The organism is Companilactobacillus halodurans (assembly GCF_009600985.1).
GTDB lineage: Bacteria > Bacillota > Bacilli > Lactobacillales > Lactobacillaceae > Companilactobacillus > Companilactobacillus halodurans.
This window is the reverse complement of sequence record NZ_VDFP01000005.1, coordinates 57,672-114,706: the sequence shown is the minus strand read 5'-3', so window position 1 is coordinate 114,706 and position 57,035 is coordinate 57,672. Positions and strand designations below refer to the sequence as shown.

The following is a 57,035-nucleotide window of genomic DNA, read 5'->3' as shown; positions in this document are numbered from 1 at the left end:
GTTAAACTACAAAACTCCACGGGAACTATTCACTAGTTTCTGTGGAGTTTAGAAATGTACTTTTCTGGTACTGATATATTTCGTATTTATTTTTGGACAAGTGGCTAACTTGTTCTTGTAATTTTCGGTAAAAAACATTTATCAAACGATTGGAAAAACACCTTTATTAAAATTGAATCTAGAAACTCCAAATAACGTTAACATTTATGCCAAGTTGGAAATGTTTAACCCCGGCGGCTCAATCAAGGACCGTTTAGGCGTCAATTTGATTGAAGATGGCATCAAAAAAGGCTTAATCAAAGAACACACGACTATCATTGAACCAACCGCTGGCAATACTGGCATTGGCGTTGCTTTAGTTGCTCAAAAATACCATTTGCCCGTTCAATTAGTAGTTCCAGAACGTTTCAGTCAGGAAAAACAAATCTTAATGACTGCTTTAGGAGCAAAAATCATCCACACTCCTTCTGAAGACGGTATCGTTGGTGCCATTAAAAAAGCGAAAGAACTCGCTAGTAAAATCGACAATTCTTACGTTCCTTTGCAGTTTGAAAATCCAGCTAATCCTGAAGCCTATTACAAAACTTTGGGACCAGAAATCATTTCTGATTTAGCTAATCAAAAAATCGACGCCTTTGTAGCAGGATCTGGTAGTGGTGGGACTTTTGTTGGCGTCACGCAAGCTTTGCAAGAAGCTTTCCCAAATATGAAAGCTATCACTGTAGAACCTGAAGGTTCAATTTTAAACGGCGGCAAAGAACATGCCCATCGGACTGAAGGTATCGGGGTCGAATTCATCCCACCATTTTTCAAATCAATTACTGTTGACGATGTCAAAACAATTAGCGACGATGATGCTTTTTACTATGTTAAATGGTTGGCCAAAAACGAAGGCGTCTTTGCCGGCAGTTCTAGTGGTGCCGCTCTAGCAGCAGCTTTACAAGTGGCAAAAGACTTACCAGAAAATTCAAATATCGTGACTGTTTTCCCTGACTCTAGCGAACGTTACTTAAGTAAACACATTTATGACTAAAAAAACTCCACAACCTTTTTCGATTGTGGAGCACTTTTATAAGACTGATTTGATTAACTCAACGCCTTTGAATAGGTTAGCTTCATTCATGATGAGTGGTGGCAACAAACGCAAGGTGTTGTGTTTAGCTGATAAAGTCAATAAACCTTTATCATGCAATTGATTGATTACATCATTAACATTGATTGATTCATCTAGGTGAATTCCAATCATAAATCCTAAACCGGTAATATCTTTAACAGCTTGTAGTGGTTTGATTTCTTCATTTAATTTATCCCACAGACTAGCTGATTTAGTTTGAACTTGTTCTAAAAATTTTGGCGTTAATTGTTCCAGGACGCCACTAGCTGCAGCCATTGATAATTTATTGCCGCCAAAAGTTGTTCCGTGACTGCCGGGACCAAAAGCTTTAGCAAATTTCTTTTTGCCAATCATCGCACCAATTGGGGTCCCATTTCCTAAGGCCTTAGCAGAAGTGATGATGTCAGGCTCTAAATCAAATTGTTCAAAGGCAAATTTAGTGCCCGTACGACCGATACCAGTTTGGACTTCATCGATAATCAATAAAACATCATTTTCTTGGCAAGCTTGTTGAATTTTTTGGAGCCAAGCTTTATCAGCAACATAAACGCCGCCTTCACCTTGAATGACCTCTAAAATCACAGCTGCTAATTGGTCATCAATTAAATCGAGTGCTTTGTCATCATTGTAATCGGCAAATTCGACATCTGGAACCAAAGGTTCAAAACCCTTTTGAATATCAGGATTGCCAGTTAATGACATTGATCCATAAGTACGACCGTGAAAACCATTATTAAATGCTAAGACTTTAGTTTTGCCAGTATATTTACGAGCCAATTTAAAGGCAGCCTCATTAGCTTCAGTCCCTGAGTTACAAAAGAAAGCTAGCTGGTCGTCGTTACAAAGCATTCCTGCTACTTCATCTTGAATTTTGCTCTCATAAAGATTAGAAATGTGCCAAACTTTTTGCAATTGGTCAGCAACTTTTTTTTGAATGATTTCATTACTATACCCGAAGCTGCAAACTCCGATGCCACTGGTGAAATCTAAATAAGTCTTTTGATTATTATCTGTTAAATAAACATCGTGACCGTCTACTAAATCAAACGGAAAACGACTGTAAGTTGGAAATACATGTTCCATGATTATGCCTCCAGAATTTTTTAATTATTTTGAAATTTCGTTCCTGGTCGACCTAAATCGTCAGTAATGAAAGTATTCCCGACTCCATTTCTTATCGCGGTAAATGAAGCCTTGATTTTAGGCATCATCCCCGATTTAATTACGTTATTTTCCACTAATTCATTCGCACTGTTTTCTGTTAACTGCGATACGACCTTACCTGAATGCAAAACACCTGGTACATCGGTCAAAAGAACTAAGGCTTCAGCTTGCAACTGAATGGCAATTTTAGCTGCCGCCATATCGGCATTGACATTTAGCCACTTTCCATCTTCTGTTTGTGCTAAAGGAGCCAAAATCCCGATTTGGTCACGCAATAATCCTTCAAGATAATTAGCATTGATGTCACTGATTTTTCCCACTTGACCATACTTTGCTTGATTCAAATATTCGCCTGTCAACAAATTGTCGTCGCTAGCATTTAGGCCAATGACTGGTAGTCCTGAATCAGCAATCGTTTGACACAATTTAGGTTGAACGACGCCAATTAATACAGCTTTAGTAACGTCTAGAGTTTCTTGACTAGTGACCCGAATGCCATCGATTTTTTCAACGCTCAATTTTAATCTCTTGCTCCAAGCAGAAATCTGGGGGCCGCCTCCATGGACGATTAAGATTCGCTTTCCTTCAAGCCACCAAGTTTTTAATTGTTGGAAAAAAGTTTCTGGTAAATGATTCAAGGCATTGCCGCCTATTTTTACAACGATTGTTTCTTTCATTTCATTTCACTCCACACTTTTTGGTTTGTTTTTAGCTTCTATATGTGGCGTTGATTCTTACATAGTTATATGTGAGATCACAGCCCCAAGCTTGTCCCGTGGCTGTTCCCGAATTCAAATCCACAAGAATAGTGATTTTATTATCTTTTAGTGATTCTTTCATAGTAATTTCATCGAAATTAGCACTGCTGCTATTGTCGACTAATTCCAAATCATTGAGCCAAACACTCGTATGCTCAATGTCGACTTTAGCATTCGTTTGTCCGATGGCTGCAATGATTCGACCCCAGTTGGCATCCTCTCCAAAAATTGCTGCTTTGACAAGATTAGAACCAACAATAGCTTTACTTACCTTTTGAGCATCATCATGAGTTGCTGCGTTTTCCACGTTTACTTCAACTAATTTGGTCGATCCTTCGCCATCTGCAGCAATGTCTTGAGCTAACTCACTTAAAACGGCGTTATAAGCTGAAATAAAATCTTCATACTCAGGACTTTGTGTCGTTAATTCAGGATTTCCTGCCAATCCGTTGGCTAAAGTCACCACCATGTCATTTGTCGAAGTATCGCCATCAACCGTGATTTGATTAAAGGTCGAATCAACTTGTTGACTCAAAATATCTTGCAACAATCCATCTTGAATATTGGCATCTGTTACGACGAATCCCAACATCGTAGCCATTTTAGGATGAATCATCCCTGACCCTTTACAAAAGCCACTGATAGTAACAGTTTTTCCACCAATTTCAACTTGTGCAGCAATCGTTTTTTGATGCTTGTCAGTTGTCAAAATAGCTGAGGTAACATAATCGTTATCTAATAATTCCAACTGAGAAATACCTTTTGCAATTGTCTTCATTGGCAATGGTTCTCCAATCAATCCTGTTGAAGCGACCCCGACTAAGTCAGGCGTGATATCCAATTTATCAGCTGTCAGTTGTTGCATTTTCTTAGCATCTAACATGCCTTGTTCTCCAGTAACTGAGTTGGCAATAGCTGTATTCATCACCATCGCCTGCAACTGGTGACTTTTATTGATAGTTTGTTTAGTCAATTTGGTTGGTGCTGCTTGGAATTGATTAGTGGTATAGGTACCTGCAGCTTGAGCGGGGACTTTTGAATAAAGCCATCCCATGTCTTTTTTCTGAGGATTCTTACGCAATCCGGCATGAACTCCGTCTGATTTGTAACCCTTAGGCCAAGTGAATGGTATAATCTGATACTTTTGCTCTTTTTTTAAAATCGATTGCATAAAAAAATCCTCCTATTTAAGGTAGAACCGGAATCAAGTCCAGCCCTGCATCTGGTTTAAATTCAAACATTTGATTAAAGTTTTGAATTGCTTGCCCAGCTGCACCTTTTAGGAGGTTATCAATTACACTGACTATTACGATTTGGTGGGTAACAGGGTTCAATTGATAACCTATGTCACAGAAGTTAGTTCCAATCACTTGTTTCAAAGTTGGGAAAACTCCTTCAGTAGCATTTATAAAGGTGTGATCTGAGTATGTTTGGACGAATGCGTTTTTGACGTCTTCTTCAGTTATCCCAGATTTTGCCTTTGTATAGCAACTGGCCATTATTCCACGTGTCAGTGGTAATAAAGTTGTAGTGAACTGAATGTAAGGTACGTCTTCGTCCCAATCCTTTAATTGATCAACAATTTCTGGAATATGTTGATGATGATTTACCTTATACAGTTGCAGATTTTCATTTGTTTGGCTGAAATGAGTTGATTCACTCAAACTCTTTCCAGCACCGGATGTACCAGATTTGGCATCCACGACGATTGAGGTCGTATCGATTAGGTGATTTATGACCAATGGTGCTAATGCTAAAATCGTTGCTGTTGCATAACAGCCTGGATTTGAAACATAGGTTGCACCCTTAGAACTCGTAAAATCAACTAATCCATAATGTGATTGCTTGAGGTATTTTTCATCTGGAGCTTCTTTTTTATACCATTTTTTATAAGCATCACGTGATTTCAAGCGATAGTCGCCAGCTAAATCAATTACCGGAAAATTGGCATCAAGAAATGGTTTAGCCAATTCTGTAGTAACTCCAGCTGAGACATCGAAGAAGACCATCTGGTTATTTTTCATGATATCAGCAGAATCATAAGGTAAAATATTAGCTCGTCGTCGCAGTTGCGGTAAAACCGATTCTAAAGATTGTGCTACTTTCTGGGAGTGCCCATACAAGTTGACTGAATCAACGTTTGGGTGCCGTAATAGTAATTCGTACAAGACGCTACCGCTGTAACCAGTAACACCGACAAGACCAACATTCATACTTATCATCCTTTCTTGATGTCTAATCCTTATTTCTATGTCTTTAATAGAAATTAATAGCTAGAATACTCTTGATTATTAAAAAAAACAAGGCTATTTCTAATTTAATTTTTACATTTTTAATTTTAAACTATCGGTATTTTCTTTCAAGAATAAAGGTTTAGTTATAAAAAATTTAATAGGCACCGCAATCAGGAAATGATTGCGGTGCCTATTTTTAGTTAATTATTTTAATTTGAATGAATTTGATTTCTACTCAAACTCAAATTTTCTAAATGCTCTTTAAATTTAACGGTAAATTTATTATTAATCATCGATACCGTTGGTCCGGTTAACAAGAAGATGGCTAAAGTACCGATTCCAATCGTACTCTTGCAAAAGAATGCTATCACGACACAAGTCCCGTCAGTCAATACTCTCCAGACTCTAAAGGGAATCTTCGTTACCTTTGGTAAAAACATTCCCAAAGAATCGTATGGAGCAACGCCTAATCCACTAGTCATATAGAGTGACATCCCAAAAGAAATGATTAATACGGCTAAGATTAACCCAATGCCTCTTTGAATAAGATTTAACGAAGACCAGCCAAAATTCTGGAATAAACTCAAAAAGAAATCAGAAATGAAGGCCAACAATGTCAGATTCAATAAGGTGCCTAAGCCAATCGTATCGCGGCTATATTTTAATTGAACGATAAAAATAATGATATTAACAATCAACTGGGCCACGCCAAAACTCAAGCCACTGATTTGACTGAAGCCAATATTCATAGCTGAAAATGGATCAGTTCCAACATTTGTTATCCGTAACACCGAAACGCCCAATCCAACCAGACTGATGCCGATTATCATCATGAAAAAAGTTACTAAATTTATCTTTTTTATCACATTTACCCCCTAATTTATTCAAAGGTAGCGAAGATAGGCGTTTCTATTCTTAATTTATAATCAGAATTTTTTGTGTTTGTAGCAACAGGTAGTGTTTTTGCAGTTTCTCCTTGTTTTACATGAGCATTGAAATACTTATCATTGATTTATCGTTACCCATTTTATTTGGGACTTACTCCCACTAGTAGTTCATGTTAGTGCAAATGGTGGCATAAATGCAATTATTGATTTAACCACTTAACGAACAATTATTAATACAGGGCAAAAAAATAATGGTAATTTATAATCACCATTATCATTTTAAATATTTTCAAATAATATCTTTTTGGAGTTGATTGACGTTATCAGCCTTTAACAACCAATAATAAAGTGCACCATATAAATTAGCATCATTTTTAAACTTGCTTTCAACAATTTCAGGTCTTTTTAAAGTTGTCTTTATAATTGGAAGACTGTTTCTTATATTATCAAACTCACTGTTAATCGTCTCGGTGACAATCTTTTGAGCAGAAATTCCTCCACCAATTGTATATCTATCTAAATCTAAAACACTTTGAATATTATGAATCAATAAGGCAATGTTATGACAATATCTTTTAAAAACCCTTAGAGCTAATTTATTATCATTATTGATTTCATTAAATACTTTAATGCCATCATTCTTATCTGGTAAATTCAATTTCTCTGCAATTTCGTTGACCATTTTTACTGCAGATCCTAAGCTACCTTCAAGGCTATTATAGGTTATATTGGCATTATCATTTAACATGAAACTAATCTCTCCAGCTTGATAATTTGCACCATAAACTAAATGATGATTCATAATAATGCCACTGCCTACACCAGTACCTAAAACAATTGACGCACCATTATTAATATTCTTCAAGTTACCTAACCATAATTCTGAAAGAGCTGCAGATTTACCATCATTTTCTACACTAATTGGCACACTAACTTCAAACATATTATTAAAACTCTTTTTGTCTAGAAATGGTAAACTGCCACCTCCAAAAATCATGTCCTTATCGTGGTCAATACGTCCTGGGACACTAAAAGCTATACCTCTTATTTTATTATTATATCTATCAAGTATTGATTGAACTAAATTTACAAAATCATAATAATTTTGTGGCGTTTTTACAGAATTTTTTTCTATTAACTTACCGCTGTGATCAATTAATCCAAATTTTATAGCTGTTCCACCAATATCAAAAACCAAATATTTTTTTATCATTACCCTAAAACCTACTTATTAACTAAGTACTTTCTGATTAAGTATGTAGGAGTGCAACTCCATGCGTGACAATAACTATTAATTACTGGGCTTCCATATGGTGAGAAGTTTGGATCCTCTGGTTCAAATGCTTCCCAGAAAGTATCTGCTCCTAGATCTACCATTTTGCCCCAATAATTTTTAATTAACTTTATCCCGTCATCTTTATGTCCAGATTCAAATAAAGCTAAAGCTATATGGTGATACATATATGGCGTAGCAATTCCAGTAACAGGGAATAGTGTTTTAACTGATTTAGTCATCAATTCATAATTCTCATCATCGTTCATGACGTGAGCAATTACCATCCATGATTGACTAGCAATATTAATTTCTTTATCAGGTCCGCTAACAAATAGCCCTTTATTTTTATCGAAGAAATTATCCATTGCGGCTTTTGTTAATTTATCAATATCCAACTTGTACTTATCAACATCATCATCTTTTTCCAATTCTGCTAACGATACAAATTGTTTCAATACATAGATAAGAATTGCTTGTCCTGATGCTTGTTTATCAATATCATTAGACTAATCAACAAATACAGGCCAATCCTCGTTCATCTTTAGAACGTTATCTTTTCCAACTTCTTTAAGAGCTAAATCAATTTCCTTTTTTGCTATTGGATATAAATCATTAACAACGCTTTGGTCTTTAAAGTTATCAAAATAATCTTTTAAAACTGCAATAAAGAATAAACTATAATCATACATGAAAGTATCATCTGGTACAGGATTAGGCTTAGTAAATACATTAGCGGAAATCTTACCTTCTTCAGTAGTCATTCCTCCAAATAAGTACAAACATCTTTTGACCAAATCCTGATTATTAAATGTCGCATAATTGGCTAGTGCTTGCAATCTCAAATCACCTAACCATAGACGGTGATCACGTTTTGGGCCATCTTCAAATACTTCTTGCATACAATCTTGAAGTGTTTTAATACTTATTTGATCAATCTTTTTCAACATAGGATCATCAATTTTAACTTCTGGTACATCTTTAACCGAAACCGCACTTTCAGTGATTAATGATGGATTGCTAAAGCTTACTTGCCACTTGGGTGAAGTATCCATAACCTCTAATTCAACGTACCTAAATGAATATCGACGAGGCATATTTAATTTGGTTGGTAATACATCTAAGTGAACGTACTCTTCAGAAATCCATGAACTACTTAACCATCCGTCGTAGGTACTTGAATCAACGCCTATTTCTGCTGGTGTTTCTGCAAATGTCAGGTGTAAATACAATGGGGCATCCATTGGTGATCCAACCGAATTTAAATCAATATTAAAGTGTCCCACTTCATGATTACCAAAATCTAAAACAATTTTTTCACCCTTCTTGAATGAATATTCAGATAGCTTTTTAATGTCCTTTTCGCTATCTACAGCTTTATAACCATTCATAGCCTTCTTATCAGAAACGATATCTACTATTTTTACAGGATTAATTTTTTCATGCTTTAATTTAGGTGTACTTTCTTCAGCCTTTTTTAACAATTCTTTATTATGATTGAATTTAACACCATTATTTATTTGAAATGTAAATGCCATAGTTAACCTTCTTTTACAACGTTTTTACGATTTTTATTTCGACTAGTAACAAATACCAGACCAATTACAGCCATAATTGCAAGTACAATGCCGCCGGCCATAAACACACCATTTACTGAATTAGTACCTGATAAGTTTCCTAATATTGCTAATCCATATGGAGAAAATGATGAACCTAAGTTAGAACCAACAAGTAATAATGAAGTTGATAATGTTGCTGAACCCTTAGGAGATACAACAGATACTTGATTGAATAGGTATGGAACTATTAATGAGAATGAAATTCCTGTTAGAACACCACCAACTCCTGAAAGAACTACGCTGCTTGAAACTGACAAGATAAAGAACGAGACAGCCATTAAAACCATTGCAACAGGAATAGTATAGCGTCTAATAACTTTGAAAATAGTACCAAAGGCAAATCCTGCTAACATACTACCAATTGACATAATACTAATAATATTGGCAGCATCAGTAGCTGTACCATAACCATTTGAAGTAAACAACAAAGCTAATTTAACTTGAACACCCATGTAGATGATTAGAACTACAAACAAAAGTAGTACATAACCAATTACTTGCAAATTTGTGGATTGTTTAACGCTCTTAGTTGAATTTCCACTTTTCTTATCAACATCTGCCTTAGGACTTGGAACAAAGAGAATAAATAGAGCTAGAATTGGCAAAATGATTGCATAAATCCAAAATGTCACGTGCCAATCAACTTTTAATAATTGACCAGCTACATAAGTCATAATTGCCGTACCTAATCCTTGAAAAGCACTTTGAAATCCAATCAACTGTGCCCTTTCATCGCCAGTAAAGTAATCACTAATCATACTTACGGCTAACGAATTAAATAATCCAAATCCTACACCTAGAGTGGCTCTTGAAACTAAAATAACTGTAAAATCATTACTGAATACTGGAACCAATCCAGAAATCAATGCAATAACTAAACCTAAAATAACTGTCTGTTTTTGACCTATCCATTTTGCAATAAAACTACTAAGTAAAACGAAGATAACTACCATCAAAGCAGGAATCGTTGTTAACATTTCTACAGATGATAAAGACTCATTAGAAAATGTCTTAGCCATTGCCGGGATGTTACCAGAAATAGCACCTGCCGAAGTCAACACTAAAGAAATTGAAAGTAGTGAAAACCTCATTAACCAACCTTTCTTCATAATAAAATGCCTCCTAATATTTTTTAAAATTCTTAAATCAAGTTGTTGTTACCGTTTACAAGTCTATTAAACAATGATAGCGTTAACATAACAATGTCAGATATAATCATAAAAAGTATCAAATATACAGGTGAAGTAAATTATGAATTTAGATCAATTACTAAGAAACAAAGATAAAATTGAGGAAAGACAGTTTAAGAATCATGCTTTTGTAATGGATTTCCCACAGATAGAAAAAAGAATTTTACATGGCGATTACCGTTTAAATAATGAATTATTTTTTAAAAATAATTCAATCTATATTTCCAAGCATCATCGCTTTGCACCATATCCTTTACACTCACATCAATTTTTGGAAATGAATTATATGTATTCCGGAAAATGTCGCGAAGTAGTAAACGGTCATGAAATAATATTGCATAAACACGATATTATTTTATTAGATACTGGTAGCAAACATAAAATAGACCCTTTAAATGAAAATGACATTTTAGTCAATTTTCTCTTTAAAAGGTCTGATCTTAATTTTAGCTTTTTAACAAACATGAGCCACAAATTTTCACCGTCATTAAATTTTGTTTTAAATGCAGTTAATGGTGATAAAGACAATAGTCATAAAAATTTTATGTTAATAAAAAATTCTGGAGAAGATTTACCTCATATTCTCGAACGAACAATGGAGGAATACTTTTTTCCTAAAAGATTTTCAAATCAAATAATCAATCATTATGTGCCAATTATATTCTTCGAACTTGCAAGAGCTGTAAATGCTCAACTTGAAAAAGAAGTTACAGGAAGTAAGGAAATAATCGTTCCAATCTTGTTCGCCATTGAAAATGATTATTCAAATACCTCTTTAGAAAAAATTGCTAATCAATTAAATTATAGTAAAAATTATATTAGCAATTTAATAAAAGAAAAAACTGGTCGAACTTTTTCTGACATACTCAATGAACAAAGAATGCAAAATGCCTATGAATTATTAACCAATACTGAACTTCCTATAGGAACAATTATTGAAAGAGTTGGTATCTCTAACAGAACTTATTTTTATAGCAAATTTAAAGATTACTATAAAAAAACTCCTAAACAAATTCGTATGATAAATAAAAAAAAGAGTGAAAATTAATAATTTTCACTCTTTTTTTATTTGTTAATACTTGTAGCAAATTCAGGTTCGTAATATGAATTATCTTTCAAATTAAGACCACTATTCAAAGTAACATCAGTAATCCAAACCCATTGGTTAGTGGCTACTTCACCCCAATATGAGCCGTACTTGTTAACGACTAACTTAGAAATCTTCCAAGTTGATTGAGCTGGCAAGGTCATATCATATGAATTTTTTGATGTGTTATAAGTTCTCAAAGTCTTATTCGTTGTTCCTACTAAACCATTTCCAGGTGTTGGAACTGACGAATTAGTATTCGTATTTGTGTTAGTAGTCGTAGTTGTACTTGGAGTTTGAACATCCATGTAGGCTACTGAAACGTATTGATTAGTTGCTACTTGGTAAAATGCCTGATTGTCATATGACAAGAGGTTTCCACCTAACTTCCATGAAGTACCCTTTTGCAAAGTTGCTCCAGTATCAATCCCTGATCCATCAACGACAGCAGCATTCGAGTTCAAAGTCCCAACTTGTCCAGCAACTTTTGAAGCTACGATATAACTACCATTGCCTGAACTTGTATTATCATTAGTCGATGTTGTTCCAGCAATCGAAATATCTGGTGCTGTGACCCATTCATTAGTTGCAACCTGATAGTATTCAATGCCGTTTAACTCCATGTGATTGCCAAGGATCCATTGGCTGTTAGTTGGCAAAACAACTCCAGTATCGACCCCTTTGTCATCAAAGACTTTGGCGACATTTTTCACAGTTCCAGTTTTACCATAATTGGCATCTTTACTTGCAGTACTTGTGCTATCAGTTCCTGAAGTATTGTCAGTAGTTGGATTGACTACAGTTACTCCTTGAGCTGAAATCCACTCGTTAGTAGCGACTTGGTAATAGACCTGTTTGTTAACATGCAATACTTGGCCGATTACCCATTGACTGCCGCTTGGTACAGCTTTTCCAGTTGAATTACCGTAATTATCAACGATATCCAACGCTTGATCAGCTACGACAGTCTTTCCTGCATCTGGATTATCTGCGACATAACGACCAACTGTTTGACTGTCATCTTCCGAGTTAGCTGAACCAGTCACATTTGAAACCATTGAAGCTGGAATATACTCGTTAGTTCCAACCATATAGTGGGCAACGCCATTTAAAGTAATTTGTTGTCCTAATTTCCATTGACTACCTGCTGGCAATGTTGTCCCATTTGCTTTACCAGTTGAAGCATAAACCGGTGTAACTTTGGTAACTGTTCCGACAGCTGAAGCATCAACATTTTGTGTTGGCAATGCATTTAGAGCTGCGGGAGCCATCATAATAGCAACTGCAGAAGCTACTAAAATTTTATTTTCTCTCATTTTAAGCCATCCCTAATTTAAAAATAATTTTTCATTATCCAAATTTAATTTTAAACAAATCTTTGTTTTTGGGGCTTATTTTGGAAAAAAATAAAAGAAACTTAAGGTTTAAATTTTCAATAATATGAATATTAATTTGCTAATTTTTAAATATTTTTCTGGTTATTGACATATTATTGTAAAATTTGATGTTTTTTCGATTGTTGTGATAATTATTGGGTTACGATTTTGAAATCTAGTTAAAAAGCTAAGTTTATTTGGTTTATAACGGTTAATTATTAATCCACACTTTTTTAAATTCAGATTAAAAACTGCGCTTCTTTGCTTTATAACGGTTCATTATTGATTCGATGCTTTTTCAAATTCAAACTTAAAACCACGCTTCTTTGCTTTATAGCGGAAACGAGTTGCGGCTGGGCAACTTCCTGCACCTAAGGCTATTTCACTCATCACTCGCATAGTTCGCGAGCAATGGGTGAAATTGTCTTAAGCTCCGGAAGCTGGGCGCCCGGCCTCCACTCTCTATTTATGATATGTCCTATGATTAATAATCATAAATGACCGATAAATCTGTTCTGTCAGCACTAATCTCATCAATTGATGCGGTAAGGTGAATTTTCCAAAACAGATACTGAAATCGGCTCTTTTCGTCACTTCTGGACTTACTCCTAATGATCCTCCAATAACAAAGGTAATGTCTGAGGTCCCATATGTGGATAAGTCATCGATTTTTTTAGCTAACTCTTCCGATGTTAATTCTTTGCCTCGTAAATCTAGTAAAATCACATATTCCTTGTCTTTGATTTTTCCTAATATTCGTTCTCCCTCAATTTGTTTAACTTTAGCATCTTGTGCTTCACTCAAACTTTCAGGGGCTTTTTCATCAGGGCATTCGACGATTTGGAATTTGCAAAAGGCTCCCAAACGCTTGGCATATTCGGCAATTCCGGCTTTAAAATACTTCTCTTTTAATTTTCCTACTGTAACAACTTTTATATTCATTTGTAAAAATCTCCTCAATCAATATGATACGAAATTATTATTTAATTGCCAAATTTATTTAAAATTACGAATTATCATGACATTTCAACTGTGCACAATAAAAAAAACGTTTGTCCAATTTTGTGTAACAGTAATTATTACTGATATATTAGGATTTAGAGATGATTTCTCGATTAACATTAAAAACTTATTAACAGCTGTGGGTAAATCTGTGGAAAACTTTTATACAGCGTTTTGTCAATTATTTGGCCACTTATCCACAGGTTATGAACAAATGTGGATAAATTCTGTTCATTAGTTTTCTGAAAAGTCGAAATAAATCTTTTAATCATAAATTAATGTTCAAAAAAAGGCGTGAAACTAGTATTAACTGGTTTCACGCCTAATTTATTTGTTTAGTTAGAACTTTCTTTTGTTAAATGTACCTGTGCGGTATTCAGCTTACCATTACGATAATATTGAATATTGACCGTATCGCCAACTGAATGCGAGTAAAGTGCTGTGTGCAAGTCGGCTACCGAAGTAATCTTCTTGTTGCCTAACTTAACGATAACATCATATTTCTTCATGCCAGCGGCCTTAGCAACTGAACCTGAAGTTGTGCTGTAAACTACAACACCCTTAGTTACGCTGCTTGGTAGTTTCAAGCTTGATTGCGAATCATCTGTGATTTGATCAAGGTCTAAGACTCTAATACCAAGCGATGGACGTTCAACTTTACCATTCTCAACTAACTGATTGATAATCTTGACTACTTCGCTACTTGGAATAGCAAAGCCCATCCCTTCAACTGAAGAGCCATCAGTACTCGAGGCTAATTTCATTGAATTGATACCAATGACTTGACCAGCGGCATTAACTAGTGGACCACCAGAATTACCAGGGTTAATTGCGGCATCGGTTTGAAGAACGGTTGCCTCACCAGTTGCTTGACCTGTATTTTGGTCTTGTGTCGTTACGGTTCTATTCGTAGCTGAAATGATACCTTGAGTAACTGTTGTGGCATATTCGCTACCTAGTGGCGAACCAATAGCAATAACTGGATCTCCAGGTGAAACATTATCAGAGTTGCCAAATGATGCTGTAGCAGGAACCTTGCTGCCAGGAATTTCCAAAACAGCTAAGTCAGTTGTACTATCAGTACCAACTAATTTGGCACTAACTTTAGTTCCATCCTCTAAAATGATTTCCAAAGAATCAGAACCGGAAACAACGTGGTTATTAGTTACGATATAGCCTTTACCATTTTGTTTAGCGTAAATAACGCCTGAACCTTCACTGTATTCTTGCAAATTGCTGTTACTTGATGAGCTAGAAGAATCTGAACTAGAGCCTGAATTTGAATCAGAATCAGAACTGCTATCGCCATCAGTTTGGTCTTGTGATTGTGAATTATCCGATGAACCACTATCACCAAACAAATCGCCAAAAATCGACGATAAACTGCCATCGCCACTTGACTGTTCCTTTTGTTTTTGAAGGTTGATTACGGAAACAACCGCTCCATTGACCTTCTTATAAGCTCCTGACATCGAACTGGAGGTATTCACTTTTGTATTAGCTACTTGCGTAGTTCCAGCAGAACCACTGCTTGCTGTATCAGAAGAGTTATTGCCAAAATATGTAAATCCTGCAAAAGCAATTACGACACCTAAAGCTGCCGAAATGAAAGCGACGATTCCAATTTTCCATAATGAATTCTTATTTGAATTATTGTTGTTATTCGAACCGCGCTTCTTTTCTTCTACTCTTGATTCGGACTTATCATTATTATTGTCATTATTCATCTAACATTCACTTCCCCATATTTACTAAGTCTAATATACCGTTGAATTATGAAAAAATTATGAACGACTTATGATTAATTTGTTCACATTTATAAAGCAATCAAAGGATCCGCAATCGCAGGGTCAGTATCATTGATTTTAAAATCATGGCCAACGCCAAAATCGTGATCCTCTAAGACTTGAGTAACCTCTGTGCGAGCCACCGTTTTAGTATTGTTCTCATGACTCAAATGTCCTAAGAAAATCTGCTTGGTATTGTTGCCGATGACATCCATTAAAGTGTGTGCGCCATCTTCATTGGACAAGTGCCCCTTTTCACTGAGAATTCTTTGTTTGAGAGGCCATGGGTATATCCCATCACGCAACATTTCTACGTCATGATTGCATTCCATCAAATACCCATCCGCATTTTCAATCGTCTTTTGAACTCGATCCGACACGTAACCAGTATCCGTTAAAATCACAAATTGCTTGCCATTGTGGTAGAACTTGTAAAATTGTGGATCAGCAGCATCATGAGAAACCGCAAAACTCTCAATATCAAGATCGTCTAAACTCAAAACTTTGTTGTGATTGAAAATATTGATTTCGTCTTCTGGAACTTTACCAATTTTTGGCATCATAGCTTGCCAAGTTTTTTCATTGGCATAAACATTCAAATCATATCTCCGAGCTAAAACACCAACTCCTTTGATATGGTCAGTATGTTCATGCGTCACGAACAAAGAATCGACGGTATTGATGTCTTTGCCGATGCTTTCCATTGCTTCTTTAATTTTCTTACCAGATAACCCAGCATCAACTAGTACATGATGCTTAGGCGTTTCAATATAAGTAGCGTTGCCAGAACTGCTGCTGGCCAAAACACTAATTTTTAAACTATCGTCATTGGGCACTATAATCACTATCTCCATTTGTTGAACTCTTGATAATATTACCAGTAAAGGCATTAACTTTCTTAGTAGTATTAACTTTACTGTCTTTATTTTTAATTGTGACAAACCAAACCGGAATATAAATCGTACTTCCCTTAGCTACGAGTAATTTCGTATAAGCTAAGTTCGCATAGGAAATTTTTGAATTATTAGGTATTTCGGAATTGGCATAAAGTCTCGTAATGACTTCTTTTTCACTCTTGATAACTTGTCTTTCATGCAAAATTATCAGTGATCTTACATACGTCTGTGTATAACCTACCACTTCATTGTCGCTAATGGTAAATGTTAACTGTGCTGTTTTGTCATAAATATCGCCCAAAGTTCCGGAATAGATGTAAACCATCCGCGTCTTAGTAGACAATTGAGGGGCATATTTATAGCTCTTGCCAAACAAAACATTGGATTCTTTTTTAATGAATTTATTCATCACGGTTTCACGATTAGTTGAAGTAATTGAAATTGGGTCTTCCAAACCACTTGTTAAACTGTGATCACTTTCATCGTATTCAACTTTTTGACCCGTCAATTTATTAGAATTTTCAGCCAAAGAATCATCTGGTTGTGAACCCAAATAATAAGCATAGCCATTCTTAGAATCCAGACTGCCAAAACTAATATTACGTTTTTTCATTTCTGAAACGGTCGACGTATTGGTACTAGAACTGCTGACTAATTGTTGACTATTGCGAAAAGACAAGAATAAAAAGACATCTAATGAGAAAAATACTATCAAGAATATAACTTCGATTCTTTTAAAATCCATTTATTCTTCCTCCGCAGATTCATTTGTCCATTCATTGTATGGTTTCCAATGGTTACCGATTCTGATGTAATAAGTTGGTTTCAAATCGACGACTTTCTCATTATCAGTTTCTTCTTCCCATTGATATCCAACCTCAACGTCTTGAACATCATTTGGTGAATAACCAACCCGTTGAAGGCCTTTGAAAATAGCTGTTGTCGACTTCAGCTTCGTAGCTGTTTGATTAGATGGGACCGGTACTTCCAAGTTTTTATTTAAGAACTTTTCAGTACTGCCTTTACGGCTAAAGTTGATTCTAACAGAACCAAATTGACTCTTCTTAAAGATTGGGAATCCTTCAACATATTCTCTAAACGTAAGATTCTTTTTCTTCCAATCTGCTCGATACAAACGCAGGTTAGAAACTGGGTTTTGTAAGTTGACGACTTTTTGATAACCACGTTGTAAGAAAGCTAATTGTGACTTAGGAACCGAGGTATCGGTATAATCATCCAAAGTCAATTCTTCAGTATTATGATCAGAAACTAAACGTTTCGATTCGCCATAATTATATGTATAAACGTTGTTATCCTCAGATGTTACCAAACCACCAGTATTAGAATCAAACAAGGCTGAAGTATACTCGCTATCCTTTTTTCCAGTAACCACATAAGAATAGCTTTGTAGCTTGATTGGATTGGAATAGAAAGTAAAAATCCCATGCTTCATAATATTCAATCTAATCTTTAAATTGATATTAGCTTGTTTAACTAATTTAGAAATTGGATTGGAAGAAGAATTCTTAACTTTAGCTTGATAAACCGCATAATTATTATCATTAGCCAAGTAAATATTCTTGATTTTTTTGTTCTTCAAATTAATCAAAATCCGATTAAATTGATGACTGTTGCTCTTCTTTAAACCATCATTATTCAATAAATATCCAAATGAACTGATAGAAATAGCGGTTGGATAAACTAGTTGAATCGTATTTTTAGCTTGAATCACCTTTTGATAATAAGCTCCGTCTTTTTTAGAGACAGACTTAGGCTCACTGATTTTCCAATCTTCCATTACCTTTTGAATACTTAAAGAAATATTTTCATTACTGTTATAAATCAAATGCTGATCATTTTTATCATGCCAAATTACCGAAGTTGGACTGATAACTTGGTTCATAGGAATCTCGCTCTTATTTGAATCAGTCGAAGATGTCACATCGACATCCCGGCCTCGTTGATAGCGAGCAGTGTTCGTCCAAATGAAGAAGGATAGGACAACACTGGTAATGACTGCTACGACCAATAGTAGTTGGACGATTAAACGACTAAACTTCATCCCATTCTCCTCCTGTTTCGTTAGGATCAAATGGTAAGGAAATGTAGAATGTTGATCCCTTACCTTCAGCACTATTGACCCAGATTCTACCCTTATGTTGCTCCACGATTTCCTTAGAAATAGATAGACCTAAGCCAGTACCGCCTTGTTTTCTAGAACGTGCTTTATCAACTCGATAGAAACGTTCAAAGACTTTCTTGATATCCTTTCTAGGAATACCCAAGCCTTCATCAGAAATGCTGACAATAATGTGCTTGTTAGTTTCCAACAACCGACAAGTGATAACTCCGCCATCTGGTGAATACTTGATGGCATTATTGATGATGTTATCCATAACTTGCGTCATCTTATCGGTATCGATTTCGACCCACAAGTCTTTGCTAGTGAAGATTCGCTTGATACGATAATTCTTAACGATTTTACTGTTATCTTCTTTAGCATCAGCTTTTTCCTTTTTCAACATCATATCAAATCGATCCAAAATATAGGAGAAGAATTCGTTGAAGTTAACTAATTCCTTGTCCAATTTAGAACGACCTTGATCCATTCGTGACAAACTCAAAAGGTCCTTGATCATACGAATCATACGGTCAGTTTCTTCAGCTGTAACACCTAAGAATTGTGGTGCCAGCTTTTGATCTTTCCAAGCTCCATTATTCAACGCATCAATATAACTACTGATACTTGTTAAAGGAGTCCGCAATTCGTGCGAAACGTTTGAAACGAATTGACGACGTTCACTATCGATTTTTTGTTGTTCAGTAACATCGTGTAGGACGCAGACCATACCACTAATGAAACCACTGTTACGTTGAATCAGTGAGAAATCAGCGTTTAGAATCAATGAATTATCAGATTCTTCGTCGTAATCATCATTGGTATCATTCGTTTCGATTACCATTGGATCAGGATTTTCCAAAAGGTCGTCAAAACTAGTTTGATCTTGGACGCCTAAGACATCGACTAGCGGTTGTCCAATTGCATCGTCTTCGTCTTTTTCCAAAAATTCTTGGGCCATTTCATTGATGACGGTGATATTACCCAATCGATTCGTCGCAATGACCCCATCTGACATTTGCGTCAAAACGCTGTCTAGCCTTCGTCGTTCTGATTCCGAATTTTCCGTCGCTTCTTCAACTTTGACCGATAAATCATTGACGGCCATAGCCAATTGTCCTAATTCATCGGGTGAATAAACACGAACTTGGCCAGAATAATCTCCCTCAGCCATTCTCACAGCTTGTTGCTTCATTTCATCAATCGGTCTGGTAATTGCTCGTGAAATAAAAATTGCAATCACAGCCCCCAAGAGACCGGCTACCAAGGATGCTGTAAGGAAAATCAAAATAATATTATTGATGCCCGTATAAACTGATTCCATGCTGGCGCGGACATAAATTGCCCCAACAACTGTGCTGTTATCAGGCGAACTAACTGGAACAATCGACTCATAGGAACTTCCGCTATCTTTTTCATAATAAATCTGCGTAATTCTTTTATCAGTCTTGATACTCTGCTTGATATTATCCTTAAGAGTTTGCGTTCCTACTATATTAGAACCATCTGAATCTTTAGCTCCAACAATGATGCCACTTCGATCAACGACTTGTACATCAGTTATATCTGTACTTACCCGCGTATAATCTTGAATCGTATTTCCAATATTTTCACGCGTGTGTTCATCGTTATCAGTTAAATTTCCAGAAATTTGATTGAGTGTATATGGTGGTACAACAACTGAGTTTTCAAAACTAGAGATGTTTTGATCCTCAAGTTGACGTACGAAATAAGCCCCAATGATTTCAATTGTGACAATAAGAATTAAAATAAATGACAATCCGATTTTGAAATTAATCGAATGTAGAAAGACAAACCTATTTTTCAAAATTTTTCCACCTAATTGATACAGACTTAGTTACATTATACAGCTATGAAGATAACAAAAAAACTGGCTTGCTTTTATAATAATCGTTTCGACATCTAAAAAATAAATTATTCGTTTTCCATATGGAACTATTGTTAAAAAGCATGGGCCATATGGAAAAAAATATGGTCCTTAAGTAAGAAAAGAAATACAATCAAGAAGAAGGTTCTTCCTTAGATTAGGATAATGCAGCATATTGTTGTCTTCTACGTTTTGTGAACATTGGAACATACTGGCTCAACTTGAAACTATTTCCAATACCTGAAATAGTTTCGTGTAAAAGCTCGGAGTCGTTCCCAAAATATTCTAATCAAATTTACTTTGATATAGATGATGGCAACATTAACCAAAGTTTTGAAAGGACCCAAAAATGAAGGAGAAGTTTATTTAAAATGAGTAAGATTGAAGTAAATTTATCTGAAAAGTCGTTTTTACTTGAGGGTAGTGATGAATTCATAGAAAGTTATATAAAAAAATTAGTAAAATTGATTTCCAATGAGGAATCCGACTTAGACGATATCCCAGACCATAAAGGATCTCAAATGGATTCAGATTCACCCAGCAAAATAGGTTCATTCGATAATGTAGATACATTTAGTAATAATGTTATAAAGTCAAAAATTAATTATGAAAAAATCTTAAGAGAAAAAAAAGCTATAGTAACATACCCAAGTCAAAAACCTTTTGAAAAAGTATCCTTTAATTTTGAAATACCTGGTAAAAGCATCCCTGATAAAACTCGCAATCTTGCCATTTTGTTAGCACATTTTATTCCAAAAGTGTCTAAAGACGTTGTAAGAGAAGCTGCAAAAGAAAAGAAAATTTATAATGATAAAAATTTTTCAGCCTACATTAATACTAGAAATAGTTTTTATACCGTCGATAATGATATGATATATGGCCAAAAGATTAAAAATAATTCAAGTGGAGAGATAAAATGTATACAGTTGTTTAAAGATGTATATGAGGATATTATTAATAAAAATCCTGCTAGTAAAGATTAAAAATTATAAAACAAAATCATTGAGGATGAATGTTCAGTGAAAACTAGGGCCCTAGTAAAAAATCTTCTTTACGTATTACTGATACAACTAGCCTTTGAAATTACTTTTATTAATATTTTGAATCTTTTTAATATTTCCAGCAGTTTGCCTACTTTAGTTATCGATAAAGTTTTATTTTTAGGTTTATTATTTTTTTTAAATAATAAATTTACTAAAAAGCGAATTCCCTTTTCCATTAAGTTGAGTATTAATGAGAGAAAATGTGTCTTCCTTATCTTTTTGATATTAGCTATACTTGGCCTTACAAATATTCAAAATTTTTTAGATGCTTTTATAATCGGGCTTATTGCTTGTACAACTGAAGAATATCTTATGCGAGGCATTGTACTCATTTCATTGCTTAGGATTTTTCAAAATTCAAAAAATAATTATCTCCGTATTTTATTGCCAATTGCTTTTTCTAGTATTTTATTTGGTTTAGACCATTTTATTAATTTATACTCACAAAATTTTATTATGACTTTTGCACAAGTTATAGCTACGACGGCCACTGGATTTGTTTTGGCTAGTATTTTTTTGCGAACTAGGAATCTATTGTATCCGATGCTTTGCCATTTTGGATTGGATTTTTTGATTGTGATAACTAAGGGGATGCCACAGGATACTAATGTTTCTTTGGTTAGTGTTTTGTTGCCTTCTGCTTTTTACTTGTTTATTAGTTTTGTGATTTTGGTCCCAATTTTGATAAAGAAATAATCGTATGAAAAAAGGACTTAATTTGAATTTTAAAATCTCCAAGTTAAGTCCTTTTTGGTTTGGTATTCTTTTTTATGGTTCTTGTTCACTGTTTTATAGTGGAAACGAGCTACACAAGCCAGCTACTTCCGGTTAAGCCTATTTCCCGCCTTGTCTGCTTCGCAGTCAATTCGTGAAATTGTCTTAATCCTCGGTAGCTACCGGGCTTGTTTCGCTCTCTAACTTAAACGAGCTACACGGGGGCAACCCTCTGCACCTAAGACAATTTCCCATATCACTCGCAAAGTACGCGAGCAATCTGTGAAATTGTCTTAGGCTCCGAGGGCTGACCGCCCCTGTTTCGCTCTCTTTTAATCTGCGTCCGGATCTCTCAAATAATATCCAACCCCACGTCTTGTCATCAACCATTCTGGTTGACTTGGGTTATCCTCAATCTTTTCACGCAATCTTCTGACGGTAACATCAACTGTTCTGACATCACCGAAATAGTCATATCCCCAAACTGTTTGAAGCAAGTGTTCCCGTTTCATCACTTGTCCGATGTGTTGTGCTAAATAATGCAACAACTCGAATTCACGATGCGTTAACTCTATTTCTTTACCATTCTTAGTTACCGTATAAGCATCGGGGAGAATGGTTAGGTCACCTATTTTGATTTCGCTGCTTTTGGCATCTTCACTATGAGCATGCGTTTGCGTTCTTAGACGTGCTTTGACACGTGCTACTAATTCTCTATTTGAGAATGGCTTTGTAACGTAATCATCTGCCCCAAGTTCTAGGCCAATAACCTTATCGATTTCGGTATCTTTAGCCGTTAACATAATAATTGGAGTATCTTTAGTTTTTCTGATAGTTCTTGCTACTTCAAGACCGTCGATAACTGGGAGCATCAAATCTAGCAAAATAAGATCTGGATCGTCTTCTTCTACTTTATCTAATGCTTCTTGTCCATCAAAAGCAGTTATGACTTCGTAGCCTTCATTTTCCAAATTATATTTAACAATATCGGAAATCGGTTTTTCATCATCTACTACTAGAATTTTTTTAGCCATATTATATCTCCTTGACATCAACATTATACTAGTTATTTCCCATTAAAACAAAATCGTCATAAACCCACCTTAAAAATTTTGAACTTTTTTTAAAAAAATACTTGCTATGAATTTGGAGCCTATGGTATGATATATCTCGTTGGTTGAGAGGGAAACGTTTCAACCAGTAAGACACATGGGTGGTTAGCTCAGCTGGCAGAGCAACGGACTCTTAATCCGTGGGTCCAGGGTTCGATCCCCTGACCACCCATAAATGCGATTATCGCTTAAACCGATTATGATGAAAATCATGGTCGGTTTTTTAATTATTCTAACAAAAATCATTTAAGCTATCACACCTATTCGTGATAGCTTTTTGTTTTGCAATTGAATATATTAACATCATCAGATTATTTATGACAGGTTTTTGATTTTGTACAGAAAATCTTTTCAATAATTCGTTGATATTTTTTACAATTATTACTCTATTTCTAAATGAAAAGTTATACTTAAAGTAATGTTTAAGAAAAGAGGAAAAAATTGTACATGAAAACAGCAATTTTTGAAAAAGCTGGTCAAATGACAGTTAAAGATGTCGAAAAACCAACTATCAAAGAAAATGACGATGTCATCATCAAAGTCATTCGTGCTTGCGTCTGTGGATCGGACCTTTGGGCATATCGCGGATTCGACAAAAAAGATAATAATTCAACTAATGATGGTCATGAAGCAATCGGAATCGTTGAAGAAGTTGGTTCGGATATCACCACTGTAAAGCCTGGAGACTTTGTAATTGCACCCTTCACGCACGGCTGTGGTCACTGTCCTGCTTGCTTAGCTGGTTTCGACGGCGATTGCCAAAACCACGACGATAACTTTAGCAAGAGCAATCAATCTGAATACATCAGATTCCAACATGGTCAATGGGCTTTAGTCAAAGTTCCTGGCAAACCTAGCGATTACAGCGAAGGCATGTTGAAGTCTCTGTTAACTTTAGCTGATGTTATGGCAACAGGTTTCCACGCTGCTCGAGTAGCTAATGTTAAAGCTGGCGATACTGTTGTCGTTATGGGTGATGGAGCCGTTGGTCAATGTGGTATTATTGCTGCTAAATTACTCGGTGCTAAAAAAATCATTTCAACTAGTCGCCACCCTGATAGAGAAGCTCTAGCCAAGAAATTCGGTGCAACTGACAATATTGCTGAACGTGGTGATGAAGGCGTCAAAAAGATGCTTGCTCTAACTAATAATGCTGGTGCTGACGCTGTCCTTGAATGTGTCGGAACTGAATTATCTACTAAAACAGCTATGCAAGTCGGTCGTCCTGGTTCAATCGTTGGCCGTGTCGGTTTGCCACATGAACCAAAAATGGACGTTGCTACTTCATTCCAAAGCAATATTATTTTAGCCGGTGGACCTGCTTCAGTAACGACTTATGATAAAGAACTTCTATTGAAAGCTGTTCTAGATGGCAAAATCAATCCTGGACTAGTCTTCACAAAGAGTTTTCCACTAGACAAAATCAATGATGCTTATCAAGCAATGACTGACCGTAAAGTCATCAAATCAATGATTGTTGTTAGTGACTAATATAAATGCTAATAAAAAACGCCAATTCAGATTTTTGTGAATTGGTGTTTTTATTTGCTTAATATTTTCTCAACCTCTGTTACATCAGCACTTACACCGAACAAACTGCCATGTGGCTGTAACGGATTAGTCTGGTCTAAAGTTCCTAAATAATAAGGCACGAAGCCAAAATCTTTAATGATTTCTGCCACCTTTTCCAAAGCTTCTTGATTATTTCCAGCATAAACCATCGCTTGATTCTTGCCGGTTGTTGCGGCTAAATCGTGATAGCCCATGTGATTAAAGGCTTTAATAATGATACTTTCGGCAAAATATTTTTGAACATTCTCTGATGAAGTCGTTTTTTCATCATAATACTGACTTTCATCGCCATCGATTTCCCACCAATAATTCATCGCATCAATCACTATTTTATCTTTTAATAGTTTTGAATCTAAAAGGTGATATTTACTTAGTGGCAAAGCTAAAATTATTACATCAGAATTTTCAATCACATCTTTAGTCAACATCGTATTAGCACCTTTGGCTAAGACGCTGACTGACAAATCAATCTTTTCAGGGGCTTTTGAACCGGAAATATTAATCGTATAGCCAGCATCGATCCCTAATTTAGCTAAGGTCATCCCTAACTTTCCAGCTCCAATGATACCAATCGTTAATTTACTCATCATCTTCACTCTCCAAAATTTCCTTAACTCGTGGAATTACTTTTGTTGCGTATAATTCAATCGTCTTAATTCGTGTACTTTCTGTTTGACCGCCAGTTCCATATACTAAATCAAATCTGGAAATATCTAATTCCGAAATCGTTTGAGCAATTTTTTGAGCCACTGTTTCAATTGAGCCGACATAATAAGCTCCTTGACCGACTTCAAAATCATAACGGCTCTTAGTCATTTGTGGCCAGCCACGATCTAAGCCCACTTTATCCATACTTTGCTTGATGTATTTCCAGCCAATATCATAGGCTTCTTGGTCAGTTTCAGTAATGATTCCATGTGAGTGAACGCCGATTTGACGCACTTTTGCCCCATATTCTTTAGTGGCATTTTTATAAAGTTCAATATATTGTTCAAAACGAATTGCTTCGCCACTAATGATGGCAATCATCATATTGTAATCGTACTTTGCCGTTCTTAAAACTGATTCCGGAGTTCCGCCAATACCCACAAAGACTGGCAATTGATGTTGTTCAATTCTTGGATAGACAGTTTGATTGGCCAAACTTTGAGTTTTTTGACCACTCCAAGTCACTTTATCTTTAGTTATCAATTCATTAAACAAAGCAATTTTTTCTTCAAATAATTCGTTATAATCTGCTAAATCATAACCAAATAATGGAAACGATTCAGTAAAAGAACCGCGACCCAACATAATTTGAGCTCGACCATTGGAAATTCCATCTAGTGTTGCAAAACGTTCATAAACTCTGACCGGATCATCTGAACTTAAAACAGTTACTGCGGTACTTAATTTGATATTTTTAGTCGTACTTGCTAAAGCCGACAGCATGATTTCAGGACTGGAAATCGAATATTCTTCCCGATGATGTTCACCTAAAGCAAAGACATCAATTCCTAATTTGTCTGCTAACTGCCCTTCTTTTAAAATATTTTGCAAAGACTGACGATAGGTCATTTTACTTCCATCATCGTTAAATGCGACGTCGCCAAAAGTATCTAAACCAAATTCTAATTTGTCAGTATCGATTGTCATAATCTCACCTCAAAACAATATTTCAAATCTTTATCAAAGTATATGGATAATCTGAAATAGTTGCTATTAAAAGGCTTTGACAAATCGTCTTGGTAAAAATATTTCGTCGTCCGTTCTGCTTTGTGGATGCTGGAACGTACTGGACGCAACTTTAAGCCAATTCCAAAACCGGGAATTGTCAAAAAGTCCGGTCTTCTACTAAGCGATAAATCGCTAAGTAGAATTTCAGTACTGAGCATCCACAAAGCTGCCACTACCAACTGGATAACGTCACTTATTATTTATTTCAAGTAATTTCAGATAAAAATAACCTCCAATTAGATATAGTCGATAAACTATTATCTAATTGGAGGTTTTCTGTTTTTAGTATAAAGAATAAAACCACAATCCAGTCCGGAATAGCAAAGCAAATTGGCTCAGATGTGAAATTATTCTTAGCAATTTATTGCTTAGAATAAGGCCGAGCTTTAAGACTTTGCCTGATCTTGGCAAAGGCTTAAAGTCGTGCCCACATCGTTCCAGCCAAATTTGCTTTGCTATGGAGAACGGCATATAACACTAACCAAAATCGATTATTTTGGTTTATTTATTTCTACGCTTGAACATCAACGATACATACATATTCATTATTAGCTACACGATAATATCCCACATGACCGATATCCGCAAATTCATCGCTATACCAGCTGCTATCAGGACTCAAAGTCTTGTTATTTAGAACTTGCCCATTCTTATCATAAAGCGTGATGGGACTTCCACTTCTTAAAGTTATATCTTCTTTAATCGGATATACAAGGGTTTCTTGATAAACTCGAACATCATTTCCCTTGACGTATTCATTTGCTCCTATTTGAAAGTATGTGCCACTGGGAAGATTGTTTTGGGTTCCAACTTTCCAAGCTGAACCTGCTGGTAAAATTTTTGTACTAGCTTTGCCAGCTGCATCGTAGACAGTTGCTCCAGACAAATTGGTAATTACAACGCCATCATAAGGCGTGCTACTAATTTGACCGTACTTGGAAGCTCCCTCATTCATCAAGAAATTTACATCTGAAGCTTTGAGATACTCATTTTTACCAACGCCAAAATAATTGCCGTTACTAATCGTATTTTCCAGATTGGTCTTCCAACTGGAATTTTCAGACAACTTTTGATTAATTGGTTGTCCCAAAGCATTATACAATTCAGCTGAATTATCTTTGACAGTAACTATTGAATTGCCAATGCTAGTTAATCCGTATTGTAAATCAGCTGCTTTTGCTTCATTGCCATTAATGGTCGCAGGAAGCGCCAACGCACTAATACCTAAAGCCAAAACTGTGGCTTTTAAGAGATTCTTTTTCAATAACTTCATAACTTCATCTTCTTACATCTTAAGCTAAAAAATATCTTGATGACTAAATTCAAATCTAGTTATCAAGATAATCATAGTTCATTTAATAAAAAGTTGCATAAAAATTACTGGGTATTGAGTACACATTTAGTACACTAAACTAAAATCAAACGGTCGATTTTAATATCATGGTCAAAGACTGGCCAATCGGCCTTTTCAAACTGCATCACTGAAGGAACTAAGGCAACGGTTTTGCCTTGGTAATCGGCAAGAAAACGATCATAATAGCCGCCACCAAAACCAACGCGATAATTGCCATCAGTTGCAAAAGCTAATCCTGGTACGATAACCAAGTCAGGTTCTTGATTGACTAAGCCGGCATCATAAACTGGCTCAGGAATCCCAAAATTGCTCTCAACTAAATCTTCGGCACTGGTAAAGTGGATAAAGGCTAATTGACGCTTAGGCATCGTCTTTGGTAGATAAACTTTTTTACCAACCGCTTGGGCAGCCTTAATAATTGGCGTCGTTGCAACTTCAAATGGACCACTGATTGTTGTAGCGATTGAAGTAGCCTTTTGCCACTCAGGAGTCTTTTTCAACTTTTCCAATAATTGCTGGCTTTCGATAACTACTTGGTGCTTATTCTCATTCAATTTTTGAATTTGACGTTTACGTAACTGCTTCTTATCTATGATATTCCCCTCCAAAATCTCTGATTAAATTCAACGCTAATTTCTCTTCATAACATTAACATTATATACAGATTTCTCGAATTGAGTAAAAATATCTAACCATAAATTATTTATCGTCAATTTCATCCAATGTTTTAGACAAGTGTCGCAAACTTGAAAGCAAGTTTTCCTTATCCGCTTCTTGCCAATTATCAAAAGCTGATTGCATCGTCTCTGATCTAGCCGCATTGATTTTCTTTATTATTTGCTCACCCTTTTGTGATAAATAAATTTCTCGAATCCGAGAATCTTTTTTTGAATTATGGGTCACAACTAATTCATTTCGTTCCAGCTTATCAATTTGTCGGCTGGTACTGGAATGATTCTTGCCCAAAACATTTGCCAAATCACTGACCTTCGTTGGCTGCATCCTCCCGATACTGATAAACGCTTGTAATGAGGTAGCTTCTAACTTGACGCCAGCTGCTTGAATTAATTTTTTATCCCGATCAGTGCGATTGAAGAAAGTCAGGATATTTACAAAATATTTATAGATTTCTTCTTCCATTAACTTATTTCACCTCAACAACGACACGTGGCTGGGTTGGTGCGTTCCAAGCATCCTCAATCTCTGTTAGTGGATAAGTCTTGACTGGCATGGAAATTTTTTCTGTCGCTGCAAATTCAAAGACATCCTTAATACTTATTAATAATTATTGCATCGAGGCACTCTTAGCGCCACTGCCAAGAATTTCAATCGTTGAAGAACGTAATAATGCTGAAGGCAAACTAATTTCATTTTGACCGCTAGCAGCACCGACGCTGACGAAGCGACTTTTATTCTTATTACCCGCTTTAGCAAGAGCTGTCATGATAGCTAAAGAACTATCGCCCCACAAGTAATCTAAGACTACATCTACTCCTTCTTTGAAGTATGGATTCAATTTTTCCGCAAATTCAGTGGCACCATTTTCAGCAATCATATCAAATGAAACTGCTGCATCGGCTCCTAAATTAGCTAACTTCTTCGCATTGCGTCCAGTAACGATAACTTTTTTAGCACCTAAATGGTAAGCAATTTTAACTGCTAAACTGCCAGCACTTCCAGTAGCACCATTGATCAAAACCGTTTGTCCTTTTTCAAAATGGGCTCGGTAAACTAAAGCGACCCAAGATGACATTCCTGGATTAGCAATAGCTGCTGCACTAACATCATCCAAATCTTTAGGAATTGGCACAGTTAGGTTTTTATTAACGATAGTTTGTTGGGCTAAAGATCCAAATGGTGCAGTCGGCATTAGAAAATATACTCGTTTACCTTCACTGGTAGTTCCTACACCGTCAGCTCCAGCGATAATTGGAAAATCATTAGTCGAAGAATAGTGGTTTCCTAAAGCACGGTTTTTAGTAAAATTACTCAAAGCCGCTGCTGAAACGTTAATTTTAAGTTCATCTTTTGTTGCTTCTGGTTCCTTAAATGTTGCATAAACAGGATTGATTCCTGCCCCTTTTACGATTGCTGCTTTCATATAAATTCCTTCTTTTTATGTTTTTTAATTTACGTGCATATTGCACCTATTAAAGTAACAGCTATTTCTGATTAATGCAATTATTATTAACTTTGCATATTTCTTGACATAAAGCTAGCTTTAGGAAGTATTATTATCTAAATTGAAGATTGATTTATTTAATAATGGGAGGCATGAATTATGACACTATTTAACTCAACTATCCAAAAGGTTTCAGGAACAGTGGTCGAAAATCGTAAAATAAACAAAAATACTAATCAATTGGTTATCAAATTGGAACATTTAGAAAACGTTCCGGAAATTGGCGATTATTATCTCGTTTCTTTTAGCAAAACCATGGGGGTCAAAAATAATTATCAACGTCTAACGATTGCCCAGATTCCCGATGAAAATAATCTTTTAGCTTTTACCATCAATAAGAAGACATTCAAAATGGCTTTGATTGATTCTGGTACTAAAGTAAATGTCAAAGGACCCTTTAAGAATCCTGACCAACAAGCTAGTTAACGACACTTTCTAAAAACATATTTCTTCACTAAATTGTAAGGTCATTACCGTGATTTTCGGTTATGTCCTTTTTTGCATTATATTTTAAATTATTAGAGAGCTTTCATTTCTTATAAGTAACGCTTTCTTTTAGTGAAAGGTTCATTGCCAGATTAATTTGGAATATAATGGAAATCATGCTGTATCAAAAGACTTCTTAATTCATTTAGAATCCTCGCATTTTGATACATCAATCTATTAAGCGGGATTTGGAGAAATAATCACTATTTTTTTAAGTTCTAGAAAGTGAATCATATTATGAAAGATCGTTTATACACACCTAATGTGGTCTTAGTTCTAATTGCCAGTTTCTTTTACATGATGAGTTCGATGTTAATTACGCCGATTATCGCTCAATTCACACAAAGCGTTGGTGCTACTAGTGCCATCGCCGGTTTAGTTGCTGGAATTATGAATATTACTTCATTACTTTTAAGACCAATCGCGGGAAATTTAACTGATCGAGTTTCTAAATATCAGTTGACCATGATTGGGGCTTCTTTTTTACTGATTGCTAATTTCAGTTACAGTCTAACGACTAATATTGCTTTAATAACTTTTTTAAGAATTATTAATGGATTAGGATACACTCTTTGTTCTGTTTGTATGTCGACTTGGATTGCTGACTTACTCCCACCCACTCGTGTTGGTGCCGGAATGGGAATCTATGGTTTAGCTAATGCTCTAGGTATGGCTTGTGGTCCTGCAATCAGTATTTATCTTTACCAACATGTCAGTCATCAATCAGCTTTTTGGGTGGCAGCAACTTGCAGTTTATTATTAATAATCATGATTCAATTCGTGACCAATAAAGGCTTACCTACGAAAAGTTCTAAATCTTCTAAACCGCACCAATTAAGGATTGTGCAACCACGAGTTGTTCCAATCGCAATCATATTATTGCTATTTTCATTGCCATATTTTGCCAGTCAAACTTACATCGTAAGTTATATTGCACAGCGTCACTTCAATGTCTCCGCGGAAATTTTCTTTCCAATTTATGCAGTTATTTTACTAGTCTTGCGATTAGTAATGCGTGATCTCTTTGACCGAGTCCCCTTCCATAAATTTTTATGGATGAGTTTAATCGGTAATTTTATTGGACTGATTGGTTTAACTCATTTGACTAACTGGTTCTTTTTACTAGTCAGTACCACTGGATTAGCTGTTGGGTATGGTCTGATGTTTTCAATCTGTCAAGCTAAAGCTTTGATGGTCGTTAATCCTGATGAACACGGGATTGCCAACAGTACTTTCTTTATCGGAGTTGATTTAGGGATGTCGCTTGGTCCTATTACTGGTGGTTTAATCAGTAATTTCTTACCAATAGCATGGTTCTATCCTATAATGATGATAACTTTACCTCTAATCGTCCTAGTTTATTGGTATAATCGAAAATTATTAGCTTAAAAAGCTTATTCAAAAAGTCGAGACACTTTTACATCTATTTGAAGATGTATTAATTGTCTCGACTTTTTTTAGTAAATTTATGTGTAATATTATTTTATATCTATTCCTTGTATTGCATTAGTGTATGTCCATTTCAACAAATCATCTACTTTATTGGTTTGATAGTAGTCAGTGATTAATTTGTTCCATTGTGTCCATAAATTAAGAGGCACATTAATCAACCCTGCTCCATTATCAATCATCAACTTATTTGCGATAAGGGTTGCTGTTCGTTTATTACCATCCCAGAAAAGTTGACCCCGCATATTATGATACATAACTCTAATTGACTTTTCAGTTACTGATAAATTGGACTCCATTAATTGATTCAAATATTTTTCTTCTTTAGAGATATCTACCATATCAGGAACAAGGTCTTCATCCAAACCAATATCAACTGTATCTTGACCTGATCTAAATTCACCAGGAACCAGTGCATCATTTTTAGCAACGATTTTATTGATATTTTTTTCAAATTCTAAACTCAATGACTTGTCACTTTCAGTAATTAATTGCCAGCCTCTTTTTATCTGTACGATGGTATTGATATCATCTATATCAACGCCATCGACTCCCATTCCATCCATAATTGTTTGTGTCTGAGGAAGTGTCGTATTGATACCTTCAAATCTTGCATTCGTATGGACTAGTCTAGTAAAATTCATGCGAGCAAAACGACGATTTTGATCTTTAGTTAAATGATATTTGTCATTATATTCCATATTGATCCTGCTTTCGCCAACTAGTTGTTGTTCTTTAGAAGCCTATTATAACAATGAAACTAAGGCATTTTTCAAACATCATCACTTTCTTTTAAGGGTTCAATCACCAAAGTTTCCGCTAAAAGAACCTCATTATATAAGTCATAAACATAATCTTGATACTTAATTTCACTTTGCGAAATCATATCTAAATAAGCCCGCTCTTTGGAAAAAGCATTCATAAATGCTCGCATTTCCAATTCCTTTTCAGGTCCGGTAAATTCTGGATGTCTGACTACATCTAACCAGGCCTTCATAAAATCCTTCGTTTTTGTCCGCTGCTTTTGACTTCTCAAATCATAAATGACCGATTGCTTCACATTGTCAGGCAGATACATCTGATTAACAGCTTCGACTGCTCGATGAACCATATTTTGCCGCAATTGCGTGACCTCTTGCGAAATTTCCGTATTGGAAACGTCTTTAGGCAAAATAAATCGAAAAATAATTGTCGGCACAATCAAGCTCAAAATTATCAAAACGCTTTCCGACATTAAAACTAAATTGAAATCACCCGTCTTCACGTGGGCCTCAGCTAAAGTATAGGCTAAGGCTAACGTCACGGCTCCATGAACGCCGCCTAATGAGAATATCCAAGCTGAACGATTCTTCAATTTTAGTCGTAAACAACCATAGAAATAACGAATCACTAAACTAACCAGATATAAGATTATCCCAATAAAAATCCAATTCAAAGAATTAGTAGTAATCTTTTCATCACTAAGAATTTTAACGAACATGAATCCTAAAATCACAAAGACCATACTGTTAAAAATTTCGGTAATCATTGAAACCAAACCAAAACCTTGTTGAACTTGAGGTGCATTCGTCAATTTAGTCCGCTGAGCTTCAGCGTTGTGAACTAATCCTGCACAGACTACGGCAATAATCCCAGAAACACTAATTTTTTCAGCCAAATAGTAAATAATTAATGGCGTAATAATATAAAGAATGTTTTGCGCGTTCAATGAATTAAACGAAGTTCTCAATAAAACTTGACGAAATAAAACCATCACAAAAGCTGCTAAGAAACCAAACAAAACTCCACCAACAGCAGAAATCAAGAAGTCTAAAATCGTTTCTCCATAATCGATATAGCCGTTGACATACCATAAAACTGTCATATTTAACAAAATAATACCGGTCGCATCATTGAAAAGCGACTCCAATTTTAAAAAAGTTCCAGTTGTGTTCGGGGTTTTTAAACCATTGCTCACTGAATCCAAGGCTGTCGCATCAGTTGGGGTACTGATTGCTGCCAAAATAAAAGCTAGCGGCAAACTCAAATCACCAATGAACCAAACGCTAAATCCAGCTGCTATCATACACAAAACAACTAAAAAGAGTGCTGTTTGAACAATGTGCTTGAATTCTTTGCCAACTAAATTCAGTCTAGTAGCCTGTCCTTCAAAAAATAACAATGGTGCAACAATCAAGCCAATAAATATTTCTGAGCTAAAATTCTCAATATGATTCCCTAAAGCAGGAATTAAAGCGACAATTCCTCCAATCAGCATACTAAAATAACTAACTGATACTTTTTGAAAGGCTTGTGCCAAAAAAATACTGATGACTGCTGCCAAAGTGATAATAAAAGTTGAAATCATCATTTCCATAGCTGGTTCCCCCTTGAACTAAATCGCTTTAAATATAGCACAAGCGGGATAATTCCTGTATTAAAAGATATTGTCACCAAATTTTTAATCAGGTATTTTGATGCCTGTCATTTCAACTAATTTCTCGATAAATTCAGTTTGTATTTTTTCATCATCAATTCGTTTATCATAGGAAGCTATTCTTAAATGATGGAAATCATGACCAGTCGTCTTTTGATATTTTTCGGCAGTTGCTAACTCAATCTGAGTCGTATATCCCATTGTCAAATCGTCATTGGCAAATTTTCCACCCATTCGCGTTGGCACCCAACCGGGATCAACTGAATTGACCGCCACATCAGGCCACTTTTTGGCCACTTGTTTCATCAATAATATGACTTGTAATTTGGATGATGAATAACTAGTTTCATTTTCTAAATCATCCAGATTTAAACTCGAACCTTGATGCATACCTGATGAAGTATAAACCATTCGTTTTGGTTTATTGATTAAGGCTGTTAACAAATAAGGTGCTAAGACATTAACATCGAAAGTCATTTTCGAGTCATTATTATAGACGCCCGCATTTTGAATGATGGCATCCATCGTCCCTAATTTATTAACTTGGTCGGCAATACTCTTTACCTCAGAAATTGAACTCAAATCACCGACAACCACAGCCTTTGCTTTTGGTAATTCTTTTTCAACCTTTGTCTTTTTAGCATCATTTCGGGCATGTAAAATTACTTCGTTACCCTTAGCTATTAAATCTTTGGCTATCAAAAATCCTAAGCCAGTCGTTGAACCTGTTACAAAAATTTTTGCCATTTTTCTACCTCCAACTATTTACTTATTAATAATCAGTATAATTAACAAACTAAGATTGGTTAAATACTTATTTACGATAATGGAATATAAAAAAAAGTTATCGATGGTATTCAAAAAGCCTTTGAAAAGAAAAATCTTCTCAAAGGCTTTTTAATTTTCTATTTAATTGGATCATAATTGGCTCTTGGACCACCAACATATTTAGGACGAGAGCGTAAAGCTGTTACATGAGCTGAACCTAATTGGTCTAAACTTGGACGAACCGGTACTTGAACGAACTTAACGTGCATCCCAATTGAAGTATCGCCAATATCTAATCCTGCTTGAGCAACGACATGTTCAACTTCAACTGGGTCATCAAATTGTTTAAAAGCAGCGATTGAGGCTGCTCCACCAGCATGCAAAGCTGGAACGACTGAAACAATTTCAAAGCCCTTTTCTTTAGCAACTTTTCTTTCAACTACTAAACTGCGGTTGATATGTTCACAACCTTGAACAGCCAAATGAATCCCTTTAGGCTTTAATTCAGAAATCAAAGTCTTGATGACTTGTTCACCGACTTTTGGACTAGATTCCTTGCCAATAGTGCCGCCGACGATTTCACTAGTAGAACATCCTAAGACAAATAGGTCATTCTCCTCTAAATTGGCTGCAGCCAAGACATCATCTACGATTGTTGTTAACTGTGTATTAATTTTTTCTAAATCCATTTTTAAAATCCCCCCAAAGTATTTAATTTATAACTCTGCTGAACCTAGCCAGACTTTTGACGATTAGAAGCGTCACGACTAGTCCGAAAACAACTTGAAAAATATTTCCAATGATTGAAGCTAAGCCGGCGGCTATTCCAAACAGTAAAATAGTAGCTAAGCAATAACCGACGACCATAATTATGCTGCCTAAGAGTAACGGCAAAATAATTTTTTTGATGGATTTATCTTCCTTCGGTACTAAATATGCTACCACAAAACCTTCCAGACCGTGGATAACTAATGAAAAAAGGCACCAAACGGGAAAACCCGAAATAATATCGATTAAAAAGCCACTGATAGCGCCGACTGAAAAGCCAACCGGATTTTTGAACAGAATGGCACTAGTAAAAATTCCGACCTCGCATAAGGTCACCATCCCTTTAGTATTAGGAATCGGAATCACGACTAACAATGACATCCCCACTGTTAATGCCGTCAAAATTGCAATCAAACTGATTGTTTTAACTGAACTATGCCCCATGATTTATCCTCTTTTGTCGATAGGCGCCTTGCCAAACGTTGCCTAATTTTTTGTTAACGATAATCCCATTTTCAATCCCAAGATGAACGAATTCTTTCGCAAATTTAATCGAAGAAATCAAAGATTCGCCTTGAGCAAGTTGTGCGGTAATTGCAGCGGAAAAAGTACAGCCAGCACCATCAATAGCACCCGTCAAAATTTTTGTATCCTCTAACCAATACTCGTCTTGACCTAACTTAGCGTAATCTAGTGCAATTTCACCTGGAAGACGACTGCCACCTTTTATAACAACATTTTTACAGCCGAAAGCTTGAATTTTTTCTGCTGCCAATTGAATATCGCTTCGACTTTTTAATTTGTGCATTCCACTCAACTTGGCAGCTTCGTCTAGGTTAGGCGTACTTAGATATGCCATTGGCAAAAAGTTTTGACGATAATAATCTAGATAGTCTTTTTCAATGGCCGCATCGCCCTCTTTAAAAACTAACACTGGATCAACGACCATCTTTTGATTTCTTTGACGTAATTTACTAGTGAGCAACTTTAAGGTAGCTAAATCCCCTAGCAAACCCGTTTTTAAATAATGAATCGGTAAATTATTTAGGACCGAATCCAATTGTTGCTCGATGACAGAAATGGGTTCTTGATAAATAGCAATCCCATTTTTTTGAATCGAAACGATACTGGTAACGACGCTTAAACCAAATGTATCTAATTCTTCAAAAGTTTTCAAATCAGCTTCTAATCCGCCACCAGCCAAACTATCTGAACCGGCAATCGTCAAAACATTTTCCAAAAAAGCACCCTCCATATTCTCGAAAAAATTTACAAGTCACCATCAAATGAAAATCAAACTGATTAATTACAAAAAACTTATCATAGCTGACTCTATAACTCCAGTATAAATGAGATATTGTCTTGTAAACCATGTGTAAATTTTTTATTTTTATTGATTATTACAAAAAAATCTCCCACCAAATGTTTCACATGGAACATCTTGTAGGAGATTTTAATTATTTTACTATATATAGTGTCTAGCAATTAACAATTTCTGAAACTTGTTGAATATCTTCCGGAGTCGTCCGACAGCAGCCACCGATTAAATCGGCACCTGCTTCAAGCCACTTAGGAACTAAATCGCTGAAAGTGTCAGCTTGAGGATTATTTTGCCAAGTTTTCGTGTTGGGGTCGTAAATATCGCCATTATTAGGATAAACGATAATATTTTTGTCAGTCACTGACCGAATATTCTTAACTGTCTCTTCAATATTTTCTAAAGTAGTGCAATTGACTCCAATGGCAGATAGTTGTTTGACCTCATCGAAATAATGAACAGCTTCAAATAATGATGTTCCATCACACAATGTTTCCGTATCTTTGATACTAAAGCTGAGCCATGCGTGTTGTTCTGGAAATTCTTTCACCAAAAGATCAACTAACGCCTTGGCCTCTTCAAAATTAGGCTGCGTTTCAAAGGCGAACAAGTCGACTCCCGCAGAATCTAACAGTTGCATTCTTTGGCGATGAAAATCTTGGTATTGAGTTTGCGTCAAATCGTAGTCGCCTCGATATTCGCTGCCATCAGCTAAGTATGCTCCATAAGGACCCACGCTACCAGCAACTAAAGGATGTGGTGCTCTTTTTTGACGTTCTGCTTTAGGTAGTGCATCAAAATAATCCGCGCGTGCCTTTTGAGCTAATTTTACTGCTTGAACAATCAGATTCTTGCTTTTTTCTTCACTTAAACCTAATTCTTCAAATTTTTTGACATTGGCTTGATAAGTATTAGTAATAGCAATATCAGCCCCGCTTTGAAAGTAACTCTTATGTACAGCAGTGATAGCTTCAGGATTCTTAATCAGCGCTGTCGCTGACCAGAGATCATTATTTGTCTCTACGCCATGCTTTTCTAGTTCGGTTGCCATTGCTCCATCGACTACCAAACCCTTTTTATTTTCTAAATCTTCTGAAATCAAATCACGCAAACTAACATCTCCCATTTCTCTTAGTATCTTGCTATACAAAATAATGTGGACTATTATAAGGATTAAACTTTTTTTAATTTTATTCTAATTTTAAGGGTAACACAAGGAGGAGAAGGTTGGAATCTACAGAAACTACCACAGAAAAAACTCATATTAAATTAAAACGCAACATGGAAGCACGACATTTGTTCATGATTTCCTTGGGCGGCGTTATTGGAACCGGGCTCTTCTTGAGTTCTGGTTATACCATCCATGAAGCCGGACCAATCGGGACGATTTTAGCTTACGGCATTGGTGCCGTTGTTGTCTATTTAGTCATGCTGTGTTTAGGAGAATTGTCGGTCGCCATGCCGGAAACAGGATCTTTTCACGTTTATGCTGACCGCTACATTGGACCAGGAACTGGTTTTACTGTCGCCATTTTATATTGGCTGACTTGGACAGTTGCTTTAGGTTCTGAATTTACTGCTGCAGGACTAATTATGCGTCAATGGTTCCCCAATTCACCTACCTGGATTTGGAGTGCCTTGTTCATGGCAGTGATTTTTATCTCAAATGCTTTATCAGTACGCTTTTTTGCCGAAACCGAATTTTGGTTTTCCAGTATCAAAGTTATCGCCATTGTCATCTTTATTATCGTTGGCTTTTTAGCAATTTTTGGTGTCATTCCTATTAAAGGAACTACTCACGCACCTTTATTTACCAATCTCTTCAAAGATGGTCTCTTTCCTAACGGCTTTAAAGCTGTCTTTACCACAATGTTGACGGTGAACTTTGCTTTTTCCGGAACCGAATTGATTGGAGTAACAGCTGGCGAAACAAAAGACCCAGGAAAGAATATTCCTCGAGCAATTCATACGACTCTTTTACGTCTAGTAATCTTTTTTATCGGCAGCATCGTTGTCATGTCAGCCTTGATTCCTTGGCAAAAGGCCGGGGTCAATCAAAGTCCTTTCGTGCTCGTTTTCAATAGCATCGGTTTGCCCTTTGCTGGCGATTTGATGAACTTCGTCGTTTTAACAGCCATTTTATCAGCTGCCAATTCCGGACTTTACGCTTCAACCAGAATGTTATGGTCACTAGCTCACGAAGGCATGATTCCTTTAAAATATGCCAAAACTAATTCACACGATGTTCCGATGTTGGCTCTTTGTTTGAGTATGATTGGTGGAATTTTTGCCTTAGTCTCAAGCGTTGTAGCAGCCTCAACCGTCTATTTAGTCCTTGTGTCCATCTCCGGACTAGCAGTAGTCATTGTTTGGATGGCCATCGCTTTATCAGAAATCAACTTCCGTAAAAATTTTCTCAAATCTGGACACGATTTATCGGAGCTGAAATTTAAGACGCCTTGGTATCCAATCGTGCCTTGGGCAGCCTTTATTATGAGTCTGTTGTCTTGTATCTTGATTGTTTTTGACCCCAATCAGCGTTCAGCCTTGTTCTATATGATTCCCTTCTTGATTATTTGCTACGGCGTTTACTATGGCAAAGAATATTTGAAAAAGCGTCGTAATTGATAAATAAGTCACAAAATTTGTCTTCCCATATATAAAAAGGTTTAATATTTAAGTAGACACAATTGAGTTACATGCAAATATATGGGGGAGCTTAATTAATAATGAATAAGAAAAATGACGTTAAAGAAACTCCATTGGATAAAGCTATCGATGATGTTTCTGAGGGAATTAATGACGCTGAACCAGTCTTTCCAGAACAAAAAGATCCAGTCGAAGAAAGCAACGGCAAACAAGCCGTTCGTTATCTACTGTGGGGAATAATTTCAGTTATCGTAAATTTTGGTACTTTTTTCATTCTCTATCACATGTTTCATTTAAATTATCAATTTGCTAACATTATAGCTTGGTTCTTAGGGGTTCAAGTCGGATTTTGGGTCGATCGAATCATCGTCTTTCGCCACAAATCCAATACCGCTTTGGCTGAAATGTTGGTCTTTTATGGAACCAGAATATTAACTTACTTAATTGAAAGTGCCACGCTTTGGGTCGGTATTTCATTACTTAGTGCTAATGGAACTGGTTCAAAAATTGTTGGTCAAATCTTAGCAATTATTGGTAACTATATTCTTTCGAAATTCTTTATTTTTAAAAATAGACATTAGCAAAATAGGCCTGATAATCAATTGAGCTGATCCTTTTATGGTTGTCAGATGAAATAATATAAATTCATCTGGCTTTCATAGAAGGATTTTTTATGCTTAGAACAAGACACTTTTGGAGGGTAAATTTAATATTCTCAAAGATTTTTTATTCTTCCAATCTATCTAAATAAGCATTTTGTAAATCATATAATATTGATAAAAAGACGTTTGAAATCACTAGTAACGCAACTACCATTGTCTATACGGACCAAAGAACGGCTTATACGTCTGGTGCACTCAATAATAAAGGTCAATTAGATACACTAAACGGCTGTAATTCAGGTAAATACTAGAATACAGCCGTTTAAAAATTATTCGAGTTTTATCTTATTTCAACTATCATCCACTATTTATTATCTATAATTCTGCAGTTGGACGAATAACTAACTCATTGATGGACATGTTTGCAGGTGTGTCAATTATGAATGATACTGTTTTAGCAATTTCCTCAGGTTTAAGAACAGTCATCGATGGTTGTTTAATATCAGACGAAATCTGCTTACGCAAAGCTTTATTATTAATCGAATTTCCAAGTTCAGTTGCAACTTGACCAGGATAAATGGTTGTGGACTTAATACCATTCTTACCTTCCTCCTGACGAAGTCCCTCCATGATAGAGCGAATAGCTGCTTTGGTTCCGGCATAAACAGCGAATTTAGCATGAGTGACTAGGCCAGCAACGGAATCTGTTGAAATAATATGGCCTGAACCTTGTTTAATCATTGTTGGTAGAACAGCATCAATCCCATTGAGAACACCGTGAATATTAATATTTATGAGATTATCCCATTCTGTCCGAGCACTATTTCTGAGCTCATTGACAGGCATTATTCCAGCATTATTCCACATAACATCAACTCGACCATAAGTTTCAACAGTTTTGTCAACTACTGCTTTAACATCATCAATATTAGTTACATCGGCTTTCATGGCCAAAATACTGGCTCCGGAATTATTAGCTTTTATTTCATCTAGACGATCTAATCTTCGTGCAGCAATTGTCAATTTAGTTCCTTCTTGGGCTAGTAGGTTAGCCGTAGCAGCGCCCATACCACTTGATGCACCCATAATAATAACTACTTTATCTTTTAAGCTCATATTTACTTCCTCCAATATTCTTGATACGATACAGTATAAACATTAAAGTGCACTTTAACGCAAGAATAAGGAAGTATATTTATTATGAAATTTTATGGAATTAATGAAGTAGCAATAAAGTTTCATCTAACTAAACCAACAATCCGGTACTATGATCAACAGAATCTTATTCCTAATCTAAACAGAAATAATAATGGCGAAAGAATTTTCAGTTCATCTAATATTCATACCATCCAATCAATTGAATGTTTAAAAAGGACTGGCATGCCGATAAAAGAAATAAAGAAATATATTCAATTGATTGAGCAAGGTGATTCCACTTTAAAAAAACGCCTTGAATTCTTCTTAGACAGAGAAAAACAAGTCAATTCTCAGATTGAAGATTTGCATAGAACCTTGGATGAAATAAGATGGAAATGTGACTACTATAAAGAAGCTATTGCTGATGGAACTGAAAAATATGTTCAAGAAAAAGCTGAATCATTATGAAATTCTTCAAGGAACTCAAAAGTCGATTTTTATTTGTCCTTGAATGAATCACTAAAATTCTTAAGTAGTTGAGAGGCTTTTAAGTCATTTGAATTTCTATATTTAAAACAAAAGAACGGGATGATAACTCCAATAATTAGAATTATCATCTCGTTCTTATTTTTAAATCAAGGCTTATGTCTCAATATATTTAATTGAAATACACAACTGTTGGTACTGATAGTATCCGTAACTATCAATTATACAAAAGGATATGGAGTTTTGAGATATCATGCTAACAATTCTTCAATTTCTAAGCGACTTTGACATTATCACCTGTTGAAATCTTAGCTCTATTCAACAAGACTGAACTTGTGACAACTGACAATGAACTGAAGGCCATTGCTAGTCCAGCTAATTCAGGACTCAAAGTCAAACCAATAGCATAGAACAAACCGGCAGCCACTGGAATTCCTAGGACGTTGTAGACAAAGGCCCAGAAAAGATTCAACTTGATACGATTGAAGGTCTTGCGACTGAGTTCCAAAGCTTTAGCAACATCGCGAAGATCATTTTTCATCAAGACGATACCACCAGATTCAATGGCAATATCAGTTCCTGAACCCATGGCAATTCCGACATCAGCCATTGTTAGAGCTGGAGCATCATTGATACCGTCGCCGACAAAGGCAACTTTACCATTCTTTTGCAAATCTTCAACGTGGTCAGCTTTGTCACCTGGCAAGACGTCAGCGATGACTTCATCAATTCCAACATCTTTGGCAATAGCTTTAGCGACACGTTGATTGTCACCAGTTAACATAACTGTTCTCAAACCACGATTCTTCAAAGTAGCGATAGCTTCTTTAGAAGTTTCTTTAGGAGCATCTTGAATAGCAATCAAACCGATAATCTTATTATCTAATCCAACAAAGACAACTGTCTTAGCTTCATCTTGTAAACGAGTCATCTTATAAGTTAAATCATCGTCAATTTTTACATCGTCGAGTAATTTATCATTTCCGACAAAGGCATTTTTGCCATCAACAACAGCTGAGACACCCTTACCTTCAATGGCCTTGAAATCACTGGCTTTTGGAGCCGCAATATCTTTAGCACGATTCAAAATAGCAGTAGCTAAAGGATGTTCTGAAGATTCTTCCAAAGCAGCAGCGATTTTTAGAACTTGGTTCTCGTTACCGATAATATCTGTTACTTCAGGCTTACCTTTGGTGATAGTACCAGTTTTATCGAAGACAACAGTCTTAACATCGTTAACTTCTTCCAAAACTTCACCATTCTTGATTAAGATACCCATTTTGGCACCACGACCAGTTCCAACCATTAAAGCAGTTGGTGTAGCAAGACCTAGAGCACATGGACATGCGATAACAACCACGGAGACCGCAAAGATCAAGGCATTAGCTAACGTAGCACCGAGGAAAACGTACCAAACTAAGAACGTCGCAATTGATAAAATCAAAACAGCGGGAACGAAAATCTCAGAAACTTTATCAGTCAAATTTTGAATTGGAGCGTGACTATTTTGAGCCTTCTTAACCAACTCGACAATTTGGGAAAGCATCGTATCGGAACCAACCTTTTGTGCTTTAAACATGAAAGTTCCGTTACTATTCATTGTTGAACCAATAACCTTGTCGCCGACTTTCTTTGCGACCGGCATACTTTCACCAGTGACCATCGATTCATCGACCGTCGAACTGCCGTCAGTGATAACACCATCAACAGCAATCTTTTGACCAGGTTTTACTTTGATTAAATCACCTGTGACAACTTCTTCTAGTGGAATCTTCACTAGTTTGCCATCACGCAATACTTCAGCCTCTTTGGCTTGTAAATCGACCAATTTTTCGATGGCATTTGAAGCATTGTTACGCATTCTCTCTTCAAAGACTTGTCCCAAAAGTACGAAAGTAACCACGAAAGCGGCACTTTCAAAGAAAACCGCTTGGTTCGTCAACATCGCATAAACACTGTAGATGTAGGCTGTAGCTGTTCCTATCGCTACTAAAGTATCCATGTTGGAATGATGCTTTTTAAATGAAGCCCAAGCACTTTGCAGGAAGGGACGGGCAGCGACCAACATAACGATTGTCGTTAAAACAAACTGTGTAATAGCGCCACCTGGCAAAGCTATGCCAAATGGCATCAAAATCATACCAATCAGCATTGGGATTGAGAAGATCAGCGCAATCCAGAAACGCTTAGTAATTGTCATTATTTAATCACTACCTTTCCGTGGAACATGTCCATTCCACAACTAAAGTCGAATTCGCCACTCTTATCAGTTGGAATATTAACTGTTTGCGAAACATTTAGTGGCAACTCTGTTTCAAAATCCAAATCCTTTGAGTGAACGACATCTAAGCAACCTTGGTCCTTAGTTCTAGTAAAAGTGAGTTCTGCGGGAACGCCCTTTTCTAAATTAACAACCTCTGGTTCATACTTACCTGCAACATTTACGTTAACCTTTTGTACATTTTGTGACTTAGCCATAATCTTTTCTCCTCATTAATCCATTTATTTATTGAAATTTATTACTTAATAATTAACTTGCCGTGGAACATATCCATTCCACAAGCCCATTGATATTCACCGGGTTTAGATGTATCAATTTGAATGCTTTGTTCTTCATTTTGTGGTAATTCCTTGTTGATACCAAAATCAGAAAAAACAACTCGATCCAAACAACTCGATGCATCTTTTCTCGTGAAGTTCAAAACTGCCGGAACATCTTTCTTCAAAGTGATAACTTCTGGTGAATAACCACCATTGACCTCAACGTCAACGCTTTGGTTATCATCAGAAACCTTGGCTGTGGCTTGTGCTACTTGGTGTTTGCCGAAGAACCACCAGAGAATAAAACCAATAATTACTAAACCGACGATTAAAACGATTATTCTTGTCATATATTTGCCTCCTCAACTGTTGTTTACAAATGTAATCTACGTCAATTATAGTAATCTTCTAGTTTACATTTGTCAACCGAAGAGATTAAAAAAAAGACCAAATCCAATTATTTGATCTTGATGTCTAGGAAATATTGGGCTAAAAAGACCGCCTGTTCAGCATTCACTTGCAATCCTCGTAGATAATTTCTATCTAAATCTATGGTCTCGAACTGGCAATCACTCAAGTCGATGCCCTTTAGTGGCGTGTTGAGGGCTGTAAGTTTAGTAAGTTCACAATTTCTAAAATGAGTCTTAACTAGTTTGTTTTCATTGAAACTGACATCCTTCAAAGAACTGTTAACGAAGTCTGTATTTTTTAGATTCATTCGATTCAAATTTGCCATATCCATCCGGCAGTTCTCAAAAACGACATTATTGAAATATGATTGGTCAAAATTTGTCCCTATCAGTTTACAATTTTGAAATTCAACTCGATAAAAACTTACTTCATCTAATTGGCAGTTAGATAAATCACAACTTTTAAAAATGACATCGGTGAAATCTGCTCTATTGAAGTCACATGAACTAAAAGTAACGTGATTGACGACTACTTGTTCTAGTGTAGGACGTTGAATTTTCTCTTGGTCGATAAACTCACCCTTTAATAAACAATTGTTCAAGAAAAAATCTTCTTCGTTATAAATATCAAAAAATGAGGCCGGTTCTAAATAATCAGCTGCTACTTTGGGATGTTCCATAATTTACCTTCTTTCTTCTAATAGGATAATAACAGAAATCTAACGATAATAAATTAGAAGAAAAGTAGGCTCTGAAATTAGTTTTACGTATCCAATATTTTCAAAAATCATGAAATTCTCAATAGATTCCACTTCTAAGGCATCAATCATTAAATCTTCTAATCAAAAATTAATTTGAATCCCGATATAACAGCTTTTTTGAGTATTTAAAAAGGGACTTTTTTCAAGAGTTAAAATCCATACAATTTGTAAAATAATGTTAATCTTAAAAGAAGAATTGCATTGGTGAAAGGAAGTTTATTATGGCACTTTTAGATGAACAAAAGCGTTTAAATATTTTAAAAGATTTAATCGAAATAAAATCTGTCAATGACCACGAAAAAGAGGTCGCAACTTATCTACAAAAGCTGTTGGCTAAGTACGATATCAAATCAGATATTAAAGAGGTTCGCGGTGACCGCGCTAATTTAGTAGCTGAAATTGGCTCTGGCAAACCTGTTTTAGGAATTTCTGGTCATATGGATGTCGTCTCAGCCGGTAATAGCGATGATTGGAACACTGATCCTTTTAAAATGACCGAAAAGGATGGTCAATTATTTGGTCGTGGCATCACCGATATGAAATCTGGTCTCACAGCTTTAATCATCACCATGATTGAATTGCATCACCAAAATTTGCCAAAATCAGGAACGATTCGTTTAATGGCAACCATGGGTGAAGAAGTTGGTGAAGAAGGCTCGAGTTATCTCTTAAAAGATGGTTATATGAAGGATGTCGACGGTTTAGTCATTGCTGAACCTTCCGGATATAACATTGGTTATGGTGAAAAAGGATCAATGGACATTAAGTTCATCTCCAAGGGTAAAGCTAGTCACAGTTCAATGCCTGAGAATGGCTTCAACGCTATTGATGCTTTAATGGGACTATTGCTTGATGCTAACAAAATTTTCCGTGACGACAAAATTTCTCAAAAAACGATGGGACCTTTGATTTTTAATACCACTTTGATTAAGGGCGGTACTCAGGTGAACTCAATTCCCGATTATGCTGAAGCTGAAGTTAATGCTCGGACAATTCCTGAATATGATAACGATAAAATTATTTCTGAATTAAATAATTTAATGAATAAATACAATAATCAAGGTGCAAAAATAAGTACTGACATTTATATGAATGAAAGTCCTGTTTTGATGAACGCCGACAATTATTTGGTTAAGGCTATCAAAACATTGATGGAGCCATATGCAACTGATGACATTCAAATTGGACCTATCTCTCCTGTCACTGATGCTTCAAACTTAGTTCAAGGAAAACCTCAAGATTTCCCATTTATTATTGCTGGTCCCGGTAACGATACCCCACACCAAGTTAATGAAAGTCTTGATAAACAAATGTTTCTTGACTTTATCGATATCTATCAAAAACTCTTCATCGAATTTCTGGAAAAATAATTAACATAAAAAGCTTCAGTAAATTTGCCACTTTCAATGTGACTATTTACTGAAGCTTATTTTTTAAAATTAATTAGTAACTTCTTCTTTTTCAATCACTTGTTCATCATTTTCATCAGTTGTTCCTGTTAAACGAATAACATCTTTTAGAATCATCAATTCCTCATTAGTTGGAATGACTAAAACATCACAAGTTGAATCTTTCGCACTGATTTTATTGATACCCTTGCTTTCCTTGTTGGTCTTCTTATCAAGTTTAATTCCAAGATATCTAAAGCTATCAACGATCATAGAACGAATTTCAGGATTATTAGCACCAGTTCCAGCTATAAAAATTAAAGCATCAATACCATTTAATAAGGCAATATATGAACCGATATATTTAACAATGCGATTAACGTAGATTTGAATAGCTATATTAGCCCTCTCATTAGTGTCTTTAACTGCCAACAAATCGCGCAAATCTGGCGATAGACCTGAAAGTCCTAAAAGTCCTGAATCATTATTTAAAATCTTCACCATATCTTCGACTTTGTCGATTTTCAACTTTTCCATCAAAAATGCAACTAATGATGGATCAATATCACCAGCACGTGTACTCATAGTAAGTCCTGATTCAGGGGTGAAACCCATTGAAGTATCAACTGATTTGCCACCGGAAATGGCATCGATTGAAGCGCCGCTACCGAGATGACAAGAAATAATCTTCATGTCTTCAATTGGCTTATTGAGATAATCGGCCGCCATGTTGGAAACATATCGATGGCTGATACCTTGAGCACCAAACTTTCTTACGCCATATTTTTTGTAGTATTCATAAGGAACACTGTATAAATAGTTAACTGGCTTCATCGTTTGATGAAACGATGTATCAAAAGCAGCCACTTGAATTGCTTTTGGCAAGAGTTTCTCAAAAGCTTTGATTCCAGCAACTTGGCTAGGATTATGCAATGGGGCTAGTTCTGAAAGATCACTGATTTGTTGGACAACCTTTGGTGTAATTACAACTGAATCCTTAAAGATTGTTCCTCCAGCAACGACTCTATGTCCCACACGAGAAATCTCATCTAAACTTTTTATAGCATTTATCTTCAACAACATTTGTAAAGTTTCTTTTACAGCTGTTTCATGAGTTAAAATTGTTTCATTTTTACGAATCTTGTCTCCATTAAAATTAATTTCGAAAACAGAATTTACTTGGCCGAGGCGATCTACCATACCTTCAGAAATAACGTTTTCGTCTGGCAAACCATACAGCTTCCATTTAAAAGTTGAACTACCAGAGTTGACAATTAGTACCTTTGACATTTATACCACCAACCTAATAAAAGATATTAAATTTTCTCTACACCTTTAAATATATTATCTTTTGTAAGCGTTGTCAAATATTGGAACGTACCATTATTTCATGTGGTTGGTGATAATAGTGGGATACTTTGCACTTTAAATTAATTTTTCTAAAAAAGTAATCCTTATAAATCGTGTTCCATCATTCGAATTTCAGGTAATTTATCATCCGTCCCTGGTTTACTGATACCATAACTTCCATGAATATATTCTTCAGGATGGTCAATAATTTTCACAACAAAATCAGCGATACTCTTACGTGAAATCATCGTCCCCTTGAAAGTTTCTCCCTTTTTGGTTAATTCATAGTCAACTTCATCAGCATTTATCATGTAAGCTGCACGAATTATTGTGTAATTTAAGTCGCTAGTCTCAATCACTTTAGCACCACGTCTAGTATCTTCTTTTGATTCATGTCCAACATAGTTTTCGACCCAAGATCCAAATGGAGCGGGAACTTCATGATAAAGACCTGATCCAGTAATCCAAATCAATTGTTTTACTTGAGAGGCATCCATTGCTTGAACAATATTTCGAGCCCAACGTTCCATTTGACCATTTAAATTTGCATAAACCACATCTTGACCAGACATATACTTTTCTAGGAGCGCTTTATTAGCAACATCCCCCTCAACGACCTTAACATTAGTCGCTGTTTTCATATTCAATCTCGAAGCATTGCGCAAAAATAATGTCAGTTGATAGTTAGGGTTATTTAACAAATTTTGTTCGACGATTCGGGCTATTTTCCCGTAAGCTCCAAGGATTAGAACATTGGTCACTTATTTTTCCTCCAATTCAAATTTGATTTTGGTATCACCAAGACCGTTAAAAAGAGAAACATCCGATTTAATGTGGCCTACTTTTTGCAATTCGCCAATAACTTCTCCTGTTTGCTTATAAAAAATCACAAAACTGTGGCGAGGTGCCCAGTAAGCAATATCTCCGACCTCATAACCACTAGTTTTAGCTTTTTTTGCGGGTAAAGCTTCTTTAAAACGATAAGTCATTTCACGTGAATAAAGATTCATCATCGTCACATTCAAAGGAAACTGTTCCATTAAAGCTTTGGACGTATCATTGTCGAAAAAATCGGCTGATAATTTTTGATTATTAATTGTTAATGTAACTTTTGTCATTTATTTACTCCTAGTTTTTAGCTGGTAACTTAATTTCTTGTTGAGAAATGGTCTTATCTTTAATTGCATCTAAGAATTCATTGTAGAAAAAGCCATTTTTTAATTCTGTAGCGCTGTTTAATTCATAAACTGTCAACGTATAATTATGAGGCTTGTCCGGTGGCGTTGGTCCAGCGTAATGATTGATAACTTTTTCATCATCCAATTCATAAAAGCGTGAATACCAACTGTTCTTGCCCTGCGGACCAGAAAATTTTCGACTGAAATCTTCTGGAATAATCTCTGTCACAGAAATATCGCTTGCTAACCAGTGAATAAATGGAAATCCCGTCCGTGGGACTGCGTCATAGTCAATCAAACTGATAGCCAGATACTTAGTGTCTGGAGAAATATTTTCAAGTTCAATTGGAAAAGATATTACTGGTTGACCACTGACTTTCGTATCGGAATACTTAGTATATTTATCTGGTAGATAACTGTTATTTAAATCAACATTAATTTCCATAAATTACTCCTTAGTAAAAAGATGGTTTATCCCATTCTGTATTTGGTTCAACAACGCCGATACTTTGTGCTTTATATAAGGTTGGTTTTTCTACAATATCTGTAATCAATCTAGCAACTGCTTGACGAGTTACTTGTGTTCCTTTCAGTGGTTCTCCTTGAGGAACAATTTGATATTTGTAGTTATTGTCTTGATTGTATAACCAACTCATTCTAAAGAACATATAATTCAGGCCACTATTATCAATAACTGCTGCAGCCTTTTTAATTCCGGTGTAATCACCCATCATTTTGGCATTCCACTGACCAAATTTACCAGCTACTTCATCATAAATCCCTAAACCACCAGCAACAATCAATCTGTTGACGTGATTTTTCTTCATGGCTGAAACAACATTTTCATTAGCTTCAATAAAATGTCCGGTGGCTAAATAGACAATATCTTGATTAACGATACTACTGTCTAAATCAGCTTGATTATTCCAATTGCCATCAATCAAAGTTACTCGTGGATTATCTTGATACTGCGTCAACCTCTTGGTAGCTTGTCTGGCAAAAAGCGTCAATTCACAATCAGTTTCTTCTAATAACATTGGAATCAAATACTTAGAAATATTGCTTGTTGCACCTAATAAAATTACTCGTTGCATAAATTCTCCTTTAAATTAGCCTTGTTTAGTTGGGTAAATCGTAAATTCGTTAACGTTGACATCTTCTGGTTGATCAATTGCAAAGTTAACTACACGTGCAATTGCATCAGGTGTGATTCCAACGGCTTGATAAAATTTATCCATTCTTTGTTTGGAATTGTCATCAGTAATGTGTTTCAACAATTCAGTATTAATAGCTGCTGGATACAAAGTAGCAGTTCTAATATTAGTTTTCTCCTGGGCACTTTCCATACGGATTACTTCCATCAAATCTCTGACCGCAAATTTAGTTGCTCCATAAACGCCGGAACCAATTGAACCTTTCAAACCAGCAACTGAAGATGTAGTTACGATTTGACCATGTTTTTGAGCCGTGAAGTCTGGCATTACTGCAGCAACACCATTAAGAACACCTTTCAAATTAACATCGACCATCTTATTCCAATCGTCTACTTTCAATTCACTAACTGGTGAAGTCAACATGATTCCCGCATTATTGAAGATAACATCGATGGCACCAAATTTTGATTTGGCTAATTCTACCAATGACTTTAAATCTTCGGGCTTTGTGACATCAGTGGCTTTATAAGTAGCTTGTCCACCATCATTATTAATTTCTTCACTGATTTTTTGTAAACGCTCTTCTCGTCTTGCTCCTAAAACAACTTTACCTCCATTACTTGCTAACAATTTAGCAGTAGCTTCTCCAATACCTGATGATGCTCCTGTAATTACAACTACTTTATTTTTTACTGACATATTAATGTCCTCCTAGTTATTTTTTCTTATTTAAAATGTGATGATAATTTACGACCTTTATTTGGTGGAAATTATTTTTATCAAAAACTATTTTTTCGTTATACGGCGTCAACTTAATAGTTCGCTTGCCAATAATCTTCCAATGTCCGGAATAGATATTCTTTATATCATGTTGATTCTCATGCCATTTATGATTCTTAGTGAAGGTGATTTTTTGATGTAAATTCTTATCGTGATGATTAACCCAAGTACCAACTACATTTTTGGTCGATATTTCTTTTTGGGAGCTGCCTTGAACAATTTCACTCGCCTTGGAACCCACTGTGAAACTGATAAACAACAAAACTGCTACAAAGAAAAGCGTACTAAGTATTCCTTTAGTCTTTATTATCCTCATTTCCTTTCCGCTGCATTCGTTCTTGATTACAAATACCAGTATACGAGGATAAAAAGAAATTAGAAGAATCTATAAATTGATATAGTATTAACCAAAAGTTTATACTATAAAAAAGGAGTGATTTGAATAATGGATATTTCGCAATTACAAACATTTATCAGAGTTAGTACTTATGGTAGTTTTACCAAAGCTGGCGAAGAGAGTTTTATTTCTGGAACAGCGGTGATGAAACAAATCAATCGCTTAGAAAATGAATTAAACTTAAAACTATTCGTTCGTACTGCTACTGGCACCAAATTGACAGCTGAGGGTCAAAAATTCTTGCCCTACATTCAACAAATCTTAAGTCTTTTAGATACCGCAATTGACGAAACTAGAAAAGTCGGCTTATCTGGACAAGGAATTATTACTGTTGGCACGTCCATCTTGCATCCGGCTGATCCATTTATGGAAATTTGGAAAAAAATAACTGCACAGATGTCAGACTTTCAAATCCGCATCGTGCAGTTGCAAGAGGACCTTCGGTCCAGTAATCGAGAATATGCCATGTTAGGTAAACAGTGTGACTTAATAGTTGGAACTTTTGACAACACCACTTTAAAACAATCTTTTCGAGCTTTTCCCTTAGGCCAATATAATTTTGGAATTGCGGTTAGAAGCGACAATCCTCTAGCCAAATTAAGCCAAATAACTTTTAAAGATTTAAAAAATCAGACCCTCATCAGTGTTCCTTTGGGAATCAGCGAAAAAAGCGACCAACTCCGCCAAACGATTGCTACTGACTTCCCAGAAATCAATATTTCTGAAACTAATGGCCGTTACGATATGAATACTTTCAATCAAGCTGTCGAAGAAAATGTGGCTCTCATTACCCTAACCCCTTGGAAGAGAATCCATCCTAATTTAGTCTCAATTCCGTTAGAAACAGACGTTACCGTTCCTTATGGTATTCTGACTACTAAATTCCCTGGCAGCAACGTAGAAAAATTTTTGCTAGAATTTTCTAAAATTTATAAATCATTGAATTCTTGAAATAACTTTTAAATGGATAGCCAAGGCTCCAAAGTTTTTTTCCTACTTGCGCGAATATATTTCAGAATTTTCTCGATCCAATTCTTCGATAGATTCAGTTTCCGGACTTCCGATGATTGGTCCTGAGTATTTTTTGAATAACTCCTTAAAAGTTTGGAACCTTTCAAGACTCAATACTTCAGTTATAATTTTTTCATTTGTCTTTAAATCAGTAAATTCAACTTTTTCACCCATTTTTAATTGTGAACGTTTGTCATCATTTAATCTGATTTCAATTTTTTTCGTACCAGCTTTGATTTGTTCAAAGGGTTGATGATTTAGATGCATCTGCATTTTCGTTGTCTCCATTTTCATTATGCCTGTTATTATTATTATAAAGGCATCAATTATCTATCTGGGGGATTAATTATGGAAATCATTCGTGAATTTCGGCGACAAAATCGTAATTTTGGGCAATATTTCTGGAAGTACAGTCAAATCATTATTTTGATTCAATTGATAATTAATTTTATTGTCGTACCGGTGCTGAGCTTTCTTGCTAACGGCATCAACTATATCGGCAAAGTCAATTATGTTTCCTACAATAATGTCTTGGAATTGATTACTCATAAACCCTTGGTAGTCATCGGATTAATCATGGTTTTATTGATACTGCTCTTACTGGTTTTCGCGCAATTCACGTTGCTTTTGGTCAGTTTTCAAGCTATCAAATCGCATGCCAGTTTAAATTGGTGGGACTATTTGAAGAGCGTCAGCAAGAATCTCTTTGGATTGCCCTTCAAAGCTTTTGGATTCTTTCTGCTTTATTTTTTGATTATTATTCCTTTTGGTAGTTTTGGCTTGTATTCCAGTCTTTTGAATAAAGTCAAAATTCCCGAGTTTATTTTGGATTGGCTCTTTCAAGAACACTTGCCACTGGGAATTTTATTAGCGTTTATTTATATTGTTATTTTTTATATTGGTTTGCGCTGGATTTTAGTTCTACCGTCTATGATTTTTAAAAACAAATCCGTCGGTTCTGCTATCAATGATAGTTGGCGCAAAACTAAAGGAAAAACGATTCAGTATTTTGGCGTCTTTCTTCTATTATTTATCATCGTTTCAATTGTCACCTTTCTCTCTACTAGCATCCTAATCTTTTGTCAAAGCGTGATTGACAAAACCGCCTTCTTAACCAAAATTGATTTCCCAATGGCTGTCTTTAACATGGTGGCTATTCAACTAATCAATTATTTGACGAGTCTTTATGGTTTAGGGATGGCCGTTTTGATTATCTTAAGTGATACCACGACTAATTATTTCTTCCCCACTCGCGAACATCGTTATCATAAATGGTTCTGGGGTATCTTGGGAGCAGCCGTTTTAACTAGTTTTGTCAGCTACGATGTTTCCTATTTCAACAATTGGCTGCTAACTAAACCAATTACGATTTCTCATCGTGGCGTCGATGATGGAAATGGCGTTCAAAATACTATCGAGTCGCTCAAAAAGACGGCCAAAGAAAAGCCCGATTACATCGAAATGGATCTTCAAGAAACTAAAGACCATCAATTCGTTGTTTTCCATGACAATACCCTCAAGAACCTTGCTGGCATCAACAAGCGAGTTAGCCAAATGACTCTAAAAGAACTGAAAAATACGACAGTTCACGAAAACGGTCAAACGACTCACATTGCTAGTTTTGATGATTACCTCGCTACCGCCACAGACCTGCACCAAAAGTTGTTAGTCGAACTAAAAGATGTCCCCGGAAATAAAGCTGATTTTGTCCGGCTTTTTGCGAAGAAATATGGTAAACGTTTAGTGAAAAACCAGGACATGATTCACTCACTTGATTACGACTACATCCAAGAGACTAAGAATTTGATTCCTAAAGCTCAAACTAGTTACATCTTGACCTTCAATTTGTTTGGGGTTCCTCTCACCAACGCCAATGCTTTCACGATGGAATACTCTACTCTCAATCAATCATTCGTTGATGACGCCCACTTACAAAGAAAAAACGTTTACGCTTGGACAGTCAATGACCCAGAAGCAATGGAGCGGATGATCTTTATGGGAACTGACGGCGTTATAACGGATAATCTGACCGAATTGAAGAGTGAAATCAATAATCTCTTTAAGGACTCCAGTTACTCTGACCGGATGGCTAGTTATGTGACCCAAATGCAGAATCCATTTGAATAGACTAAAAAAGGACATTATTCAGCCAAACGCTGATTAATGTCCTTTTGAGGTTCTTTAATTCTTAAATATCCAAGATAATTGTCAGTCGTAAAAGAAATCTTTTGCCCATCTTGAGCTAACTTTCGAGCATGTTCTTCACCCCAAGCTGACATATCAATCAACACTTGTCGTAAAGACCGCCCCTCTTTGGTCAGGGAATATTCGACATGCAGTGGCAAGCCTGGATAATTAGTTTTTTTGACTACTTTGTCATTGATCAATTCTTTTAATTGTTGAGTTAAAACTTTTTGACTTATATCAGGTATTTTTCGTAATAATTCTCCATTACGTTGGGATCCATCACCCAAATGGCATAGTATCAAGGATTTCCACTTGCCATTAATAATGGACAAAGTTAAATCGATGGTCATATGATAATTCTTCTCTACCATTATATGAAAACCTCTTTTATATTTAGTGGTTACTAAAAAGTACGTACTGTAATTCTAGCACATATACCATTACAATAAATTTATTGAAACTTATTAAGCGAGGTATATTTATGGCTACTAAATATAATTTTTTGAAACCTTATACATTTAAAAATGGTTTGACAGTCAAGAACCGTATCGTCATTCCACCTATGACTGAAGCCGCAGCTCTTGAAAACGGCGCAGTTTCCCAAGATGAATTGAGATACTTCGACATTCATACTGGAGGAGTGGGAATGTTCATCACTCCAGTATTAAATGTTTCCAATGACGGTAAAGGATTTGAAGGTGAACCTTCTGTTGCTGACGACAAGTTCATGCCTGGTCTTACTAAATTGGCTCACACGATGAAGCAAAATGGCACTAAGGCTATTATGCAGATTTTTGATGCTGGTAGAATGTCTAACTCAAAGATTCTTCGTGGCGTTCAACCTGTTTCTGCTAGTCCGGTCGCTGCTTTGCGTCCTAACGCTGAAACTCCTCGTGCATTAACTGAAGACGAGATTGAACAAATTATTGAAGATTTCGGTCAAGCTGCTCGTCGTGCTATTCAAGCTGGCTTTGACGGTATCGAGCTTCACGGTGCCAACACTTACTTGATGCAACAATTCTTCTCACCACACTCCAACCGTCGCAATGACAAATGGGGTGGCAGTTTAGAGAACAGAATGCGTTTTGCTTTGGAAATTATCAAGCGCGTTCAAAAATCTGTTCAGGAATACGCTGACGACAAGTTTATTGTTGGTTACCGCATCTCACCTGAGGAAATTGAAGAACCAGGTATCCGTTTGGACGATACTTTGAAGTTTATCGACGTTCTAGCTGACCAACCTATCGACTACTTACATATCTCAATGGGATATGCTTGGAGAACTTCTTTAAACGATAAATCTGACGATGAACCTATCATTGAAAAGATTAAGAAGACAGTTAACGACCGTCTCCCACTTATCTCTGTTGGATCGATCGAAAAACCCGCTGATGCTGAAAAAGTTATCAACGATGGCATCACTTTTGCGGCTATCGGTCGTGAATCAATCCGTGAACCTAACTGGGTTCAAAAAGTTGAATTGGGTCAAGAAGACTCCATCAACTATCAACTTTCACCAACTGAATTGGATTCATTGGGAATCAACGCTGCTTTCTTAGACTTCTTGAAGTCAATGAACGCTGATTTGCACTGGGTCGATAAAAAGGAACCAAAAGACGATTTCGACAAAAAGCTTGGCGGAGTTGAAGGTAACTAAAGATTAATTTCTAATTATATATGAAATGTGAGATGGATTTTTCAAATCTATCTCA

Annotated in this window: 57 protein-coding genes, 1 tRNA gene and 1 pseudogene; 15 read left to right on the top strand and 44 right to left on the bottom strand. The window is 35.8% G+C overall.

Going from position 1 to position 57,035, the window contains the following annotated elements; genetic code table 11:
- Positions 1-136: 136 nt before the first annotated feature.
- The gene (locus tag FHL06_RS04100) at positions 137-1,033 is read left to right on the top strand and encodes a PLP-dependent cysteine synthase family protein (protein ID WP_337692525.1); all 897 of its coding nucleotides are present in this window, start codon (positions 137-139) and stop codon (positions 1,031-1,033) included.
- A 36-nt stretch (positions 1,034-1,069) separates the two neighbouring features.
- On the opposite strand, the gene FHL06_RS04095 is transcribed toward FHL06_RS04100, so the two are convergent.
- The 8 genes and pseudogenes from FHL06_RS04095 to FHL06_RS04060 form a co-directional block, all read right to left on the bottom strand.
- Positions 1,070-2,197, bottom strand: a complete 1,128-nt coding sequence (locus tag FHL06_RS04095; RefSeq protein ID WP_153384971.1) for an acetylornithine transaminase — start codon at positions 2,195-2,197, stop codon at positions 1,070-1,072.
- A 20-nt stretch (positions 2,198-2,217) separates the two neighbouring features.
- The gene (gene argB / locus FHL06_RS04090; RefSeq protein WP_153384970.1) at positions 2,218-2,955 is read right to left on the bottom strand and encodes an acetylglutamate kinase; all 738 of its coding nucleotides are present in this window, start codon (positions 2,953-2,955) and stop codon (positions 2,218-2,220) included.
- Positions 2,956-2,986: 31 nt separating this feature from the next.
- A complete protein-coding gene (gene argJ / locus FHL06_RS04085) occupies positions 2,987-4,207 on the bottom strand; it encodes a bifunctional glutamate N-acetyltransferase/amino-acid acetyltransferase ArgJ (protein WP_153384969.1) in 1,221 nt (406 codons plus the stop codon).
- A 16-nt stretch (positions 4,208-4,223) separates the two neighbouring features.
- Positions 4,224-5,249 carry an N-acetyl-gamma-glutamyl-phosphate reductase gene (gene argC, locus FHL06_RS04080; protein WP_153384968.1) on the bottom strand — a complete coding sequence of 342 codons (1,026 nt, stop codon included), beginning with the start codon at positions 5,247-5,249 and terminating at the stop codon, positions 4,224-4,226.
- A gap of 230 nt (positions 5,250-5,479) precedes the next feature.
- The gene (locus FHL06_RS04075; RefSeq protein WP_153384967.1) at positions 5,480-6,136 is read right to left on the bottom strand and encodes a YczE/YyaS/YitT family protein; all 657 of its coding nucleotides are present in this window, start codon (positions 6,134-6,136) and stop codon (positions 5,480-5,482) included.
- 310 nt (positions 6,137-6,446) lie between these two features.
- Positions 6,447-7,370, bottom strand: a complete 924-nt coding sequence (locus FHL06_RS04070) for an ROK family protein (RefSeq protein ID WP_153384966.1) — start codon at positions 7,368-7,370, stop codon at positions 6,447-6,449.
- Positions 7,371-7,381: 11 nt separating this feature from the next.
- Positions 7,382-8,968 (bottom strand): annotated as a pseudogene (locus FHL06_RS04065) (alpha-L-rhamnosidase-related protein).
- A gap of 2 nt (positions 8,969-8,970) precedes the next feature.
- Entirely contained in the window at positions 8,971-10,158 is a 1,188-nt protein-coding gene (locus tag FHL06_RS04060; protein WP_238333957.1) for an MFS transporter, read from the bottom strand.
- Positions 10,159-10,300: 142 nt separating this feature from the next.
- Between FHL06_RS04060 and FHL06_RS04055 the strand changes: the two genes are divergently transcribed.
- A complete protein-coding gene (locus FHL06_RS04055; protein ID WP_153384965.1) occupies positions 10,301-11,287 on the top strand; it encodes an AraC family transcriptional regulator in 987 nt (328 codons plus the stop codon).
- Positions 11,288-11,304: 17 nt separating this feature from the next.
- On the opposite strand, the gene FHL06_RS04050 is transcribed toward FHL06_RS04055, so the two are convergent.
- From FHL06_RS04050 to walK, 7 genes are all read right to left on the bottom strand, one after another.
- A complete protein-coding gene (locus tag FHL06_RS04050; RefSeq protein ID WP_153384964.1) occupies positions 11,305-12,642 on the bottom strand; it encodes an SLAP domain-containing protein in 1,338 nt (445 codons plus the stop codon).
- Positions 12,643-13,164: 522 nt separating this feature from the next.
- Positions 13,165-13,644: a 23S rRNA (pseudouridine(1915)-N(3))-methyltransferase RlmH gene (rlmH, locus tag FHL06_RS04045; protein WP_153384963.1), complete on the bottom strand. Its 480-nt coding sequence runs from the start codon at positions 13,642-13,644 to the stop codon at positions 13,165-13,167.
- A gap of 395 nt (positions 13,645-14,039) precedes the next feature.
- Complete coding sequence (locus tag FHL06_RS04040; RefSeq protein WP_153384962.1) at positions 14,040-15,431, bottom strand: S1C family serine protease; 1,392 nt, start codon at positions 15,429-15,431, stop codon at positions 14,040-14,042.
- An 89-nt stretch (positions 15,432-15,520) separates the two neighbouring features.
- Positions 15,521-16,336: an MBL fold metallo-hydrolase gene (locus tag FHL06_RS04035; protein WP_337692524.1), complete on the bottom strand. Its 816-nt coding sequence runs from the start codon at positions 16,334-16,336 to the stop codon at positions 15,521-15,523.
- On the bottom strand, positions 16,317-17,132 hold the full coding sequence (locus FHL06_RS04030; RefSeq protein WP_153384960.1) for a two-component system regulatory protein YycI: 816 nt from the start codon (positions 17,130-17,132) through the stop codon (positions 16,317-16,319). Before FHL06_RS04030 ends, FHL06_RS04035 begins: the two co-directional genes overlap by 20 nt.
- Positions 17,133-18,449 carry a YycH family regulatory protein gene (locus FHL06_RS04025; RefSeq protein WP_153384959.1) on the bottom strand — a complete coding sequence of 439 codons (1,317 nt, stop codon included), beginning with the start codon at positions 18,447-18,449 and terminating at the stop codon, positions 17,133-17,135. It lies immediately after the preceding gene.
- Entirely contained in the window at positions 18,439-20,334 is a 1,896-nt protein-coding gene (walK, locus tag FHL06_RS04020) for a cell wall metabolism sensor histidine kinase WalK (RefSeq protein ID WP_153384958.1), read from the bottom strand. Before walK ends, FHL06_RS04025 begins: the two co-directional genes overlap by 11 nt.
- A gap of 431 nt (positions 20,335-20,765) precedes the next feature.
- Here walK and FHL06_RS04015 point away from each other — a divergent pair, with 431 nt between their 5' ends.
- Together FHL06_RS04015 and FHL06_RS14665 are read left to right on the top strand one after the other, a co-directional pair.
- Complete coding sequence (locus tag FHL06_RS04015) at positions 20,766-21,377, top strand: hypothetical protein (protein WP_153384957.1); 612 nt, start codon at positions 20,766-20,768, stop codon at positions 21,375-21,377.
- A gap of 36 nt (positions 21,378-21,413) precedes the next feature.
- Positions 21,414-22,133 (top strand): CPBP family glutamic-type intramembrane protease, encoded by a 720-nt coding sequence (locus FHL06_RS14665; protein WP_153384956.1) that lies wholly within the window; start codon positions 21,414-21,416, stop codon positions 22,131-22,133.
- Between the two features lie 350 nt (positions 22,134-22,483).
- Here the strand turns inward: FHL06_RS14665 and yycF are convergent, their stop codons facing one another.
- The gene (yycF, locus tag FHL06_RS04005) at positions 22,484-23,185 is read right to left on the bottom strand and encodes a response regulator YycF (RefSeq protein ID WP_153384955.1); all 702 of its coding nucleotides are present in this window, start codon (positions 23,183-23,185) and stop codon (positions 22,484-22,486) included.
- A 177-nt stretch (positions 23,186-23,362) separates the two neighbouring features.
- On the opposite strand from yycF, the gene FHL06_RS04000 reads away from it, so the two are divergent.
- Both FHL06_RS04000 and FHL06_RS03995 read left to right on the top strand, forming a co-directional pair.
- A tRNA-Lys gene (locus tag FHL06_RS04000) sits at positions 23,363-23,435 on the top strand.
- A 275-nt stretch (positions 23,436-23,710) separates the two neighbouring features.
- The gene (locus FHL06_RS03995) at positions 23,711-24,754 is read left to right on the top strand and encodes a zinc-binding dehydrogenase (protein WP_153384954.1); all 1,044 of its coding nucleotides are present in this window, start codon (positions 23,711-23,713) and stop codon (positions 24,752-24,754) included.
- A 50-nt stretch (positions 24,755-24,804) separates the two neighbouring features.
- Here FHL06_RS03995 and FHL06_RS03990 read toward each other — a convergent pair whose 3' ends face one another.
- From FHL06_RS03990 to FHL06_RS03960, 7 genes are all read right to left on the bottom strand, one after another.
- Positions 24,805-25,425, bottom strand: coding sequence for an NADPH-dependent F420 reductase (locus FHL06_RS03990; RefSeq protein WP_153384953.1), 621 nt, complete (start codon positions 25,423-25,425; stop codon positions 24,805-24,807).
- Positions 25,415-26,470 carry an LLM class flavin-dependent oxidoreductase gene (locus FHL06_RS03985; protein WP_153384952.1) on the bottom strand — a complete coding sequence of 352 codons (1,056 nt, stop codon included), beginning with the start codon at positions 26,468-26,470 and terminating at the stop codon, positions 25,415-25,417. Before FHL06_RS03985 ends, FHL06_RS03990 begins: the two co-directional genes overlap by 11 nt.
- Positions 26,467-26,709, bottom strand: coding sequence for a hypothetical protein (locus tag FHL06_RS03980; RefSeq protein ID WP_153384951.1), 243 nt, complete (start codon positions 26,707-26,709; stop codon positions 26,467-26,469). Before FHL06_RS03980 ends, FHL06_RS03985 begins: the two co-directional genes overlap by 4 nt.
- 353 nt (positions 26,710-27,062) lie before the next feature.
- On the bottom strand, positions 27,063-27,824 hold the full coding sequence (locus tag FHL06_RS03975; RefSeq protein ID WP_153384950.1) for an SLAP domain-containing protein: 762 nt from the start codon (positions 27,822-27,824) through the stop codon (positions 27,063-27,065).
- 134 nt (positions 27,825-27,958) lie between these two features.
- The gene (locus tag FHL06_RS03970) at positions 27,959-28,513 is read right to left on the bottom strand and encodes a 5-formyltetrahydrofolate cyclo-ligase (RefSeq protein ID WP_153384949.1); all 555 of its coding nucleotides are present in this window, start codon (positions 28,511-28,513) and stop codon (positions 27,959-27,961) included.
- A gap of 91 nt (positions 28,514-28,604) precedes the next feature.
- Positions 28,605-29,045: a MarR family winged helix-turn-helix transcriptional regulator gene (locus FHL06_RS03965; protein ID WP_153384948.1), complete on the bottom strand. Its 441-nt coding sequence runs from the start codon at positions 29,043-29,045 to the stop codon at positions 28,605-28,607.
- 145 nt (positions 29,046-29,190) lie between these two features.
- Positions 29,191-30,006, bottom strand: coding sequence for a quinone oxidoreductase family protein (locus tag FHL06_RS03960; RefSeq protein ID WP_238333956.1), 816 nt, complete (start codon positions 30,004-30,006; stop codon positions 29,191-29,193).
- A 180-nt stretch (positions 30,007-30,186) separates the two neighbouring features.
- Between FHL06_RS03960 and FHL06_RS03955 the strand changes: the two genes are divergently transcribed.
- Entirely contained in the window at positions 30,187-30,513 is a 327-nt protein-coding gene (locus FHL06_RS03955; protein WP_153384947.1) for a ferredoxin reductase domain-containing protein, read from the top strand.
- A 297-nt stretch (positions 30,514-30,810) separates the two neighbouring features.
- A complete protein-coding gene (locus FHL06_RS03950) occupies positions 30,811-31,962 on the top strand; it encodes an MFS transporter (protein ID WP_153384946.1) in 1,152 nt (383 codons plus the stop codon).
- An 89-nt stretch (positions 31,963-32,051) separates the two neighbouring features.
- Here the strand turns inward: FHL06_RS03950 and FHL06_RS03945 are convergent, their stop codons facing one another.
- The 7 genes from FHL06_RS03945 to mmuM form a co-directional block, all read right to left on the bottom strand.
- The gene (locus FHL06_RS03945; protein WP_153384945.1) at positions 32,052-32,723 is read right to left on the bottom strand and encodes a Fic family protein; all 672 of its coding nucleotides are present in this window, start codon (positions 32,721-32,723) and stop codon (positions 32,052-32,054) included.
- Positions 32,724-32,794: 71 nt separating this feature from the next.
- On the bottom strand, positions 32,795-34,378 hold the full coding sequence (locus FHL06_RS03940) for a cation:proton antiporter (protein WP_153384944.1): 1,584 nt from the start codon (positions 34,376-34,378) through the stop codon (positions 32,795-32,797).
- Between the two features lie 84 nt (positions 34,379-34,462).
- A complete protein-coding gene (locus FHL06_RS03935) occupies positions 34,463-35,185 on the bottom strand; it encodes an SDR family NAD(P)-dependent oxidoreductase (protein WP_153384943.1) in 723 nt (240 codons plus the stop codon).
- A 158-nt stretch (positions 35,186-35,343) separates the two neighbouring features.
- Entirely contained in the window at positions 35,344-35,895 is a 552-nt protein-coding gene (locus tag FHL06_RS03930) for a TIGR01440 family protein (RefSeq protein WP_153384942.1), read from the bottom strand.
- A gap of 22 nt (positions 35,896-35,917) precedes the next feature.
- The gene (locus tag FHL06_RS03925) at positions 35,918-36,418 is read right to left on the bottom strand and encodes an ECF transporter S component (RefSeq protein ID WP_153384941.1); all 501 of its coding nucleotides are present in this window, start codon (positions 36,416-36,418) and stop codon (positions 35,918-35,920) included.
- Positions 36,408-37,214, bottom strand: a complete 807-nt coding sequence (gene thiD, locus FHL06_RS03920) for a bifunctional hydroxymethylpyrimidine kinase/phosphomethylpyrimidine kinase (RefSeq protein ID WP_153384940.1) — start codon at positions 37,212-37,214, stop codon at positions 36,408-36,410. Before thiD ends, FHL06_RS03925 begins: the two co-directional genes overlap by 11 nt.
- 238 nt (positions 37,215-37,452) lie before the next feature.
- Positions 37,453-38,403, bottom strand: coding sequence for a homocysteine S-methyltransferase (mmuM, locus tag FHL06_RS03915; protein WP_153384939.1), 951 nt, complete (start codon positions 38,401-38,403; stop codon positions 37,453-37,455).
- Positions 38,404-38,573: 170 nt separating this feature from the next.
- Between mmuM and FHL06_RS03910 the strand changes: the two genes are divergently transcribed.
- Both FHL06_RS03910 and FHL06_RS03905 read left to right on the top strand, forming a co-directional pair.
- The gene (locus FHL06_RS03910; protein WP_153384976.1) at positions 38,574-39,920 is read left to right on the top strand and encodes an amino acid permease; all 1,347 of its coding nucleotides are present in this window, start codon (positions 38,574-38,576) and stop codon (positions 39,918-39,920) included.
- Positions 39,921-40,021: 101 nt separating this feature from the next.
- Positions 40,022-40,522: a GtrA family protein gene (locus tag FHL06_RS03905; protein ID WP_153384938.1), complete on the top strand. Its 501-nt coding sequence runs from the start codon at positions 40,022-40,024 to the stop codon at positions 40,520-40,522.
- Between the two features lie 396 nt (positions 40,523-40,918).
- On the opposite strand, the gene FHL06_RS03900 is transcribed toward FHL06_RS03905, so the two are convergent.
- Positions 40,919-41,659, bottom strand: a complete 741-nt coding sequence (locus tag FHL06_RS03900) for an SDR family oxidoreductase (RefSeq protein ID WP_153384937.1) — start codon at positions 41,657-41,659, stop codon at positions 40,919-40,921.
- Between the two features lie 84 nt (positions 41,660-41,743).
- Between FHL06_RS03900 and FHL06_RS03895 the strand changes: the two genes are divergently transcribed.
- Positions 41,744-42,148: a MerR family transcriptional regulator gene (locus tag FHL06_RS03895; RefSeq protein ID WP_153384936.1), complete on the top strand. Its 405-nt coding sequence runs from the start codon at positions 41,744-41,746 to the stop codon at positions 42,146-42,148.
- A gap of 292 nt (positions 42,149-42,440) precedes the next feature.
- On the opposite strand, the gene FHL06_RS03890 is transcribed toward FHL06_RS03895, so the two are convergent.
- The 4 genes from FHL06_RS03890 to FHL06_RS03875 all read right to left on the bottom strand — a co-directional run bounded on the left by FHL06_RS03890 (position 42,441) and on the right by FHL06_RS03875 (position 45,797).
- Entirely contained in the window at positions 42,441-44,366 is a 1,926-nt protein-coding gene (locus FHL06_RS03890; RefSeq protein ID WP_153384935.1) for a copper-translocating P-type ATPase, read from the bottom strand.
- Positions 44,366-44,644 carry a cupredoxin domain-containing protein gene (locus FHL06_RS03885; RefSeq protein ID WP_153384934.1) on the bottom strand — a complete coding sequence of 93 codons (279 nt, stop codon included), beginning with the start codon at positions 44,642-44,644 and terminating at the stop codon, positions 44,366-44,368. Before FHL06_RS03885 ends, FHL06_RS03890 begins: the two co-directional genes overlap by 1 nt.
- A gap of 41 nt (positions 44,645-44,685) precedes the next feature.
- Positions 44,686-45,057 carry a cupredoxin domain-containing protein gene (locus tag FHL06_RS03880; RefSeq protein WP_153384933.1) on the bottom strand — a complete coding sequence of 124 codons (372 nt, stop codon included), beginning with the start codon at positions 45,055-45,057 and terminating at the stop codon, positions 44,686-44,688.
- 107 nt (positions 45,058-45,164) lie between these two features.
- Entirely contained in the window at positions 45,165-45,797 is a 633-nt protein-coding gene (locus FHL06_RS03875; protein WP_153384932.1) for a pentapeptide repeat-containing protein, read from the bottom strand.
- A gap of 302 nt (positions 45,798-46,099) precedes the next feature.
- Between FHL06_RS03875 and FHL06_RS03870 the strand changes: the two genes are divergently transcribed.
- Positions 46,100-47,248: an ArgE/DapE family deacylase gene (locus tag FHL06_RS03870; RefSeq protein WP_153384931.1), complete on the top strand. Its 1,149-nt coding sequence runs from the start codon at positions 46,100-46,102 to the stop codon at positions 47,246-47,248.
- A gap of 69 nt (positions 47,249-47,317) precedes the next feature.
- Here the strand turns inward: FHL06_RS03870 and FHL06_RS03865 are convergent, their stop codons facing one another.
- The 7 genes from FHL06_RS03865 to FHL06_RS03835 form a co-directional block, all read right to left on the bottom strand.
- Positions 47,318-48,556: an acetate/propionate family kinase gene (locus FHL06_RS03865; protein ID WP_153384930.1), complete on the bottom strand. Its 1,239-nt coding sequence runs from the start codon at positions 48,554-48,556 to the stop codon at positions 47,318-47,320.
- Positions 48,557-48,720: 164 nt separating this feature from the next.
- Entirely contained in the window at positions 48,721-49,377 is a 657-nt protein-coding gene (locus FHL06_RS03860; RefSeq protein ID WP_162000253.1) for an NAD(P)H-binding protein, read from the bottom strand.
- Positions 49,378-49,734, bottom strand: a complete 357-nt coding sequence (locus FHL06_RS03855; RefSeq protein WP_153384929.1) for a cyclophilin-like fold protein — start codon at positions 49,732-49,734, stop codon at positions 49,378-49,380.
- A gap of 10 nt (positions 49,735-49,744) precedes the next feature.
- Positions 49,745-50,239: a YbhB/YbcL family Raf kinase inhibitor-like protein gene (locus FHL06_RS03850; protein ID WP_153384928.1), complete on the bottom strand. Its 495-nt coding sequence runs from the start codon at positions 50,237-50,239 to the stop codon at positions 49,745-49,747.
- 10 nt (positions 50,240-50,249) lie between these two features.
- Positions 50,250-50,888 (bottom strand): NAD(P)H-binding protein, encoded by a 639-nt coding sequence (locus tag FHL06_RS03845; RefSeq protein WP_153384927.1) that lies wholly within the window; start codon positions 50,886-50,888, stop codon positions 50,250-50,252.
- A 15-nt stretch (positions 50,889-50,903) separates the two neighbouring features.
- Entirely contained in the window at positions 50,904-51,647 is a 744-nt protein-coding gene (locus FHL06_RS03840) for an SDR family oxidoreductase (protein ID WP_153384926.1), read from the bottom strand.
- Between the two features lie 16 nt (positions 51,648-51,663).
- The gene (locus FHL06_RS03835) at positions 51,664-52,044 is read right to left on the bottom strand and encodes a hypothetical protein (protein WP_153384925.1); all 381 of its coding nucleotides are present in this window, start codon (positions 52,042-52,044) and stop codon (positions 51,664-51,666) included.
- A 129-nt stretch (positions 52,045-52,173) separates the two neighbouring features.
- Between FHL06_RS03835 and FHL06_RS03830 the strand changes: the two genes are divergently transcribed.
- Positions 52,174-53,076, top strand: a complete 903-nt coding sequence (locus FHL06_RS03830) for a LysR family transcriptional regulator (RefSeq protein ID WP_153384924.1) — start codon at positions 52,174-52,176, stop codon at positions 53,074-53,076.
- A 42-nt stretch (positions 53,077-53,118) separates the two neighbouring features.
- Here FHL06_RS03830 and FHL06_RS03825 read toward each other — a convergent pair whose 3' ends face one another.
- Positions 53,119-53,409, bottom strand: a complete 291-nt coding sequence (locus FHL06_RS03825; protein ID WP_192917947.1) for an ASCH domain-containing protein — start codon at positions 53,407-53,409, stop codon at positions 53,119-53,121.
- Between the two features lie 75 nt (positions 53,410-53,484).
- On the opposite strand from FHL06_RS03825, the gene FHL06_RS03820 reads away from it, so the two are divergent.
- Positions 53,485-55,263: a glycerophosphoryl diester phosphodiesterase membrane domain-containing protein gene (locus tag FHL06_RS03820; RefSeq protein ID WP_192917946.1), complete on the top strand. Its 1,779-nt coding sequence runs from the start codon at positions 53,485-53,487 to the stop codon at positions 55,261-55,263.
- 14 nt (positions 55,264-55,277) lie between these two features.
- On the opposite strand, the gene FHL06_RS03815 is transcribed toward FHL06_RS03820, so the two are convergent.
- A complete protein-coding gene (locus FHL06_RS03815; protein WP_153384921.1) occupies positions 55,278-55,694 on the bottom strand; it encodes a winged helix-turn-helix transcriptional regulator in 417 nt (138 codons plus the stop codon).
- A 110-nt stretch (positions 55,695-55,804) separates the two neighbouring features.
- Between FHL06_RS03815 and FHL06_RS03810 the strand changes: the two genes are divergently transcribed.
- The gene (locus tag FHL06_RS03810; RefSeq protein ID WP_153384920.1) at positions 55,805-56,980 is read left to right on the top strand and encodes an NADH-dependent flavin oxidoreductase; all 1,176 of its coding nucleotides are present in this window, start codon (positions 55,805-55,807) and stop codon (positions 56,978-56,980) included.
- The last annotated feature ends 55 nt before the right edge of the window (positions 56,981-57,035 follow it).

Excerpts from the sequence above, each read along its gene's own strand:
- FHL06_RS04095 (WP_153384971.1), bottom strand. The coding sequence starts at position 2,197 with ATGGAACATGTATTTCCAACTTACAGTCGTTTTCCGTTTGATTTAGTA.
- argB (WP_153384970.1), bottom strand. The coding sequence starts at position 2,955 with ATGAAAGAAACAATCGTTGTAAAAATAGGCGGCAATGCCTTGAATCAT.
- argJ (WP_153384969.1), bottom strand. The coding sequence starts at position 4,207 with ATGCAATCGATTTTAAAAAAAGAGCAAAAGTATCAGATTATACCATTC.
- argC (WP_153384968.1), bottom strand. The coding sequence starts at position 5,249 with ATGAATGTTGGTCTTGTCGGTGTTACTGGTTACAGCGGTAGCGTCTTG.
- FHL06_RS04070 (WP_153384966.1), bottom strand. The coding sequence starts at position 7,370 with ATGATAAAAAAATATTTGGTTTTTGATATTGGTGGAACAGCTATAAAA.
- FHL06_RS04060 (WP_238333957.1), bottom strand. The coding sequence starts at position 10,158 with ATGAAGAAAGGTTGGTTAATGAGGTTTTCACTACTTTCAATTTCTTTA.
- FHL06_RS04055 (WP_153384965.1), top strand. The coding sequence starts at position 10,301 with ATGAATTTAGATCAATTACTAAGAAACAAAGATAAAATTGAGGAAAGA.
- FHL06_RS04050 (WP_153384964.1), bottom strand. The coding sequence starts at position 12,642 with ATGAGAGAAAATAAAATTTTAGTAGCTTCTGCAGTTGCTATTATGATG.
- rlmH (WP_153384963.1), bottom strand. The coding sequence starts at position 13,644 with ATGAATATAAAAGTTGTTACAGTAGGAAAATTAAAAGAGAAGTATTTT.
- FHL06_RS04040 (WP_153384962.1), bottom strand. The coding sequence starts at position 15,431 with ATGAATAATGACAATAATAATGATAAGTCCGAATCAAGAGTAGAAGAA.
- FHL06_RS04030 (WP_153384960.1), bottom strand. The coding sequence starts at position 17,132 with ATGGATTTTAAAAGAATCGAAGTTATATTCTTGATAGTATTTTTCTCA.
- FHL06_RS04025 (WP_153384959.1), bottom strand. The coding sequence starts at position 18,449 with ATGAAGTTTAGTCGTTTAATCGTCCAACTACTATTGGTCGTAGCAGTC.
- FHL06_RS04015 (WP_153384957.1), top strand. The coding sequence starts at position 20,766 with ATGAGTAAGATTGAAGTAAATTTATCTGAAAAGTCGTTTTTACTTGAG.
- yycF (WP_153384955.1), bottom strand. The coding sequence starts at position 23,185 with ATGGCTAAAAAAATTCTAGTAGTAGATGATGAAAAACCGATTTCCGAT.
- FHL06_RS03995 (WP_153384954.1), top strand. The coding sequence starts at position 23,711 with ATGAAAACAGCAATTTTTGAAAAAGCTGGTCAAATGACAGTTAAAGAT.
- FHL06_RS03990 (WP_153384953.1), bottom strand. The coding sequence starts at position 25,425 with ATGATGAGTAAATTAACGATTGGTATCATTGGAGCTGGAAAGTTAGGG.
- FHL06_RS03985 (WP_153384952.1), bottom strand. The coding sequence starts at position 26,470 with ATGACAATCGATACTGACAAATTAGAATTTGGTTTAGATACTTTTGGC.
- FHL06_RS03980 (WP_153384951.1), bottom strand. The coding sequence starts at position 26,709 with ATGCTCAGTACTGAAATTCTACTTAGCGATTTATCGCTTAGTAGAAGA.
- FHL06_RS03975 (WP_153384950.1), bottom strand. The coding sequence starts at position 27,824 with ATGAAGTTATTGAAAAAGAATCTCTTAAAAGCCACAGTTTTGGCTTTA.
- FHL06_RS03965 (WP_153384948.1), bottom strand. The coding sequence starts at position 29,045 with ATGGAAGAAGAAATCTATAAATATTTTGTAAATATCCTGACTTTCTTC.
- FHL06_RS03960 (WP_238333956.1), bottom strand. The coding sequence starts at position 30,006 with ATGAAAGCAGCAATCGTAAAAGGGGCAGGAATCAATCCTGTTTATGCA.
- FHL06_RS03955 (WP_153384947.1), top strand. The coding sequence starts at position 30,187 with ATGACACTATTTAACTCAACTATCCAAAAGGTTTCAGGAACAGTGGTC.
- FHL06_RS03950 (WP_153384946.1), top strand. The coding sequence starts at position 30,811 with ATGAAAGATCGTTTATACACACCTAATGTGGTCTTAGTTCTAATTGCC.
- FHL06_RS03945 (WP_153384945.1), bottom strand. The coding sequence starts at position 32,723 with ATGGAATATAATGACAAATATCATTTAACTAAAGATCAAAATCGTCGT.
- FHL06_RS03940 (WP_153384944.1), bottom strand. The coding sequence starts at position 34,378 with ATGGAAATGATGATTTCAACTTTTATTATCACTTTGGCAGCAGTCATC.
- FHL06_RS03935 (WP_153384943.1), bottom strand. The coding sequence starts at position 35,185 with ATGGCAAAAATTTTTGTAACAGGTTCAACGACTGGCTTAGGATTTTTG.
- FHL06_RS03930 (WP_153384942.1), bottom strand. The coding sequence starts at position 35,895 with ATGGATTTAGAAAAAATTAATACACAGTTAACAACAATCGTAGATGAT.
- FHL06_RS03925 (WP_153384941.1), bottom strand. The coding sequence starts at position 36,418 with ATGGGGCATAGTTCAGTTAAAACAATCAGTTTGATTGCAATTTTGACG.
- FHL06_RS03910 (WP_153384976.1), top strand. The coding sequence starts at position 38,574 with ATGGAAGCACGACATTTGTTCATGATTTCCTTGGGCGGCGTTATTGGA.
- FHL06_RS03905 (WP_153384938.1), top strand. The coding sequence starts at position 40,022 with ATGAATAAGAAAAATGACGTTAAAGAAACTCCATTGGATAAAGCTATC.
- FHL06_RS03900 (WP_153384937.1), bottom strand. The coding sequence starts at position 41,659 with ATGAGCTTAAAAGATAAAGTAGTTATTATTATGGGTGCATCAAGTGGT.
- FHL06_RS03895 (WP_153384936.1), top strand. The coding sequence starts at position 41,744 with ATGAAATTTTATGGAATTAATGAAGTAGCAATAAAGTTTCATCTAACT.
- FHL06_RS03890 (WP_153384935.1), bottom strand. The coding sequence starts at position 44,366 with ATGACAATTACTAAGCGTTTCTGGATTGCGCTGATCTTCTCAATCCCA.
- FHL06_RS03885 (WP_153384934.1), bottom strand. The coding sequence starts at position 44,644 with ATGGCTAAGTCACAAAATGTACAAAAGGTTAACGTAAATGTTGCAGGT.
- FHL06_RS03880 (WP_153384933.1), bottom strand. The coding sequence starts at position 45,057 with ATGACAAGAATAATCGTTTTAATCGTCGGTTTAGTAATTATTGGTTTT.
- FHL06_RS03875 (WP_153384932.1), bottom strand. The coding sequence starts at position 45,797 with ATGGAACATCCCAAAGTAGCAGCTGATTATTTAGAACCGGCCTCATTT.
- FHL06_RS03870 (WP_153384931.1), top strand. The coding sequence starts at position 46,100 with ATGGCACTTTTAGATGAACAAAAGCGTTTAAATATTTTAAAAGATTTA.
- FHL06_RS03865 (WP_153384930.1), bottom strand. The coding sequence starts at position 48,556 with ATGTCAAAGGTACTAATTGTCAACTCTGGTAGTTCAACTTTTAAATGG.
- FHL06_RS03855 (WP_153384929.1), bottom strand. The coding sequence starts at position 49,734 with ATGACAAAAGTTACATTAACAATTAATAATCAAAAATTATCAGCCGAT.
- FHL06_RS03850 (WP_153384928.1), bottom strand. The coding sequence starts at position 50,239 with ATGGAAATTAATGTTGATTTAAATAACAGTTATCTACCAGATAAATAT.
- FHL06_RS03845 (WP_153384927.1), bottom strand. The coding sequence starts at position 50,888 with ATGCAACGAGTAATTTTATTAGGTGCAACAAGCAATATTTCTAAGTAT.
- FHL06_RS03840 (WP_153384926.1), bottom strand. The coding sequence starts at position 51,647 with ATGTCAGTAAAAAATAAAGTAGTTGTAATTACAGGAGCATCATCAGGT.
- FHL06_RS03835 (WP_153384925.1), bottom strand. The coding sequence starts at position 52,044 with ATGAGGATAATAAAGACTAAAGGAATACTTAGTACGCTTTTCTTTGTA.
- FHL06_RS03830 (WP_153384924.1), top strand. The coding sequence starts at position 52,174 with ATGGATATTTCGCAATTACAAACATTTATCAGAGTTAGTACTTATGGT.
- FHL06_RS03825 (WP_192917947.1), bottom strand. The coding sequence starts at position 53,409 with ATGCAGATGCATCTAAATCATCAACCCTTTGAACAAATCAAAGCTGGT.
- FHL06_RS03820 (WP_192917946.1), top strand. The coding sequence starts at position 53,485 with ATGGAAATCATTCGTGAATTTCGGCGACAAAATCGTAATTTTGGGCAA.
- FHL06_RS03815 (WP_153384921.1), bottom strand. The coding sequence starts at position 55,694 with ATGGTAGAGAAGAATTATCATATGACCATCGATTTAACTTTGTCCATT.
- FHL06_RS03810 (WP_153384920.1), top strand. The coding sequence starts at position 55,805 with ATGGCTACTAAATATAATTTTTTGAAACCTTATACATTTAAAAATGGT.